Genomic DNA, 57671 nt, shown 5'->3' with positions numbered 1-57671 from the left:
AGAAGGCGGGATCCATTTCGGTGAGGTGAGCCCAGAGTCGCCGCCTCGCACGGTCTCTGACGCAGTGTACATCGCGGTGAAGACGCAAAGGGCGGGATCTTGGAACCTGAGCGTCGCCGCTACCGGAGACTTCAGGGCCGGGGAAGGTGGTCCCACCTTCCCCATCGGCAGCCTCGAGCTCGCCGCCCGCTTGAACGGGCAACCCGCACCGTTTCAGAAATGCGCCACTGCCCCGGTGACGTTGGTCACCGACGGCCCGGTGAACGGTGGCATCGTAGCCATGGACTACCGGCTGAGCGTAGGCTACGATGCCCCGGCTCTAGCCGGCGAAGCGGAGTACCGGAGTGATCTCGTGTACACAACCAGCTTCGGAACGCTCGCGACGTCGTACGTGGATCCAAACCCTTTCGACCCAGACGTTCATCAGGTCGCCACGGTGCGGTACTACTACTCGCGCGTGTCGTACCCATACGTCACGGTCCAGGTATTCGATTCCACTGGCAGAGTGGTGCTCACGCGATCCTTTCCGCGACCGCCTGATGGTTGGTACGAAGAGACGTGGGACGGGAGGGACATGGCTGGCGTGCCCGTCCCTGACGGCGTGTACTCGTACTCAATCACGAGCTCGCTATATATAATAGCCGGAGGTTACATCAACGTGCGGCGAGGCGCGCGCAGCCCTCAACGGCCGACGGGAGAAGCGGGCCCGCGTTACGACTTGGGAACGATGCTGCAGCTCTCCGTGAGCTCCCATCCACAATCAGCCACCGTCGGCGACATCGTGACCGTGTCAGCTCGCCTGCGGAACGCCGGCACGTCCGAATTGGCGCACTCACGAGTCGAGTTCGAACTCCCCCAGGGGGTCCGCTCAGTCAATGAGACCTGTGCCTTCGATGATGGCAAGGGCGGGCGAACGGCTACGGTCCCCTTGACTATCCCCACGACGACCGGCGTTTCATGGGATCTCGGGGCCATACCGGGAGGGGACTCCGTCAACTTCTCCTTCAAGGCCATAGTTGGGCCGGACGCGCTCTCTGGCGACCGCGTGCTGCGCGCGCGTGCATCGGCTGCACTTGGCAAGTTCATCCTGAGATCGGAGGAGGCCGTCGTTCGACTGGGCATCGACGCCGCGGCTGAATCCGCCCGAGGAGCCGTCGTCGGCCGGGTCTTCATCGATCGCGATCGGGACGGCAGGATGACGCGGACGGATGAGCCCGCACAAGGAGTGCTCGTATGGGCGGGCGGCGCGAAGTCTACAAGGTCCGACGCCGGAGGACTAGTCGTGCTGGGGGGCTTGTCCCCCGGAAACCACGTCCTTCGGGTGGACGAGCGGACTCTCCCGCCAGGCTGGGAGCCGCGGACGACCATGATTGTGGTGAGCATCGCCCCGGGTGAGACCGTGCGGCTTGACATTCCGCTGCAACCCTCCGACCAGTCTGAGGCAGACGCTGCCACCGCGTCGCCGAGTTGGGTGTTAGCTGGAGCGGAGTCCGTCACCTTGGAGATGGGTCTGCAATACACCTCATTGCATGCGGAGGGCAGTGTCGCTGCCCGTGCCAAAACCGGCCTTGAGCTGAGCCTGAGCAGCGAAGGCCGCATGAGCTGGGCCGCAACGAGCAGTGAGATGATGGACCGGCTTGTAGCGCCGCAGCAAGAATCCGCATTCTCCGGGCTCGCGACCCTGGTCACCCCCATAGCACGGCACGTCAGGTTCACCGCGGGGCTATCCTTGGCATCCGGGGCAAGCTCCGGGCTCCCCGCCCTTCGCGTGGGGATGGATGCCACACCTGTGCGGGGTCTCACCTTGGGGGCAAGCTACGATACGACCCAGGGGTTGCCTCAGCTGTCCGGGGTCTGGGAAGCGCCCATTGCCGATGGGCTGACCATCGCAACGGGCGTGGACATCGCCAAGAGCGGTGAGGCCATACTCGTCCATCCCACGGTGAGCGCCACCCTCGCGATGCAATCGGGGGTCGCGGGGCGACTGTCCCTGCGGGGGGCCTCGCACCCCGCAGCCGAGTTTGCGTTCTCCCTTCCTCTCGGCGGCGGTCTCAGCCTTTCATTGACCCACCGTCGGCACATCGGTACCTCCGCTACGCAAGGAGGACCGACCGACAGCGCGGCAGAGTCGACTCTCCAAGTGCGGTACCTGGCTAGTGGAAAGGCTCGCCTCTCCATGGTCGGCCAGTACGACACAGCGAACCGGAGATTCACAGGTTCGATGCTCGTCGGGGGAGATGCCCTGGGCGGTGGTTCGTGGCACGCGGATCTTGACGCCTCCTTCGAGCCCAGCGCTTCATCTGTCTCGATGCAGGCTGGCATCGCCCTTCCGGGACGCCTTGAGCCGGTGGCTAGGCTCACCTGCCAAAGCGAGGTGAGCCGCCCCGAGCACTTGCATACGAAGAGAAAGCTCTCCCTATCCCTCTCTTGCTCAGTGGCGCTCGACCAGGCGACGTCCGCGTCAGGGACCTTCTCGCTCAAGCGGATCGACGACCATTCTCCGCCCGTGCCTGCCTCCACCGTGACTCAGTCGGCAGCGGCGCACCTCGAACGCCGGGTGGCACCAGGACTATCCCTCGGCGCGGGAGTGTCCTGGACGCACCTACGTCCTGGAGACCTATCCGTAGCGGCACTGGAGGCCCGAGCTGCGTGCGACATCTCCCCTCACGCGCGACTGGTGCTAGGCTATCGCGTGCCTCTGGCGGGGTCGCATCCTGCTGCTGTCGGAGGCCTTTGGCAGCCGGGACCATATCTCACGCTGCTTCTGGTGTCTGGATGGGATCGGGCGGTACCCGGTCTACCGGGTGAACACTAGTTCCTCCCACCTCCTATAATACGTGGAGAGCTCCTTTTCCGCGTCTCGCAGCGCCTTGGCCCTCTCGGCCATTCGCTCGGGATGGAGGTATATCTCGAGGTCCGCGAGCTCCGCGTTGAGCTGCTTGATGACATCCTCCAGCTCCATGATGCGCTTCTCAATGGCTGCAGCCTCTTGGTCGTGATCGGCGCTTCCCGCATCTGGGCGATCCCGCGAGTCCTTCGGCTGGCGCGAGGTTGCGCGTTGTTTGTTCGACGTCCTCGTCCTCTCCGCCGCGCCATCCCTCCCACGCGAAATCTCGGGCACGTCACTGGCGCTCGTCTCGCGAGCGACCTTCTTCTCGACATAGTATGCGTACCCTCCAGGGTAGTCCACGATCCGGCCTTCCTCGATCTCGATGATCCTATCGACCGTCCTCTCGAGGAAGTACCTATCGTGCGATACCACTAGAAGCGTGCCCTCGTATGCCGCGAGCGCCCTCTCAAGGACCTCTATGGAATCGATGTCCAAGTGGTTCGTGGGCTCGTCCATGACGAGCAGGTTGCATCCCAGCGCCATTATCCTCGCGAGCTCGACCCGGCTCCGTTCGCCCCCCGACAGGTCGCCGACTCGCTTGAACACGTCGTCGCCCCTGAAGAGGACGCGTCCTAGGAGGTCGCGTGCCTGCTGCGGCGCGAGCCCGGTCGACCCGATCATCTCCTCGAGCACGGTCCTTTCGAGCGCAAGGTCAGCGTGTTGCTGATCGTAGTACCCCACCGAAACGCCCGTCCCGATGCGCACGGTTCCAGCCGACGGTTCCTTGCGGCCGGTGATGAGGTGCAGGAGGGTGGACTTCCCAACACCGTTCCTGCCGACGATCCCGACGCGCTCGCCTCGCTTCACCACAATGTCTGCGTCTTTGAACAGGACGCGGTCGCCGAACGTCATGGTAAGCCCTTTGGCCTTCAGGACCCACTCTCCGCTCTGCCCCGAGCTCGACACGGAGAAGCCCATGCTCCTCCGCTTCAGGATCGGCCTCTCTACGCGCTCCATGCGCGCGAGTCTCTTTCGGATGTCCTCCGCACGTCTCGCGAACTTGTTGTTCCTGGCCGAGAGGGCTGTGTAGTGCTTGAGCGCGCCCTCCAGCCTCGCGACCTCCTTCTGCTGGAGCTCATATGCAGTTTCTTGCTGCGCGAGCCTCTGCCCCTTCTCCTCGACATACCACGAGTAGTTCCCCGCGTATTCGATGATCTTGTGGTCCTCCACCTCTAGGAGCCTCGTAACGACGGAATCCAAGAATTGCCTGTCATGAGAGATGACCACGACTGCGCCTTCGTACTCCGCGAGGAAATCCTCGAGCCATGACGTGGACGGGATGTCCAAGTGGTTGGTGGGCTCGTCCAACAGAAGCACATCGGGTCGGGCTATGAGCGCCCTCGCCAGCGCGATCCTCGTCCTCTCGCCTCCGCTGAAGCTGCCGACGGGGCGGGAACGGTCTTCGCGGGAAAACCCCAGGCCTGCCAGCACCCCGGCCACCCTGCTGTCCGTGGAGTATCCATCCCGCCTCTCGAACTCCTCCGTGACGGCAGCGAACTCGCGCATCACCCTGTCCAACCGTCTGGGGGACGACGCGACTTCGGGCGAGCTCATCTCGCGAGACAGTCGCGCGATGTCCTTCTCCATCTCGGTGAGCTCGCGAAGGCCGTCGTACACCACCTCTATCAGGGATGCCCCCGGGTCGAAAGATGGATCCTGTTCAACGATCCCTAGCCGCACGTCCGGCGCCACCACGATCTCGCCGGAGTCAGGCGCTTCCAACCCCGCGATCAGTCTTAGGAGGGTAGTTTTCCCGGCGCCGTTCCGCCCGACCAACCCGACCTTCTCGCCGGCCCTGATCCTGAACGATCCTGCCGAGATCACCTGGTTTGTCCCGAACGACTTGGATATCTGGGTTGCCTGAATGACGACCACCGGATCCGTTCTCCCTCCGAACGCTCCGCTCCCCGATCCCGCGGCGACGCGGCTCCTTGGCCCCCCAGCCGATGACTACCTCGGTTCCGGAACGCCGTGCCTCTCGAGATTGCGACCGCATGCCCTCTCGCGTGCCCCGCCGTCTCAGATCCTACGGTACAGCCAACCGTGGTGCAAGCCCGCTGTGCACGCCCGCGCCAGAGACACGCAGCTCAAGAATACCACATGGCTCCCGGGACTGCACATGAAGGGACTTCCGTCCGCGCGGTTCTCCCTGCGTCCGTGGTCATCCGTGCCCGCGTCGCCAGTAAATGATCGCAGGAACCTCCGGATCCCGATGCTTGGCACTCCCACACCAGCGCGGGACCGCCTGTCTCGAGCGAGTCCACGCTTACGACAGAACGAGGCGCATCACCGCGGCGGACTGTGGGCACGCCCCCTGGAACTCACGAGACTGTCTTAGTTCCTCCGGAACGTCCTCCGCTGAGATCCTCTCAAACCCAAACGAACGGAAGTACGCCTCCGCAGTCGTCGTGAGCAGGTACACGTGAGTTCCGCTGGCCAACCTCGAGAGCTGCGTAGACACCAGGCGTCGGCCCACTCCCGTACCGCGCCAGCGAGGAAGCACGGCCACGGACCTCAGCAGAGCCGAGGACGAGTGTGCTTCGAGGCCAGCTGCTCCCGTGATCGTGCCGTCCGGCGCCTGGGCAACCATGAACTCGCCGAAATGCTCTTGGACGCCCGCCACGGGCAGCCCGGCCGCTTCAAGGATGCGGACGACGATGCCGAGGTCCCCTGGCTCTGCCCTTCGTATCTTGACGGCCCCGTCGGGGAAACCGCCCTTTTCCGCGGTCACGAGAGCGCTCGCGAGCGCGGGCGCTTCAGGCGGGAGGGTGCAACCGCAAACGCTCCTTGTGCCGCCTTCCGCGCGACCTTCGTCATCGTCTTGCCCTGCGGCCGACCCGCAATACCCTGGCTCACAACACCCCGAAGAGGCCGAGGCGTCTGCTGCATGCAAGACCTTCAGCCTCGGGTGTTCGAACCCGACCCTTGCGAGAATGCCGGGGTACTCATCCGCCTCGAGCGCCCCACCTATGCACGATGCCCATGCCTGGGCGCTCTCCCTGACGCTTGCGGAAGGGGCACCCAGCCAAACAGTGTCCGCCACCGTCAAACGCCCGCCGGGGCGAAGGACTCTCAACACCTCTCGCATGGCGCGTTCCTTATCCATGGCCAAGTTGATGACGCAGTTTGACACGACAACGTCCACGCTCTCGTCGGCCAAGGGGATGTCCTCCACCGATCCTTTCAGGAATGACACGTTCCTTACGCCCATCCTCCGCGCGTTCTCCGATGCCACCTTGACCATGCGGGCGACAGGGTCCAGGCCGAAAGCCCAAGCCGGATCCACTCGCCGCGCGAGTTTCGAGGTTTCGAGTCCCGGTCCACTCCCGATGTCCAGGAGAACCTCCCCGGGGTAAAGCTCAATCAACGAATCGAGACGCGCGCATCCCAAGCCGCTTTCCCTAGTATCCAAGCGCGTCGCATCACGCGTCGCGCCCCTCAGTCCGCTGCCCGATCCTTCTCGTGCACCGCGCCCGTCGCAGCAACTGCCCGTGACCTTGGGCCCGCTCGAGCAGCACCTCGCAGCCCCGCCGGACTCCTCCGGTCCGCCCGCCGACGCACCGCATCCGCAACCACTCGCCGCGTCTTCCTCAAACCTCTTCGCCACGGCTTCGTATCGAGCAAGGATCTCCCTTTCCAGCTTCCGCTCCTTTTCGCTCTCCTCCACCCTGACATCCTCCTTTCGCCCACGACCTAAGCAGATAACCCTCATCGCCCAGCGCTTCCACGAGACGTTCGAGCGCCGTGAGTACCGATTCGCGCTCCGTTACGGGGATCCGTCTCGCCAGAGCGCCTGCCCTTTCAGCCATCACCCTCTGCGTATCCTCCCAGAGCGCCTTTCCCTCGGCTGTAAGGTGTAGCCTCACTTGCCTGCGATCCTCTGGGTCTCCCGCTCTTTTCAGAAGCCCGCTTTGGACGAGGGCATCGGTTATCCTCGTCACCGCGCTTGGATCCACGCACAGCCGCCCGGCGAGCTCGCCAACGGTCAATCCTTCGTCAGCCGCGATTTCACCAAGCGCGTGACACTGGGATAATGTCATCCCGCAACACTCGGCGTCTTCGCGGTCGAGCAGCCCGATCCCCCGAACGAGCTTCCTCAGTAGCTCCCGCATCTGCACCGCGTAATCCAGGTCATCCATGAGCGCACCTCCCGCAATCCAGAATCTATGATACGCGCAATTATTGATAATGTCAACTATATTCATGGCCGGGCGTTCTCGGTCGGCATTGGACGCGGGGAAGGCGGGACGCTCTTTTCGCACCGTCCCCGCTGCCCATTGCGCCAACACCCTCTTGCCAGTATACTCCTCTTGTAAGGGGCCCAAGCGGGCAGTGAGTTTCGCGACGCCACGAGATGCATCGCGCGTTTGGCCCGAGGCAACGAGGGTGGGAGGACCGAGACCGTCATGTACGACAGAGCTCTTTACCACAATGCGTGCGTCCATACCATGGATCCACGGTGCCCCAAGGCATCAGCCATTGCCGTGGCCGGCGGCAGGATCGTTGCGGTCGGAACGCGCGAGGAAGCAGAGGCCGCATTGTGCGGGCGCTACCAGCGGATCGATCTCCGAGGCTCCACTGTCGTCCCCGGATTCATCGACTGCCACATCCACTTTGTGTGGTACGCCCTCGGCGCGCGGCGCCTGAACCTCGACCAAGTCACGTCCATCGACGAGATAGTCCGGATGGTAGCCGAGAGGGCAGCTCGCACGAAACCCGGTGAATGGATCCTCGGCCACGGGTGGAACAGGAGCATCTGGAAGGACGGCGGCGTCCCAACACGCGCCCACCTCGACGCGGCGTCTCTCGGCCGTCCCGTGGCGCTCACGAGCAAGGACGGTCACAGCATGTGGGTGAACTCCGCAGCCCTCGCGGCAGGGGGGGTGAGCGGGCGAACCCAAGACCCCGAAGGGGGCAAGATAGAACGCGACGCGAGCACCGGTGAGCCCACGGGCATCCTGCGCGAAAGCGCCCAAGCCTTGGTGGAAAGGGTCATCCCTGCCCCCAGCCTGGCCGAGTGCGTGGAGGCGGTCGCCGCCGCCATACCGCACCTGCATGAGCTAGGCGTGGTCGGCATCCACGACTGCGAGGACGACCTCGCCTTCAGGACGTTCCAGAGCATGGCGAGCGGGCGTGAGCTGGGGTTGCGAGTGTACATGATGATCCCACATTCCAATCTTCATCACGCCATCGAACTGGGACTCACTACGGGATTCGGGAACTCGCACCTGCGCGTCGGTCCTCTGAAGGTGTTCGCCGACGGCGCACTCGGGTCTCAGAGCGCGGTGCTCCTCGAGCCGTACTCGACCAACCCCGAAAGCACGGGCATCCTCACCACGACTCCCGAGGAGCTCGTCGACGTGATCTCACGAGCGTCAGGGGCGGGCATAGCGGTCGCAGTCCACGCCATCGGCGACAAGGCGAACAGGATGGTTCTGGATGCCTTCGAGGCGGCCGCGCGAGCGGCTCAGGCGCCTGCTTGCGTGCCTTCGCGGGCCGGCGCGGGCGCAGAAGATCCCGGCAAGGCCGGCGCGACACAGGGAAGGGGACTCAGACACCGGATAGAGCATGCCCAGCTGGTGCATCCTGACGACCTGGACAGGTTCGCGGCTTTGGACGTCATCGCTTCAGTCCAACCCGTCCACGCCACCTCGGACCGGTACATGGCCGACTTGCATTGGGGTAAGCGGGAGTCTCTGGCCTACGCCTACAGGTCCCTCGCCGCGGCCGGCGCACGCCTTGCGTTCGGCTCGGACGCGCCTGTGGAAGCCCCAGACCCTATAGAGGGAATCTTCGCGGCCGTGACGCGAAAGCGCGCAGATGAAGTTCGGCTGCCCGGCTGGCGCACGGAGGAATGCCTTACGGTAGAACAGGCCGTCCACGGCTACACACTGGGCGCGGCATTCGCCTCCGGCGAGGAGCACCTGAAGGGATCGATTGCCCCCGGCAAACTCGCCGACTTCGTAGTGCTCTCCCAGGACCTCTTCGCTGCTAGACCCGACGACATCATCAATACCCGAGTGCTAGCCACGGTTCTAGGGGGCGACGTGGTGTTCGACAGGATGGGAATCACAGGCTAAGTCCGGTCGTGCGATGTGCACCGCCACCTCCCGGCCGGCGTAGCTTGCCGGCGGCTGCAGTCTGTCATGGCTCGGCCATGGCTCGGCGAAGCCTGGCGGCAAGGGATTACGCTCAGCATTCGCTGTACCCGCACGCCATGCACTTGAGGCACCCTTCCGTGTGGACCAGGTTCCAGGTGCCGCAAGACGGACAGAGACTGAAGAGCTTGGACGAGGCGGCCTCGTCGCTCGCGAACGCCTCGGCCTCGCCGCCACCCGCCGTGCGGGCTTCGAGCACGTTCACGGATGTCTCGCCGCGCAGCTCTCGGAGGTAACCGTCCAGGAACCGTCCGATGGCGTCAGGAACCGACCGCACCCTGTTTGGACCGAACCCGATGCTCCGCGAACCACCGATGCCTACGAGCTGGTCGGCGACCTCCTGAGGGTCCACACCCGACCGAAGGGCGATCGACACGAGCCTCGCTATCGCCTCGGTGAAAGCCGAGACATCGCTTCCCGCCTTTCCGATCTGTGCAAACAGCTCGATGGGGTGGCGATTCACCGTATTGAGCGTGAGGAAGAGCTTGCCAAGGGGCGTCGCCCTGACGTCGGTGAACCCTTCCAGCCTGTCGGGCCTTTCTATCGGGCGAATCTTCCCCCACACGCCGTTGATGCGCTGGCCTCCCGCTGCGCCGTCCTTCTCGGTGCCAGTCGCCCGTGCCGTTCCCCCGTCCGCGAAATCCTTCCGCGAGCCTCCGGCGCTGCCCTCGCGGCCTCCGTCTGGACAGCTTCCCGACCGCGCTCCGACCGTCAGGACCTGCTCTTCGCGGCTCCCGTCCCTGTACACGGTCACTCCCTTGCAGCCCAGCTCGTACGCAAGACGGAAGACTTTCTCCACGTCTGCGGGCTCAGCGTCGTGCGGGAAATTCACCGTCTTGGACACGGCATTGTCCGTGAATTTCTGGAAAGCTGCCTGCATCCTCACATGCCACTCTGGCTCGATCTCGTGTGCGGTCACGAATGCCCGCCGGAAATCTTCAGGGATGCCGGCGACGCCCGCCAGCGTTCCGCGCGAACCTATGACCTCCATGAGCTCCGGCGTGTATATCCCAAGCTCCTTCGCCCGCCTTTCGAGCAGCGGGTTTACCTCGGCGAGCTCCTTGCGGTCAAGGACGTGTCTGGTAAACGCGAGGCTGAAGAAGGGTTCTATGCCCGACGAGGCCCCCGCGATGATGCTGATGGTCCCCGTCGGCGCGACCGTCGTGGTGGTGGCGTTCCGCACCCTGAGGCCCTGCTCCTCGCGCTTGCTTCCTTTCCAGTTCGGGAAGACTCCCCTCCGCCGCGCGAGCTCGGCGGATGCCTTCCTGCTTTCCTCGAGAATGAAGCTCATCACCCTCTCAGCTAGGGCGACAGCCTCCTCGGAGTCGTACGGGACCCCCAGTTCAGCCAGGAGGTCCGCCCACCCCATAACGCCCAGGCCGACCTTGCGATTGCCCTTGTGCATGGCCTGGATCTCCGGCAGGGGGTAGCGGCTCGCGTCTATCATGTTGTCGAGGAAGTGCATCGCGACGTGGACCGTGTCGCGCAGCGCCTCCCAATTCACGGACGAGCCCGGGTCTCGGGAGCCCCATCCCGTCCCTATGGCAAACTTCGCCAAGTTTATTGAGCCAAGGTTACACGCCTCGTAAGGAAGCAGCATCTGCTCCCCGCAAGGATTGGTAGCCTCATACACTCCCACGTTCGGTGTGGGGTTGAACTCGTTCAGGCGATCGATGAATATGACGCCCGGCTCCCCCGTGCGCCACGCCGACTCCACAATGAGGTCGAAGACCTGCCGGGCTCTAAGATGCCCGGTGACCTCGCCGCTCCGCGGGTTCACGAGCTCGTATTCGCCGTCGCTGTCGACGGCCTCCATGAACTTCCCCGTGAGCGCGACTGAGATGTTGAAGTTCGTTACCTGACCGGGCTCGTTCTTGACTGTGATGAACTCCAGGATATCGGGGTGGTCGACCCGAAGGATGCCCATGTTGGCACCGCGCCTCACGCCTCCTTGCTTCACCGCCTCGGTGGCGGCGTTGAAGACCTTCATGAACGACACGGGTCCCGACGCGACCCCACCCGTGGTCCTTACGACATCGTTCTTTGGACGCAGCCTGCTGAAAGCAAAGCCTGTGCCGCCGCCTGACTGGTGGATGAGCGCGGCGTGCTTGAGCGTGTCGAAAATGCTCACCATCGAATCCTCGATGGGAAGCACAAAGCACGCGGAGAGCTGCTGCAGCTCCCTGCCGGCGTTGCTGAGCGCCGGCGAGTTAGGCATGAACACCCCCTCAACCATGAGGTTGTAGAACTCTACAGCCGCTAGAGCCAGCGATCCCGAGGACTGCTCCACCACCTGCTCGACCTCTTCCCATGTCGCTGTGACGAGGCCTCGTGCGACCATGTCCTCGAATGCGTGTCTCAGCGCAGCCCAATCCCACCGCGTGAGATCCGACACGAAAGCCGCCGCGTCGATGTCGGTGGAGTGAGGCGGCCTGGTCGCAGGCTCGACCGTCTCGCCAAGTTCGCCGCCTGGCGCTCTGTACACCCGCGGATCGTACAAAGCGTCCATCAGCGCGATGTTCCTGGCCACTCGCCAGAACATCTCCCCTGGGGTCTCAACCACCTTTCCCGTTTCGTCCTTTCTCAGGTACCGGCTTTCCAGCACAGCCATGGCGTTGCTGGATATCCGCGGCTCTTTCAAAGAGAGACACAAGCTCACGCCAACCCCTCCCGGAGAGCAGGCCGACAAACGGCCGGATCGTGGACGGTCCTGCAGAAGATGCTGCCGAGGAAGTCGCCGAAAACGTCGGCAGCACCAGCCAGTTGCTGGCAATCGCTCCACATATAGTGGATGGATATAGCATTCCACACAAGATGTGGGTTTCCTTGTGGAAAACTCATATTCTTGACCGGGGCCCCTGGAGACTTCAATGCACTCGCGCCTCTTGCCACCTTCCGGCGCGAAAATGCCTCGCGGCCAGGACGGCGCGGACGGCCCAGTCGAGGCAGGTTATGGCCCACACTGCGGGGAGGCCGAGGTGCAGAAGGTACACGGCAACCACTACGAGCGGCACACGGACAAGCCACGTGCCGGCGGCGGTGATGCGAAGCGCCGTGCGCGTGTCGCCGGCTCCACGGAGGGAGCCGCAGAGCGTGTCGGTGATCCCGATGAAGATCTGCTCGAAAGCGGCTATGCGCAGACAGACGGAGGCCGTGTAAATGACCTCCGGGTCGTCCGTAAACACTCCGATTATGAAACGCGGCGCTGCAAGGAACGCCACGGCCACGCTTCCCATCACCGCCACCGAGTGCCGCAGCGACCTGTAGCCCACTTGCATCGCAAGGTCCGGCCTCCTGGCTCCGAGGCTCTGTCCCACCAGAATGCCCGCTGCCATCGCGAAACCGTAGCCTGGCATGAAAGAAAGCGCTTCCGCGGCCACAGTCACTTGATTCGCGGCAAACGCTGCGGTCCCGAGGGTCGCGATGATGAACGATGATAGAAGGCGCGAACCGTTCATGAGCGCCTCTTCGACGCCTGCGGGCACGCTCAGTCTGACCAGCGTTCTGAGCGTGCATGCGTCCACACGAAGGACGTCCCTCGCTCGCAGACGCACCCGTCCGTTCCTTCGGAAAACCGCTCCGAGGGTCAGCAGGCCGCCGATCACATGGGCGATTAGCGTGGCGAGCGCCGCACCCCTCACACCGAGCTTGGGGAGACCGAAGACGCCGAAGATGAGAACGTAGTCCCCGACGAGATTTGCGGAGTTTGTCACCAGCGTTACGTACAACGGGGTACGCGTGTCGCCCGACCCGCGGAGAATGGCCGCCCCAACCTGCAAGGGTATGAAGAGGAGCGCTCCCGCGCCTACGATCCGCATGTACTCGATGCCAGGAACGCTCACGTCTTGCGCGAAGCCGGCTAACCGGTAGACCCAAGGAGCAGCCCCCATCGCGCCCCCGGCCAGCACGGCGCCCAGCCCGAACCCAGCGAGAAGTCCTTGGCCCGCGGAAAACGCCGCTCTTCGCGTGTCTCCCGCCCCGACCGCGCGCGCCACCATGGCCTGGACGCCTATCCCGATGGCTCCGCAGATCCACGTGCACGTCCAATAGACGTTCCCGCCGAGACCCACCGCGCTCAGGGCCTGAGCTCCGAGGCGGCCGACCATGGCCGTGTCGACGATCCAGACGAACATATGGAGGATCATTTCGGATATGGCTGGCCAAGCAAGTCTCCTGATCTCACGATCGATTCCGCGCTTCTGGGCTGCCAGGTCCAAGCTCTCGATCGATGTCACCATTTCCGTCCCTTCCAGCGGGGCATCCTGAGAAACCGCGCAGTATGCTACTGATCACACCTGAAGCGGTTTCCATCGGCCCGACCTGAACTTGCGCCACACGTACACTCCGCGGACGAGCCAGTCCGCTACCATCGCGAGCCAGGCGCCGACGAGGCCAAGCCCGCCCACGCTTACCAGAATGTAAGTCGCGCTGAGCCTCACAACCCACACCGCGAATACCGTCACGTAGAGAACGGATCGAGTGTCCCCCGCCCCGCGTAAAGCTCCAGAGTAAATGAACGCCACACCCATCGGGATCTGCGCGAAGGATATCACGCGCAGCGCCATTGACCCGAGCCTGATTATCTCCGGATCGGACGTGAAGATCATCATAAGGTACTGAGGCGCTGCGAGGAAAACCAACGCCATCGCGCCCATGACGGTGAGGCCGAGCCTCAGCGCTTCTTGGGCGCTCCGTTCCGCGGCGTCGGGCTTCCCAGCGCCCAAACCCTGTCCCACGAGAGCGGTCGCGGCTGTTGCGAACGCGAGACCTGGCATGAAGGACAGCGACTCCGCGTTGTTGGCCACGTTGTGCGCGGCATACACGACCGTTCCCAGGCCGGCCACTTCCCTTATGTAAACAAGCATCCCGGAGCTTATGACCAGCCTCTCGAGGATTGCAGGCACTCCCACCCTGAGCACCCGTCCGACCAGCGCGACATCGACCTTGAGGTATTCCTCGAGACGCTGACGCCTCGTAGGCGCTACGGGCGATCCAGGTCGCCACGATGCCCAAACGAACAGCGCCCCGCCAACGATCCTCGACGCTGTCGTAGCCAACGCTGCCCCCTCCACTCCCAACGCTGGGCAGCCGAGATGCCCGAAGATGAGCGCGTAGTTTCCCACGACGTTGACGAAGTTCACCAGCACGTTGATCTTCATGGGGGTGGTCGTGTCTCCCGCGCCGCGCAGAGCTCCACCGACGGTCATTGTGCCGAGGAGAGCGCCGAACCCCGGCGCGAGGCGCCTGAGATATGACGTGCCAAGGGCGATCACGTCCGGCTCCGCGCCCATGAGACCCACGATGTCTCGCGCGTACGCGTACACCCCGGCCGACATGCCGATCGCAAGAATCATCGACACCAAGAAGGACTGGTGATTGGTCCTGGCAGCCATCCGGCGGTCCTGAGCCCCTGTGAACCGCGCCACCAGAGCGGTCGTGCCTACGGACAGCCCCATGAACACGCCCTGCCCGAGAAACAGAGGCTGCATGCTCAAGCCCACTGCTGCGATGGCGCTCGCCCCGAGCCGCCCCACCATCGCCATGTCCACTACCTGAGTCAAGGTCTGGAGGACGACCTCGGCGAACACCGGGGCCGACAGCTGAATGACCCTCCGTCTCATAGCAAGAACATCCCCCGCCGCCGCATCCGGCGTCGGGGGAGTCTTACGCAGCTCCACGCTGGTCGCTCGCCCAGCCAAACAACTCCCTCCACCTTGCTGTACGTCGTTTCAAGCCCAACGGCCGCTCCGCCCCGGCCTTCTCCTCAACCCGCGCAACCCGCCGCACAAGACAGGCTTCCGCCGGTCCGTGCGTCGCTCACCGCCGCCGACCGCCCTGCGTCCAGAGCGCGCTCTCGGCTCTCAAACGCGGAGCTGCCGGAGACACGTGGCGATCAAGCCTCATCCAAGCCTCATCTGGTGACGAACGCGCCCCTGGCACCAACGGCTCCTAATGCAGGGCCGAAGCCACCGCATGCACCGGTCTGTAGTAGTCCTCTGATACCAGCTCTCTTGTGGTTTCGCCATCAAGCCTGAAACTCCTCCACACGGCTACACGGATTCCGTCTTCCCCTCCATTCACGGAAGCCGCGGGCCCCTCCGCTCCTCCCGGAGCCGCTCCGCTCGGGCTACCGATCAGCCTCGGTCTCTCGGTCTTGAGGATCTCCGTGGTCACACTGACTTCAGGCGGCTTCAGGAGCCGCCCGCTCGCCTCCATGACCAGCCTGCCCCCGTCCACTTGCGCCGAGAAGGTGATTGGCACGCCAAGCGTGTTACGGAACTTGAGATCGCACTGGCCTTGCGCCACTGTCGCGTCGAGCCCTGGCGGGACGTAATCCACCGGCCTGGAGTGTGGATGCCGCTCCACTATCTCCAGCCCCGCCAACAGCGCCAGATTGTAGAGGGTCGTCGACACCTGGCACACCCCGCCGCCGATCCCCGGTTCGCTCCGGCCTCCGGAGATTACACGGGCCTCCTTGTACCCTGTCTCCGCGAGCCTCGGACCCACGACGCGGTCGAACGAAAACTCCTCGCCCGGCTGGAGCACAACACCATCGACCGCCGCCGCAGCCAGGGTGATGTTATGGTTCCGGCTGCGCTCGGGATCCTTGAGAAGCGTAGAGAAGCTTGCGAGGACAGGTTCAACGCAAGATATCGTCGAGCTTGCTGATTGTCCAAAGACCTCAGGGGAGTACATCGCCCAGACCCGAGTCGGCATTACCCTGTACGTCCCGGGCCGTTCCGCCCGTATGGGATACACTATCTCGTTCTCGCCTTTCCTCAGGTACCCGCTGAAGAAGGCCACTTTTTCGTCGCGCACTTCCTTCCTGCCGTACCAAAAGTCCCAGCTGTACGCATCTACAGGTTCGTCTGATGCCTCGAATCCCGACGGTAGCGGATCCTCCACGATCACATAGGTGTATGGACTGTCCGCCCTGATGGTTATGCGAACGTATATTTCCTCGCCGGGTTTCACGGGTCCGGTTACGGGCTCATACACGTGACTTGTCTTGTCCCCAAGGCCGACGTCTGTTCCCCTGTGGTCGGCGTGCGCCCGCGACGCGCCGCCACCTCCTATGAGCCCCCCGCCCACTGCTCCTGTTGTCCCGCCTGCGGCCTGTCGGGCGGGAAACCGCCTGTAGTAGCCTCGGACAACCGCCACGCCATTGGCAACTGGCGAAACGGTCTCCGCAGCGGTGTGGTATTCGCACGAGAAAGCATAGTATAGCCTGCCTCTCCCTTCATCCTTGGAGATCGTGAGCACGTTCGCGCCGCGCACGATCTCTGTGGGGCGCACCACGATTTCAACCTCTTTCTCGAAAACGTCCTTCGCGGTGAAACGCACCCTGCCGATGTCCTTTCCATTCATGCGAACCACCGCTGTATAGTCGGGCGACACTTCGTCGCGCAGCTTGATGTACTCGGCCAGTGCGAACACCGCTGCTGCGGTATCCTTGGTGGAAAACCACGCCACACCCTGTCGCGCATCCGCAAGCCATCGCACGACGCTAGGTATCCTCTCGTTCTTGGGATCCACCGCGAGCAGCGCCATCAGAGCGTGAGCCGTCGTTTCCACGCGGTTGTCCGCCCAGCGCCTTTCCCCGTCCGGGGCGTCCCAGTACGTCCGCAGACCGTCGCCGCGCGCCGCTGCCAGCAGATCCTTCAGCACGAGCCGGGCGTCGCTCACCCTGCCCTGTTTGCGCAGGGTCAACGCGAGGAGTGCGAGCGAGTACTCGGACAGCTCGCGTCTCCTCGAGACCATCTCATTCAGCCTGGGCAGGGTTCTCGCACCGACCTCGGACATGACGAAGAGCTCGTATACCAGGTCATCGACGTTGCGGGGCTCATTGATCAGCTCAGCGAGGGCAGCCTTCCCCCTAGCCAGAACCCGTTCGTCCACGTCGAACCCGGCCTTTCGCGCAAGGTCGAGGCCGTACACCACGTACGCCGTCATCCTCGGATCCGTCTCGTCGTATTCCCACCAACCCCAACCGCCGTCGAAGTGTTGGTAGCGGTAGAGCCTGGCGAGACCCGCAGAGACCATCTTCGGAAGGTCCTTTTCCACCCCTGACGCTTTCGCCCCGAGCTCGCGAATGACGCGTGACACGACCACGTCGGGAAGGAAGGAGTTCATGGTTTGCTCCACGCACCCATATGGGAAGGACGCCAGATACTCAAGCGCCCCGAGAGCCGTGGCCGCGATGGAGGGCGCGAGCCTCAGCTTGGCTTTCACCGTGCCCGCAAGGGCGTTCTCAGGCACGTCGAACCGCACGACCCTCTCGTCGCCGCTCTCACCTGCTTCGTGAACTTCGTGGCGAACTCCGAAGGCGAGCACGGGCACGGTCTGCTCCATGGAGTCCCTCACTCGGCCGTCATCGTCCAGGAGGGACGCTACGAAGCTTGCGTCTCCCACCTCTTCGCACTCAACCCGCCAGTCGATGGACTTCTGGCTCATCGGAGCCAACTCGACCACGCGCTCTCCGGCGTCCACGAGCGCGATCCCCTTTGCTCGCATGGCGACTTTCGCGACACTCTTGCGCCCAGTGTAGTTGTGTACCACGGTCGTGACCGCCGTCTTGTCTCCCAACGTGAAGAACCTGGGCGTGGCGATCCTCACGATCATGTCCTTCGTGGCCACCACGTCGCGGGTTGCCGAACCCACCTGAGTCTTCATCGTGTGCGCCTTGGCGGTCGCGCGCCACGTGGTGAGATTGTCGGGCATCGTGAACTCTATCTTCGCGGTGCCGTTCCTGTCCGTTATGATGGTGGGGTTCCAGAACGCCGTGTCCTCGAAGTCCTTCCGAATCTCAGCGGATCCCCCGTCCTTGTCCGCGCCTCCATAGTACCATTCGGGAAACGAGTAGTTCGTGACGACCCTGTTCCAGATGGATCCATAGAACACCTTCTTGATGTCGGGCGCGATTTCCGGCGAGATCGCATATATGGATGCATCGACGACTCCGAGCGACACCTCGGACTGCACAGGGCGTCCCGTCGCGTCGCAAGTCTTGACCACGTACGTTGCTTTCTCACCGGGCTCGTACGTCTCCTTGTTGGGCATGATGACCACGTTTAGATAGTTGTCCTTGGTCGACACGTAGATGGGCTTCTCGTTGGAGAAAAGCCTCTTGCCGCGGACCACCGTGACGGTGAAGAACGCGTTCGGCATGTGCTGCCGCGTCACCGGCACTTCGAACAGCTTGGTGTGCCCCTCGATGTGCGCCACCTCGTGCCAAGTGATGTCGCGCCCTTCGACGGCCACGAGCGCCCACGCGTCATCGAACACAGTGTTCACAAGGACTCTTGCCGTGTCGCCTACGTTATACACATCCTTGTCGGTGACGATCTCAATCTCAGGGCCGCCGTAACTTGGCCAGCGACCCGCCCCGCTCGCAACCCATACGTACGCTTCAGACGCTATTCGGTTACCACGAGCATCCCTGCCGACGACCTCAACCACGTACGCTCCTTCGTCGCGAGGCTTGAATTCAAGACTCCCTCTCCCGTCCGCCGCTGTGCGGAGCTCGCCCGAGGCTTCTTTCCACCTCTTCGCCTTCCTGCCCTCCCACGTTTCGCGCATGGCCTGCCACTTGAGGAGCGTTGCGAGCGGCCTGCCTTCCATCGTCTCGGCTCTCACTTTCACGCTGACGGGCTGTCCTGGCTCAAACACGTACGCAACCGGCTGCACGCTCAGGTCGAACAACCCCCGTGCCACTATCACCGAGGCTCTGCCCGTGACCTCACGTCTGCTCTCATCTGTCACGACCGCCTCGATGAACATTCTGCGCGTCGTATCCGCAGGACCCGTTTTCACGTCGAACGTCGCCGACCCGCGCGCGTCGGTGACGGTCTCACCTGACGCCACCAGCTCTCCGTAGTAACCGAGATCCGTGTCACCCTCTGGATAGTAGCCTAGATCCTCCGGCAAGTAGTACGGAAGCTCGTGAGGTTGCGAGTAGACCGCGTACCGAACCTTCGCTCCGGGGACCGGCGCGCCGAAATAGTAAGTCGCCTTCACTTTGGCCTCGATCTCGTCTCCCGCCACATACGTGGTCTTTGACGTTTTCACCTGTACCTGGTACTCAGGCTTGCGATAAGCCGCCACTTTGAACATGCCCGAGTGCGTGCTTCCTCTCACCGTCGCGAGCACTCGGTAGGTTCCAAGGGACGGCTCGTCTCCCAGCACCACCTCTCCGACGAAAGAGCCATAACCGTTCGTCGTGGTCTCGAACTTGTAAATGCACGCATCTACCGCGTCGCGGACCTCCACGGTCACCGGCTCCTCGCGGAGGACCTCGTACTCGCCGTCCATTTCCTTTCTGAGGATGCCCTTGAAGAACACTCTCTGGCCTGGACGATACACAGGTCTGTCTGTGTAGATGTATGCTTTGTACCTCGAGTCTTCCCAGTAGTACGACGATGTCACCTGCGCAAAGCTTGTGCCGAACGTTCCAACTACCGTAAGATTCCTCGGAAGGTCCGGTGTGCTCAGGACCCATACGCCGTCATGTCCTGTGGTGCCACGCCCTACTTCCCGGCCCTCGCTGAACACGGTCACCTGCGCACGCTCGCAGGGAACGTCGCTGGTAAAGGTATGGGAGTATACCACGAGCTTGTCATCGGCTTGTTTAGTAACTAGACCCAAGTCGGTCACGAGGATCCACGTGGCGTCCTCGCGACCCTTGTTGTCGCTGACTCTTACAACGTAGCCCGCGATTCCCTCGGTGGCAATCGGCACCTCGAGCGTGAAGTCCTCGCCCTGCTTCTCCGGCCGTGGATACTGGGTGATCTCCTTCACGAGCACGGCCTCGCCCCGAGGCAGAGTCTCCGCGACAGAGCTGAGCGACCCGTGCTCCTCATACTGCTTCGCGGGGTCGAACTTCCAGACCTCAAGGTCCACCCTGCTCGAGCCCTTTCCACGTACTATCACCGATGGGTGCTCGGAAGGCGCCCAGACTCGTTCCTCTACGTATACGTGAAGGTACCCCGTATCGGCGCTGTCGGCTGAAAGTGGTCTTGCAACTACCGCCAGAAGCACCGCAGCCAGGATTGTCAGAGCCGCCGCGTAACGTGTCGAGCGCGGAAAACTGGCTCTCATCGCGGCATACCTCCTTGGCCTATCGCCTTAACGGCAAGGCTTCACCGAATCTTTCCGTCTCAAAGATCAGCATATCGAAGTGGTCGCCGGGTAGAACGCCCGCTTCTCTCATTGCCCAGGCTGTCTCGTACGCGGCCGTCCTGGCTTCGCCAGGCAGCACGACTCCCGTTCGGCCGCCGTCTGCCCTCACTATGACGCCCTGGGTACTCGGATCGAGCGCCTCTCGAGGGTCGTGCCTCCTCAACCTTCCCACTACGGACACACAGTAGCCGAGACGCGACACCTCCTCCGGTCGTACCGGGGGTCGCCGCGGGTCGCACGTCGCCGCCATGCGGGCCGCGCTCGCGACCTCCTCGAGCAGCGATGCCTCCATGGGGTAAGCCGTCCCCATACACCCCCTCACGCTGCCGTTGAGTATGAGCGCAACGAACACGCCCGCCGGTGCACGGAGGACTGACTCATCTACCGCTCCATCCAAGTCGCCGAGGTCGCTGGATTCCCCTCGCTTACCTGAGGCGGTGATTCCACCGTGGCTCGCCCCCTCCTCTTGCGCAGCCGCGCTCTCCACGGCAGCTCGGGCTGTCTCGAGGATCACTCTTTCGAGTGCTGGCGTGTGCGCGGCGCGGAGGCGGTCGAGGATGTCTCCGTGGCTAGCCGCGGTCGGCGGCTGTGCCGACCGGGCTGACGCCGTCACCGTCGCCAGCGGCGTGGTCGCTCGCGGCATCAAATGCAGGACTCGACCGATGGCCGCAACGTCCCCTCGGGCACCGCCCGAAACCATGAACACAAAGCCGCCTGCGCTCGCCGCCGCGACCAGGGCGGCGACCCATGCGACCCGCGGCAGGTTTCGAAGTCTCCTGAGCAAAGTCCACCGTCCTCCCTCTCGAGGCGTCGGACCCGCGATCTCCAGCTTGGTTCTTCGACTTCCCTCACGTGTACTCCTTTATGGATACGCCAGGGCGCACGCCCGTTCCATGGCAGAGGAAGAAGTAACACCGCGCACCGCGTGGAATAACATGTTGTGAGATACTGTCGGCCCCAGAGCGGCTTTGACCCAGCTCGGGGTCCACGACGCCGGGAGGGAACTACTATGATCACGTATGTCGTCCAGCCTGGCGACACCCTTACCCTCATCGCGGGAAGGTTCGGGACAACAGTGGCGGCCATAGTCCAAGCGAACAACATCGCCAACCCCGATGTCATCTTCGTCGGACAGGTGCTCCAGATACCAGTGCCCGGGGCACCGCCGGCGCCCGCCCCCGCCCCCCAACCTCCCGTCACGGTGCCGGTTGGATTTCGCCTGTACATCGTTCAGCCCGGGGACACTCTAGCCGAGATCGCCGCGAGGTTCGGTACCACGGTGGCCGTGCTCGCGGCGATAAACCGTATACCGAACCCTGACCTCATTATCGTGGGGCAGGTGCTGCTCGTGCCGACGAGGCCGACGACGGTGATCCCAAGTCCACTGCCGCCTGCGCCGCCGACCGTGCCGCCTGGACCGCCTGTTACGCCTCCTGCGCCGCCCACTCCTCCGGCACCCCCAACGCCTCCGGGACCCCCGGTTCCTCCTGGTCCGCCCCCGACGCCGCCACCGGTGACCGGGGTGAACCAGGTGTCCGTGGTGCAAGGTGGGTTGCGGCACACGTTCAGGACCAACAGGGTGACCTACGCCCGGGGCGAACCAGTGCGCTTGAGCCTCAGCAAGACCAACGTCACGACGAGCCCCGTGACGATCACTTACAGGTCCAGCCAGAGATTTGATTTCATCGTAACCCGCGACACGAGGGAGATATGGCGCTGGTCGGCGGGGCGGTTCTTCACGTTCGCAATTGAGAGAATCAGCCTGCCACCCGGCGAGAACTTGATCTTCCCGCAGGTCTGGAACCAGACTACGAACGAGGGGGTGCCTGTGCCGCCCGGCGTGTACACCGTGACCGCGGTCAACACCGGGACCGGCGTCAGGCTGAGTCTTCAAATCACGATAACGTGACGCTTTGAATCGGCCCGCTCGACTCCCGCCATACTTAGGGTGTATAATCTGTCCGATGGTACGCTCCTGCAATTTCGACCAGGGAGGCGCGAGGGGTGCAAGAACGGATCGAAAAGGCCCTAGAGAAGATTAGGTTCGCTCTCCGGGCACACGGCGGCGATGTCGAGCTCGTCAGCGTGGATGACGGAGTGGTGAAGGTCAGGCTCACCGGTGCATGCGTCGGGTGTCCGATGTCGGCAATGACCTTGAGAAATGGCGTGGAGAGAGCGCTGAAAGAGGAAGTGCCGGAGGTCAAGCGCGTGGAGGCGGTGTAGGTGTAACCTCGAGTCGCCGCAACTGGGCGAGCAGCCGGCGGCGTGGAAGGACTTGACGCTCAGGCGCGCAAGGTAGGGCACGCTTCGCACCGTCCGTTCGGAGCGTGCCCCCGCCCATGTCTCGTGCCCATGTCTCGTGGGCGCTCGAGGCTTCGCCGCATGTACCATGGCCGCGTGTTCTGCAACTGAGCGTCCCTGTTTCGCGCGACGCCTGCACAACGAAAACGTCCCGGCACGGTCGCGCCCCCCTCACCTCACGAAGCCGCAACCGCGCGCAAACCCGCTATGTCCTTCAGGATGCTTGGGTAGGATACGCCTCCCCAGGACAGCCTCGCTTTGATCCGCGAAACGTCGCATCGACACGCGATGAGGCTGCGGAGCACGCCCGCCGTCCGCACCGCGCTGCCAATCAGGACCGCGCTTACCATGCGGTCTCCGCTGAAGACAAATCGCGCGTAGTCGTCCCCGTCCTCACCGGTTCGAGACAATACGTACACCTCGTCGTCGCCTGTCGGTCTGGTCTTCCCTAGAGCTACGATACATGCGCCTCGAAACGTGACGGAGTTCATGGCCACGTCACCCGCGTACACGACGTCCCGGCCCGCCATATTGTAGCCTGCGATTCTGCCCTGCCATACGGCGCTCGACCACAGGGCATTCACCGCGGCCCTCCCACGGGCAATGTCGAAGCCCTCCGCTATGTCGCCTGCTGCGAATATCCCTGGAATGCTCGTCTCCATCCTGTCGTTGACGAGAACCCCTTGCCCCGTGGCGATTCCCGAGCCGCGCGTGCAGATGAGGTTCGGCGTGACACCCTTTCCGACCACGACCAAGTCGCACGCGATACGCTGGCCTGTGCTTAGGATCACCTCCTCGACCCGCCCCGCACCTTCTATGCCGGCAACATCGCAATCAAGAACGATGTGAAGTCCCGGAACCCCTTCGAACGCCCTGAGAACGGGCCGAGCGTCCTCGGGCGCGGTTATCTGGGACAACAGCCTCCCTGAGGATACGACCACCCATACCTCGAGACCTCTGGCGAGAAAGCTCTCTGCCGCCTTGAGGCTCACAAGCCCGCCTCCGATTACAGCCGCCCGGCGGGCCGAGGACACCGCCTGGGTTATCCTCTCCGCGTCATCGAGAGTCCTAAGGTAATGGACTCCAGGAAGCCTTATACCGCGCACCTCCGGCACCTGCGGGGAGCTTCCCATGGCAAGCAGGAGCCTGTCGTATCCAAGCCTCTGCCTGTTGGATAGCTCTACGACCTTCCCCTCCGGGTCGATGCGGGTCGCCGCCGCACCAAAAACCGTCTTGACGCCGTTCGACTTGTAGAAATCCTCGTCGACAAGGAAAAGATTCGGGAACCTCACTTTCCCAGCTATCCAGTGGGTCAGGAGGACCTTTGAATAGCACCGCCAAGTCTCTGGCGCAACTATCGTGATGTCTCCCGCGGGGTCTTCCTCCAGGATCGCCTTGAGCGCGCTCACTCCCGCAGGACCGTTTCCAAGGATCACGTACTTCATCGGGCACATCCCCCCATACCAGACACCAGACACACCAGACGCGCGGCGCACGCTTCTACGCCTGGATTCGTCCCCCATCACCCGCCAGCGACCGCAGAAAGGAAGCTCACGGTATCCTCGTCCTTGAGTTGGGTGTCCGCTCCCGACAGGAACTGCACGTTCCGGCCGTTCACAAGGATGTTGACGTCGTTCCGGATCTCTCCAGTCTCCGTGACGAGCTGCCTCGAGAACCGCTCACCGAAACGCTCCGAGAGGACCCGGACGAGCTCACGGAGGCACGGAGCTGCGTCCGCGGGTATCGTCACCTCGTCCTGACCCGCGGCATCTCTCAGAAAGAAGAACAGTCGAACTCGCAAAGCAAGTCCCCTCGCCCAAACGACTGTGCGTTGACCCGCGGGCCCGCTGCGAGCCCGCCGGCCCAAAGCCGCTCCACGGAGGGTCACGGGTTGCCGGCGATCACCCAAGGAGGAGGATCGGCACACCGAGTGCCTTGCTTCGCCCGCCGTCCCCGCGTAGGAGCGCCGGCAACCGCGAATGACCCAAGCTCTCAACGACTCCGAAAAACCCTTGTGCCGCCGTCAGCCGGCGAGCCCCAGCCTCTCAAGGGTCTTTGCTGAAGGCCTTCCGTCCTCACTCCATCCTCTCTCGGCATAGTAGTCGGCAAGCATGTCGGCGAGCTCCACGACTTGTCCGGCCGCGGGACCTTCCGGCATGGGCTCGGTGAGGAGCCTTGGCGCCAAGGAATCGTCCTCCTTGGTCAACCCCTCCCTCAGGTTGAAGAGGCGTTCCAGGTTCCAAATGCGCTCCCCGGCGAGGACGGCCTTCTCGGTGGAGAACGCGACGCCCGTTGCAGGCTCGAGCATGCTCGCCACATCTTGGGCACCCAGGGCGAATGTGGTGAAGAGGCACATCCCGACCGAGTCAACTAGCGCGGTCACGTCCTGGAATGCCTTTACCCAAGCAGCCTTCCCCTCCTTGGACAGCGGGTCTATCTTCTCAGGGACACCGAGCACCTCTGGGGAGATCGTGTACCCCCTCACGTGGCAACCACCTCTGTTCGAAGTGGCGTAGTTCAGTCCGATGCCCTTTACACCCCGCGGGTCGTACGCCGGGTACTCTTGCTTCTTTGCGCTCATCGAGAGCTCGGGGTGGCCGAACTCTGCGGCAAGGCGGTACGAGCCCCGTGCAAGCAGGTCGCCTATGCCCTCCCGGTTCCCTGTTTTCCGCGTGGCCTCAACCATTGAGTCGGCGTTGCCAAACTCGAGAGATATGTCCGTCGCGCTCTTCGGGAGGTACCCCTTTTCGTAGAGCTCCATAGCACACGCGATCGTCGAACCCATCGTTATCGGGTCAAGCCCGAGTTCGTTGCAAATGTAGTTCGCCTTGGTCACAGCTTCAAGGTTGTCGACGCCGCAAGCGGCTCCCAGCGCCCAGATGGACTCGTACTCAGGCCCCTCTCCCCGCCCGCTGTGTTTCCCGCTCTTGATCACGGTAGGACGCCCGCACGCGATCGGACACCCGAAGCACGCGCGCTTTCTCACAAGAAGCGTTGCCGCGAGCGTTTCACCCGATATCTTCTCCGCCCCTTCGAACACGCCTGTTTGGAAGTTGCGGGTCGGGAACGCGCCGTGCTGGTTGATGACGTTCACGAGAACGGGTGTACCGTATGTGGGAAGACCCTGCGACGTGACTGGAGACGCCTTGATCTTCTCAAAGGCCGCAAGCACGGCCTCCCTGAATCTCACCGGGTCTGCAACCTTGACGTCTCCAGTGCCCCTCACTACGATCGCTTTCAGATTCTTCGAGCCCATTACCGCACCGACGCCCGAGCGTCCCGCGGCCCTTCCCTTGTCGTTCACGACGCAAGCAAAGAGCACGAGTTTCTCGCCGGCCGGACCGATGCACGCTACCTTGGCGTCCGGGTCCGTCTCCGAGACAAGGATATCCGTGGTGTCGGCCGTGTTCTTCCCCCAAACGTGTTTAGCGGAGCGTATCTCGGCTTTACCATTGCGCACCCAAAGATACACAGGTTCTTGCGCGACGCCTTCGACGATGATGGCGTCGAAACCGGCGTACTTCATCTCTGCTGGGAAGTAACCACCGGAGTTAGAGGCTGCGATGAACCCCGTGAGCGGTGACTTCGTGACGACGTTGTAGCGGCCGGCGGAGGTGGCTGCCGTACCCGTCAGGGGGCCTGTGGCGAAGATGATCTTGTTGTCAGGGCCGAGCGGATCCGTTCCGGGCTTGAGCTCGTCATAGAGGATCTTGGTACCCAAGCCTCTCGCCCCGAGGTAATTCTCTGCCAACTCAGGACACAGGTCTTCCACTGTGACCGAGCCTGCACTGAGGTCGACCCGAAGGAGCTTCCCCGTCCACCCGTACATCACAGTCTCACCTCCTGCAAAGCTTTCTTGAGCTTCTCGCCGACAGCCTTGCGCCTGCGGAGAGCCGCATCGTCAGCCTGGACGTACTTGATCGCGTCCCATGGACAGAACAGAACGCATTCAGGGTCGCCGCCGCACAGGTCGCACTTGACGACCTTCTGTTCCGAGGAGGAGTATGCTATCGCTCCGAAGGGACAGGCAGCTTGACACATTCTGCACCCTATGCACTTCTGGTCATCTATGACTACCGCACCTGTCTGCGCGTCCCGCGATATGGCACCGGCGGGGCAGACATCCTGGCAAAGGGGATCCTCGCACTGCTGGCACGTGAGCGGAAAGAAGAAGTTGTCCTCGAGAAACGTCGCAACCGTGATCCTGGCCTTCGCGGGGTTGAACGACCCCGCATGCTTCGCCGAACACACAAGTTCGCAGATACGACAAGCTGTACACTTGTCATGCTCTACTAGCAGGACCTTCTCCAAGGAACCTCCCCTCCTTCTTCTTAGTCGATTATGCAGTTTCTTCAAGTCAGGTCAAAATCCTCTCTGGTCACGGACACCGGTCACGAGTGTGGAGCAACGGTTGGAGCTGCTTCTAGAGTGGCTTCTTCGAGAGATGGGTGGTACAGCTGTACGCGATTGCCGCCGGAGTTCTTCGCCGAGTACATGGCCCGGTCGGCTTTGTCAAGGAGGCTCAACGCGTTATCACCGTGATCGGGAAACACGGCTACCCCCGCGCTTATGGTGACCTGCAAGCTTTGGCCGCTCGGACCGGAGAAGCGGGCCTTCGCAGCTGCGTCCCTCGCCCTTTCGAGCGCAGAGAGAGCTTCACGATGTCCGGCCTTGGGCATCACCACGGCGATCTCGTCCCCGCCGTACCGGGCAAGGCAATCGGTGGCTCTGAACGTCCCTTTGAGCGTGTCCACGAGCTGAGTGAGAATCCTATCGCCTACAAGATGACCAAAAGTGTCGTTAACGCTCTTGAAGAGATCGAGGTCTATCATGCTGACCGCGATAGGCTCGCCGTAGCGTGCCGCCCTCTTGAGTTCGCCTCCGAGAAGCTCGAGCAGATAGCGATGGTTGTAGAGCCCGGTGAGCGGATCGGTCCTCGAAAGCGTCAGGATCTCCTGCCTTAGCTTCTTCTCCTCTTCCACAAGGGTGCCAAGGAAGAAGCTGGCTATCAGAGATATTGCGATCATGAACACCGGCCTCGAGAGGTTCAGGCCGAGCAGTCCGTCCGAGAACCCTCCCACAGTCAGGACGGCAAAGGAGAGAACGCTGGCTGCGCACGTTGTGACCAGCCCAATCTTGAGCCCGAACCTCATGGTCGCCGTGAGCACCGGTAGAACGAACATGGCCCAGAAAGGGCTTGACGGCCCGCCCGACACGTATATCGCTGCCCCGACGAACGCGATATCAGCGCCGGTGACGAGGAGCCCCAGCCAAACCCGCTTGCTGAGCGCAGCGGTCGCAACGGCGTGTCTCGCCCACGCATACGCGAGTCCACCCACGGCGAGCACCGGGGGAAACGAACCCGGCTTCCACTCGATCTCGTCGAAAAACGCCGCGCCCAGCAGCACGCCGGCTACGACTGCGGATACCCACAGCCTATCGATGACAGGCGTGCAGAGACTCGTGAGAACTCTTTCTGGCTTAAAGCTTTCCGGGGTCACGCTTACGACCTCGCCCTGCTCTGGCTCTTGAGAGCCCGCCCCTGACCGAGAAGCATACAGAGACACCAGGGGATGACCTACGTTGCGGCGGCACTTGCGCTGGAACCTACGCTGGAGCCTGCGTCAAGTGGCTCGTTGGCGGCCCGTGATCGGAGTGTCGTGTGTGCTCTTGTGTCCCCTTCAAGACTGCGCCGGCGGCACCCCCGGCTCCCCCACACTATCAAATTGTACCACAGCACATTGAGGAAAGCAATGCCAATGATCGCTACGATCGCCCAAGATGACGCATCCTGGCACGATCACCAGTCACTGCCACAGCAAGTGGGGAGCGCGACTGCCGTGTCGTCGAGGACGCCGACCCGGAGCCGACCGCGCCCCTTCTATCTCAAGACCTTGCCTCTCGCAGCATCGGTATCTTGATGCCATGCTTGCGCGCGGTCTCTATTGCCTTCTCGTAACCTGCGTCGGCGTGGCGGATCACGCCTGAGCCCGGATCCGTCGTGAGCACTCGCTCAAGCCGCCAGGCAGCGTCGTCCGTGCCATCGGCCACCACTACCATCCCGGCGTGAATCGAATAGCCGATGCCCACTCCGCCGCCGTGATGAACGGACACCCACGACGCGCCTGAAACGGCGTTGAGAAGAGCGTTCAGGATGGGCCAGTCCGCGATGGCGTCGCTGCCGTCCTTCATTCCTTCCGTCTCACGGTTGGGCGAGGCCACTGACCCGGTGTCTAGGTGATCCCGACCGATCACAATTGGGGCGGAGATCTCTCCCCGACGGACGAGCTCGTTTATGGCCTTGCCGAACCTTGCCCTCTCGCCGTAGCCCAGCCAGCATATCCTGGCCGGCAGCCCCTGGAACTGGACCCTCTCTCGGGCCATTCTGATCCACCGGGTAAGCCTCTCGTTCTCGGGGAACTCCCGCAACACGACCTCGTCCGTCTTGTAGATGTCCTCGGGGTCGCCCGACAGAGCCACCCAGCGGAACGGGCCCTTGCCCTCGCAGAAGAGCGGCCGGATGTAGGCCGGCACGAAACCCGGATAGCTGAAAGCTTCCTTGACCCCTGCATCGAAGGCCTGCTGGCGCAGGTTATTGCCGTAGTCGAATACCACCGCCCCGCGGCGCTTCATCTCGAGCATGGCTTCAACTTGAGTTGACATGGACTTCATGGCCCGGTCGATGTACTGCTTGGGATCGGCCTTGCGCAGCTCCGCGGCTTCCGCCACGGAAAGGCCTGCGGGGATGTATCCGCCCAACGGGTCGTGAGCGGAGGTCTGATCGGTCACTATATCGGGGATCACGCCCCGACGCACGAACTCCGGGTGGGTTTCCGCGGCGTTCCCCAGAAGGGCTATTGAGAGCGCCTCTTGCCTCTCGAGGGCCCTACGGGCGAGGCCGACCGCCTCGTCAATGCCACGCGCCATGACGTCGCAGTACCTTGTTGCGAGACGCCGCTTGATGCGTTCCTCGTCGACCTCCACGGCGATGATCACCCCGCCGTTCATGGTGACCGCGAGCGGCTGGGCGCCGCCCATGCCTCCAAGGCCCGCGGTCAGAGCCAACCTCCCAGTGAGGCTGCCTCCGAAGTGCTGACGCGCAGCCTCTGCGAACGTCTCGTACGTTCCTTGCAGGATCCCTTGCGTCCCTATGTATATCCAGCTTCCGGCGGTCATCTGTCCATACATGGTGAGTCCCTTCGCCTCGAGCTCCCAGAACTTCTCCCACGTCGCCCACGCCGGCACGAGCATCGAATTGGAGATGAGCACCCTCGGAGCAAGCCGGTGGGTCCTGAAAACGCCCACTGGCTTCCCTGACTGGACGAGGAGGGTTTCATCGTCCTCGAGGTTCGTCAGGGACTCAACTATGGCGTGGAACGCGTCCCAGTCTCGGGCGGCCTTCCCTCGCCCGCCGTACACCACGAGTTCCTCAGGCCTTTCTGCCACCTCCGGGTCGAGGTTGTTCATGAGCATACGCATGGCCGCTTCTTGCTGCCATCCTTTGCATGACAGCCCTCGCCCTCTCGGGGCACGGACACTATCTGCCATACGCCTCCATCCCCCCAAGATGAAAGATCCAAACGGGCCAGGTCCTCATTCTTCCGCATCTCCCGCGGTAGCACCTGGCCCGATTCGTCGCTTAAGCCCTGCCCGGACTCTCCGCAAGTTTCGGAGGCCTTGATGGAACACGCCCCTTAACCGCGCCTGTCTGCTCAGATGCGCTGCCCTCTTGGTCGTTCCTCGTGGCGGCAGCCGCGGCGGCAGGCATCTGCTCGGCCGCGCCGTCCTCCCCGGACGGAGCCGCATCCAGCAGAATGGCATCCAGCTCTGCTCCTTCGATCGTCTCTCGTTCCTTGAGAGCGTTAGCGAGCCTCTCGAGCTTGCCTTTGTTTCCCGCAATGAGCTCTTTCGCTCTCGTGTAGCATTCGTCTATGATCCTCCGCACCTCGCGGTCGATCGCCGCAGCGACTTCCTCGCTGTAGTCGCGGTCGTGCGCAAGGTCCCGACCGAGGAACACGGTCTCCTCGCGCCTCCTCCCGAACGTGAGAGGGCCGAGCTCCTCGCTCATGCCGTACTCCGTCACCATCCTGCGAACCGCCTTAGTGACCCCGTTCAGGTCGTTCTCCGCACCCGTGGATACCTCTCCCAACACGATCTCTTCTGCGACACGCCCCGCAAGCCCCACAACGACCTCGTCGAGGATCTCCGACTTGGTCAGGAAGTGCCGGTCCTCTTCGGGAAGCATGAGGGTGTACCCACCCATCCTTCCACGCGGTATTATCGACACCTTTTGGACCGGGTTTGCGTGCGGCAGCAGCTTCGCGGCAAGCGCGTGCCCCGCTTCGTGGAACGCAACGAGGTTCTTCTCTCGTTCGCTAATGACGCGCCCTTTCTTTTGCGGGCCCGCCACCACTCGGTCAATGGCCTCGTCGCACTCCGCCATCGTTATCTTCCGCTTGCCCCGGCGCGCCGCCAGAATGGCGGCCTCGTTCAGGAGGTTCTCGAGGTCCGCGCCTGTGAATCCGGGCGTTCTTTGGGCCAGCACCCTCAGGTTGACGTCGGACGCCAGCGGCTTGTTCCTCGCGTGCACCTTCAGGATGGCTTCCCTACCCGAAAGGTCGGGCATGTCCACGACCACTTGCCTGTCGAACCTGCCCGGTCTCAGGAGCGCCGGGTCGAGCACGTCAGGCCTGTTGGTGGCCGCCAGCAGGATTATGCCAGCGTTCGGCTCGAACCCATCCATCTCCACGAGGAGCTGGTTCAACGTCTGCTCTCGCTCGTCGTGCCCGCCACCAAGGCCCGCGCCACGCTGCCTACCCACCGCGTCTATCTCATCGATGAACACGATGCACGGCGCGTTCTTCTTCGCCTGATCGAAGAGGTCCCTCACCCTCGCCGCTCCTACGCCCACAAACATTTCCACGAAGTCGGAGCCACTTATGATGAAGAAAGGCACGCCAGCCTCGCCCGCGATTGCCCGACCAAGAAGAGTCTTGCCCGTTCCCGGAGGGCCCACGAGCAACACGCCCCTGGGTATCTTCGCCCCCAGCTCGACAAACTTCTTCGGGTGCTTCAGGAACTCGACTATCTCCGCGAGCTCCTCTTTGGCCTCGTCAACGCCAGCCACGTCGGCGAAAGTGGTCTTGCCTCGCTCCTCAACGTGGAGCCGCGCTCGGCTCCTGCCGAAGGACAGGGCCTTGTTCCCGCCTCCCTGCATCTGATTGAGGATGAACAACCACAGGCCCACGAAGAAGAGAATCGATATTATCTGCGGCAGGATCGTATACCACCAGGGCGCCGCAGGCTTGGGTTCAGCGATCACCTCGACCCGGGCGAGTGGCCCCCGAGCGTCTTTCAGCTTGTCAGTAACGAGGCTGATATCAGGCACGTAAGTTTGGAACTCCGTGCCGTCTGTGAACCGTCCCTCGACTTTGTCGTCGCCTATAATGTGAAGCTGTGACACATTGCCTGCGTCCAGCTTCTCCATGAACGTGCTCAAACTGACCTGCTTCGGCTGCTCCCTCTGACCGTAGAAGCTGCTCGCGATCGACACGGTCATGAGGCCGAGCAAGAGCCACAGGCCGAGCGTTCGTAGCGCTTTGTTCAATTGATCTCCTCCCACCGATCATCACCACGCGGCCGGGGCTCCTCCGCCGCGAGCACCGGTCCCATTCATTCGCGTCATGAAGATCTAGGATTCTGAAATCCCATGATATGCAAGCACATTATAGCATAGGGAGACCTCGATCACAACCGACCGGGGCCTCCCCTCCCCGCCCGGTCCGGCCTGGTCCGGCCTGCTCCGGTCCGGTGCGGCCCGGTGCAGTCCGGTGCCGTCCGGCGTGGCCCTCATCCTAGCAGGCCGAAACGCGCCACAAGCCGAAGCGTTTTCCGGGTGGACGGCCCCACCTTGGCGATGTTGCTTCGCCTGATCCCAACGACCCAGATGATCTCTCCCCCGGCCACTATAACGGGTACGCGGTCCCGAATGTTCCTCGGCACCTTCTCATCGATAAAGAGCTCCTTCAGCTTCTTGTGGCCTTCCATGCCGAATGGGACGATCCTATCCCCCGCTCGCCTCGTCCTCACAACAAGATCAGTCCCCAGTTCGTCGAGGTCGAAACGCTCTTCGAAGCCTTCAGGGCGGCCGCTCGCGGCGGGTTTGAGAACACCGCCTCGCGCGTCTAACCCCGACCCGGTCTCCAGGACTTCCGCCTCGAATACCAGCTCAAGCTCTGGAATGAACGTCACGCCGGGCACGTTCAGCCTGCGCTCGAACGGCTCGACGCGCTCGGCCGTCGCGGTGTCGCAAGCGCCGTGGACCACCGGCCTCCCTTCACCGTCCCGACCCTGTCCGAGCCGGGCTTCAATCTCCAAGACAAGTTCTCCGCGTGGTATGAGCTTGGAGATCCCCAGTCGGCCTTCGAACCCGGCTCTCGCCTCTGGCCCGCCCCGGGCCTTCCTTGCCCGGATTCCCCGCGGCAGGCTCGCGCTCGCACCGAGAGAGCCGCTTCGCGCAAGGTCCAGCACCATTTCCACGTGCTCGAATTCGATGCCGTCTGCGCCCCGTCCAACCAGCGCCAGGGCCTCCCGAACGAGTCGGCGTCGGATCGCGGGGTGCTCTGCGAGAAGACGCTCGATCCTCAGGACGACGCGCGTTTCTGACTCGCTCAGCACGACGAGCTCCATCCTCCGCCGCACCTCGCAAGATATGAAAGAGTCGTCCTCCCTCACGAGCTCGGCTGTCCTCGCTATGCTCCGGACAACGTGCGGATTGTAGCGGCGCTCCAGAAAGGGGATAAGCTCATGCCTGACGCTGTTGCGCGTGAACACCGGCGCGAGGTTCGACGCGTCCACCCTCGGCCCAAGTTCGTGTTCCCGGCAGTAGGCCTCGATCTCTTCGCGAGGGACTTCTATGAGAGGGCGGATGACGGTTGGGACGTGCCGCGCCACATGACCGGCACGCTCGACGGTGTCAGCCGAGTCGACTGTCCCGTCGTCGATGACGCCTGCGTCCGATCCGTCCACCAGGCGGCGGACCGGCGGGATGCCTGCAAGCCCTGTCGTGCCGGTCCCGCGGACGAGCCTAAGTAGCACCGTCTCAGCCTGGTCCCCGGCGTGATGACCCAAGGCTACCCTTGATGCGCCCACGATACCCGCTGTCCTGCGGTAGAAATCGTATCGCACCTTCCGCGCGGCAAGCTCCAGCGAAACCCGATCCCTGCGAGCGACGGACGCAACGTCTCTCGATTCGATGGTGACCGGCACGCCCAGGCGTCCCGCCAGATCCCGCACGTACGCGGCGTCCTCGCAGGCAGCCTCACCGCGAAGCATGTGGTTCAGGTGTCCCACGTGCAACAGGATCTCGAGCTCCTTGGAAAGGACCCAGAGGACATGTAGTAGCGCGACGGAGTCAGGACCGCCCGACACTCCAACGAGCACGAGGTCTCCCGGCTTCGTCATCTCGTACCGTCTTATGGTGGACCTCACTTTGTTGATGAGCTCTGTCCGGCCCACTGTAGCGCTAGCCGCCCCGGGAACCACCGGCCGCCGACAAAGGGCGGAGAGCGCCGTGCGTCACCGCTCGCGCCCCCTCTTCCCAGCCATGGCAGCCATTCCAATCATCGAGGCGGGACGCAGGAACGCTCCCAGGCTCCCAGTCTCCCAGTCTCCCTATCTCCCGGATTCCCGGATTCCCGGTTTCCCCGTTTTCTGCTTACGGACTGACGGGCTTTCGGGAGACGCGCTCGCCGGCCGCACGCCCGGCACCCAGAAGCGTCCTCGAACTGACGTCCCCTCACCTCGCGAAAGGGGCTCTCCTTTCGAAGCGATTATATCATGCCCTGACCGCGCTGTCGCGCCCAACTACGCATTCGCCACTGTCGACATGGACGCACGGTCGCGCCCCAACACAGCATGGTTCCGCACGAACCTGCGCTCCGGAAGCCGGCGGTACACCCGACCGACCACGACCGTCATGTCGTCAGGCTCCTTCCCCTTGCAATGCTGGCGGGCTTTGTCGAGGATGAGGCGCGCAACGTCCTCGGGCTGATCCGACGACAGTCGCGAGAGAGCCGACGCAACCCATTCACCTCTCTCTTCGGAGTGATCCGTGGAGGTGAGCACGCCGTCGCTCACCATGACGAGAACATCACCGTCGCTGAGCTTCACTCGGGTCCTTTCCACGTCTATAGCGTCGAACACCCCTGCGGGCAATGTAGCCGACTCCACCACCCTCACTCCGCGCGCGGTCCTCACGAAACTGGGAGGCGACCCGACCTTTATGAACTCCGCATCGCCCGTCCCAAGGTCCACCGTGACCACGTCGAGCGTCGCAAAGGTTTCGCCCGACGAACGCAGGAGGAGTATGAGATTCACCGTCTTCACCGCGAACTCATCGTCGAAGCCCGCTTCCAGCAATCGCTCCAGCATGCACACAGCCGTGGAGCTCTCGACCGCAGCGGCCTCGCCCGCCCCCATTCCGTCGCTGAGCACGAAGACCATCCGTCCATCCGCGAGCTCGATCACAGAGTGAGTATCTCCCGAAACGGCACCGCCACCCCTGGCGAGCACGCTCGCCGCGGTCGCGATTCCGAAAACGCGCGCTTGCGAGAGGAACACCTCACACGTAGGGAGGCCTCCCCTCGCCCCGCACCGGACCTTCGACGCCTCCATTTGGTGGCCCAGCAGCCGCGAGACGAGAGGTGCCAAGGCCTTCTTACACTCCTCATCCCCACAGCAAGCCCCCTTCTTCAGGGTCACGTCGAGTCGACCTTTGTTCCTAGCCACGACGCTGACTTCAGACACTCCAAGCCCGAACCTCGACAGCTCTCTGTAGATCCGCTCCTCGGCCCAGGTCTCGAACTCTATGCGTCGCCAGACGTCCTCGCCCAGCCCTCTCAGGATGGCCGCCACGCCCTGCAGCTGGCCGGCCAGCATCTGACGTCCCTCCACGAGGCGCCTGGTGGATGTCAGGTTCTGCCTGAATGCCCCCGTAGTGCCATTCACCGCCGCTACGAGCCCGGCTATGTCGATGCATCTCCGCCGCAACTGGCCTTTGACTTCACTCGGATCCACCCTCCCCTTGAGCTCCGCGAGCGCCGCCAAGTCCAGCACATCGCGGAACGTCCTGTGGAACGCGTCTTGCCAGCAGAACAGGTAAGAGCGGCAGCGGCTGCAAGCGATCTGCGCGACTCTGTGGAGGACGTAAGCGACGTCAGCACGCTCGGCCAGATCGGGGTCATGGGGCGCTTGTTTCAGCATAGAGGATAGGTCCTCGAACACTCTCGAGAAATCCTGCAGCTTCTTCGAAAGGAGATCTTGTACACGCCGGGCATCCCCGCGGGGGGAATCGTGCGCGGGAGCGGGCAAGAGCGCTCTCATCCTGTAGAGGTGACGACGGGGGACACACATGAACGCGATGCCCGAGACGGCGAGTTGACCCACGAACACCGGGACTTCGGACGCAGCCGCCACCTGAAACACCAAGAGACCCGCGCCGGCCAAGAACCCTCCGACAGTGGCTGCCTTGCCGTACTGCCGGAAGGCTCCCGCCACGAACCCGCCTATGGCGTAGGCTCCCACAACGGGCGCACCGCCTTGCCCGGACATGGCACACGCGAGGCCCATCAACCCGCCGGCAGCGGCGCCTAGCGCGCCGCCACCCCCGTACGCCATGATGATGGTCGAAAAGCCCGCCGCCACGGCGCCGGCCGCAATCCCGCGGAACCCTACCCCTGAGAGCCCCATCACGACGCCCGCGCACATCAGGCCCAAGGACGCGATCTCCTCCAAGCCCAAAGCCTCGCGACGGCGCGTTGGCAGGGCGCTCTCGTGCAGGGCTCCTTGACCCAGGCTCCAGGTGAACACTGCGGCGACCGCGGTCCCGATGACTGCCTCGAGCGCAGCGACCGGCAGGGGTGGCACGGGGATGCGCATGATCATCTTCACGATCCATGCTGACACGAATCCGAGCACCAGTACCACACCAGGCAGCACGAAGGGGTTATCGCTCGTCTTCCGGGACATCGAGCGAGCCGCGGCAGCCACGAGGATGACGGGGAACACAGGCCAAACGGTGCGCCAATTCAGCACAGGTCCGGTCATGCCGAGTAGGACCCCGATGGCGGTCAACAACAGACTGTGGCTTCGAGAAGCTGCTACCCTTGCGAGATACGCAATTCCGAACGGCGAGGTCGCACCGAGCACCGTCGCTCTACCCAGTAGGAAGCCGATCAAGCCAGACAGCGCTGATTCTGGCGAGGATGCCTCCATTAGGAACTCGAAGGCCCGGCCACCGACTGTCTGACGCCCCCCACGGCCCCCGCTCGCTACCCTCTCGCGCTGTCCCGCGCGCACAAGCGGCGTCCGCTCAGCGCGGGCCTCCCTCTTCGATAGGTACACTCTCTTCACATCGGGTCGGCTCGGTCGTTGTCCGGCGGAGGTCTCGCACTCGTCCCCTTCCCGCTTTGTGCGATCGCCCAAGGTCCGGCGGATCGTGGGTGCCATGGTTCGCTCCCCCTTCCCGAGTCTCACACGGCGGCAATTCCATGCCCGCGAGGATGATACCACAGGGACGTGGGGAGAACCTGACGGAAATTGTACCTGTCCCTCCGGAATCGACCGACATGCCCGGCGACGAATCGCCACGGGTTGCGACGTGCGTCAGGAGCCTCCTAGACTCTCTATTCGTAACGAAGAGCCTCGATCGGGTCGAGGTTGGCGGCCTTATAGGCGGGGTACACGCCGAATACCAGCCCCACTGCGGTCGCAGAGAGAAACGCCACCGACACCGCGAGCGGCGAGACGTACGTCGGCCACTTCGCCAGCTTCGCCAGGAGAGCCGCTCCGCCGCTCCCAAGGACGATCCCGATGGCTCCCCCGGCAAGGCAGAGTGCGACGGCCTCGACTATGAATTGCCGTAGTATGTCGCCTCTCTTCGCTCCCACCGCCTTCCTGATGCCGATCTCACGAGTCCGCTCCGTCACCGATACGAGCATGATATTCATCACGCCGATCCCCCCGACGAGCAGGGATATGCTCCCGATTCCCGCGAGGATCACCGTGAAAATGCTCATCACGGTCTCTGCGGACTTCAGTATCGTTGAGCTGCTGATCACCATGAACGGGGGATCCTCGCCATACTTGCGAGCCAGGACGGACTTGATCTGATCCGTAGCCTGCTTGACATGAGCTACGTCCACGGCTTCCGCGGTGATCGCGGCAACGTTGCCGCTGCCGGTCATGCGCCTGGCATGGCTTATCGGTAGGTACACCGACATGTCAGCGGTGTTATCCCCGAAGATCGTCCGACCCTGCTCTTGCTGCACCCCAACGACGACGAAGGGCAGCCCGTTTATCTTGACCTTTTCACCCAGTGGCTCCTTACCCTCGAATAACTCTCGGGCCAATCCTCCACCGAGGACCACAGCGGGACGCCGGGCTGTGACATCAAGTTCCGTGAGGAGCCTTCCCTCGGCAAGCAGCCCGCGCTGTGTCGAAGAAAGGCCGTCGTCGGTGAAAGTGGCGTTGACGTTCTGACGCTTCGTGCCGTACTTCACCACGGCTGGCCCTACCTTGGTGACGCTGACGTCGGCCACGGCCGGGCACGCCCTCCTTATGAGGTCTGCGTCTTCGATGGTGAGAGGCTTCACGTGACCCCAAATCACTTCCTGACGGGTGTAGTCCTGCTGGACGAAAACGAGGTTCGCGCCCATGCCCACGAACTCCCCGGTCACCAACTTCCTCGCGCCCTCGCCCATGGACATCATTGCAATGACCGACGCGATGCCGATGACGATGCCGAGCAGCGTCAGAGCGGACCGCATCTTGTTCGCGCGTAGACTGCTGAGGGCGAGCTTGATGCACTCGTACAGGCTCATTCCTCCTCCGCCTCGCTTTCCCCGGCCACGTCCCCATCAACGACTCTGCCGTCCTTTATTCTGATCACGCGGTCGGTGTGAGACGCGACGTCAGGATCGTGGGTGACCACGACGATCGTCATTCCTCGTTCGTTCAGACCCTCGAGAAGGCGGATGATCTCCGCGCCGGCTTTGCTGTCAAGGTTGCCCGTGGGCTCATCTGCGAGAATGATCGCGGGACTCAAGACGAGAGCGCGAGCGATGGCAACCCTCTGAGCTTGACCCCCCGAAAGCTCGCTCGGCCGGTGCCTCGTTCGCTCGCCGAGTCCGACCGCCTCGAGGGCTTCCAACGCCCTCCGCCTGCGCTCCCCGGTCGGTACTCCCGCGTACACAAGAGGCAGTTCCACATTCTCGAGAGCTGTCGCCCTTGGCAGAAGATTGAACGTTTGGAACACGAAACCGATCTTCTTGTTCCTGACCTCGGCGAGCTCATCGTCTGAAAGCGAGCTCACAAGCCTGCCATCGAGGCGGTAGATGCCCCGGGCGGGCCTATCGAGGCATCCCAGGATGTTCATGAGGGTCGACTTCCCCGAGCCGGAAGGTCCCATTATCGAAACGAACTCTCCCGTCCTGATCTCGAGGGACACCCCTCGCAGCGCCGCCACCTCGACCGCGCCGGTCCTGTATACTTTCTCGACGTCCTGCACTGCGATCACGCGTCCTCACCTTACCTCTGTCGCCGGTCGCGCCGCTGCCTCCGGGCGCCCCGCGCTCCGCCCCGCATCGACTTCACTGCGACGCGCCGACGCGAACCTTCAAACCTGAGCCGCTTCCCTCCGCTTTACCTTGAGTCCCCTTTTTCACACGATCGCCGTCTTTCAGCTTCCTCAGGACGGACGCATCCCCGACTACGACTTCGTCACCCGGGTGGACCCCCTCGATGATCTCAGCCTCCATGAGGCTTTCCCGTCCGACTGCCACTGTTACTTCCTTCGCAGTTGAGCGCCCGGTATCCACCACAAAAAGCGTCTTCGTCCCGTTCTTCTCGAGAATGGCCTGCAGAGGCACGACAAGGGCATCAGGCTTCGAGTATGTGATTATCTCCACTTCAGCGCTCATTCCGGGCAGAAGCGCCGACGGCGCCTCATGCACGTCTATGAGCACGGGAAAGCGAGGGACTGTCCCGTCCATGACGGCCGCGGGAGCTATCTCCGTCACCGTGCCGCGAAGCTCCATGCCTGCAAGGGCGTCCGTTGTGAAGATAGCCTCTTGGCCGACGGCGACAGCAGAGATGTCCGTTTCGTCGACTCGTGCCCTCACCCTTACGCCGCCCGCACGTGCCAGCGTCACCACAGGCGTACCGTCGACTACCACCGCGCCTCTCTTGACCGTCACGCTCATCACAGTGCCATCCCCCGGCGCCGTTATGGAAGTCATTGCGAGCTGTGCCTCGACGAGAGCCAGACTCGCCCTGGCCTGCTCCAGGCGGGCCATCGCGGCCTGCCTGCTCTTCTCCTTGGAGGCCTCTCGCTCTCGCGCCATGGCTAGGGCGATCTCCGCCTCCTTCACTTGCGCACGAGCGATCTCCCGCTGCTCAGAAGTGGGAGACGCCAGGAGGGCGTCTAACTGCTGCCTCGCTGAATCGTGCGCGGCCCTGGCGTTGGTGAGCCTCGTCGTCGCCTCGTCGACCGCGGACCTTGCGACCGCCCCTTTCTCGTAAAGAGTCTGCATCACGCCGAGATTCTTCTCTGCGTCCCTCAACGCGGTCTCTGCTTGGGTGAGTTGTGCGCGAACCTGCGCCACCTGCGCCTCGGACGGACCGCGCTCCGTTTCAGCCAACCTGGCACGCGCTATAGCCAGCTGTGCCTCGGCCTGTTGCACTTCGAGAGGTTTGCCGTCTTCGCTCGGGGACGCCACGCCGAGTTGCGCTACTTCCGCCTCGGCGGATGCTACAGCCGCTCTCGCCTGCTGCAATTGAGCGAGGAGATCTGATTTGTCAAGCCTCACCATCTCCCGGCCTTCCTGAACGGTGTCGCCCTCCTTTACCAGTACCTCCGCCACCCGCCCCGCTGTCTGTGTCCTCACCTCCAACGTGGAATCGGGCTCCACCGTGCCTTGCGCGGACACAGTGACGCGAAAGGCTGCGGGTTCGACCCTGACTGTGTCCACGGTGTACGTGGGCTTCTTCTCGCCGGCCATCTTGCTGCCCACTATCGTCAAAGCCACGATAACAAGGAGACCGGCCGCAACAAGGGCAGTCCGCCGTCTCTGTAACAACCCGTAACACTCCCTTCGTCAAGAACCATGTGCCCAACCATTGTTGACGTCGCGTCGCTAGTAATTATTCGTTCCACAGGCGTTCCCTGCCTAGCCTGCGCGTCGCACCGAGAATCGTCTTACTCCAGGTGAGTGTGGCCACGTCTCGCATAACGCGGGCCTCCTCGCGTTGAAGATGGAGGAAACCGCGCGCCGTTTGCGAAATACTTTATGTGCTGTTAGTGCCGGACTCCGAGCGCCGGGTTCCGACTGAATCGCACAGGAGAGGAGTTGTCGGAAATGACGGACGCAACCTTGAAGCCCAGGAAGACACTTGTCGCACGCATCATAGGCGCGCTCACCGATCCGGGCGCAACGTTCGAAGACATAGTCCACCGGCCCGACGCAGTCGGACCGGTGCTTCTCGTGCTCATCACCGGGGCGCTCTCAGTGGTGCCCATGGTCTCCACCCTCCGCACACTCCAGGAGACGGCACCCAAGGGGGTCCCCATGCTCCCGCCGGCGTTTACGGTAGCAACGGGCTTGATAGGACTGGTCATCGGCCTAGTGGTTTGGTGGCCAATCCGAGCCCTGGTTTTCATGGCCGTGGGCTCGCTTGTGGGAAGCAGGGCCACTTTCTCGCAGAGTCTAGCGGTGTCAGGTTATCTCAATGTGGTGGAAGCGCTTTCCGCCTTGGTCTCAGCCATCGCCGTAGCTACCACGGGACGCGCTGTGACGCTCGGCTTCGGGATGTTGCTTTCGCCGGAGCAGGCCGCGACGCCGTGGGGAGTCGCCCTCAACTCTCTGAACGTGTTCGGACTCATCTACATCGTCCTCAGCACCGTGGCCCTCGCCAGGCTGTGGAAGGTCAACACGTCGAAGGCAGCGACGGCGACCGTCGTCCTCTGGCTCATCGTAGTGGGTGTAGCGGCAGGTTCCGCCTACTTCGGAAGGCAGCTGTCCGAGATGATCCAGATGCCGCAATAGGCTGCCGATCTCGGCGACCTCATCCGCCGGCAGGGTATCGGCCGCCTTTCTTCGAGACCGCGACGAGTTTGGAGTCATCCTTCCGAACCCGCCGGCTGAGCTGGAGGTCACGCGCGACAGCTCATACGAAGAGGTCCACGAACCGGAAGGCCAACGTATCAACGATACCCCTGTTCGATATGCGGAGTTCCGGGATCACGGGAAGAGCAAGGAGCGCCATGGTCATGAAAGGCGAAGCCATGGTGCAGCCGAGCGCACCCCACGCCCGGGCGAGCTCGTCCACCTTCACCCGGACTTCCTCCACCGGCCGATCGGACATGAGCCCGGCAATGGGCAACGGCAAGACGGCGAGGGGTTCGCCGCCCCTCACCACGACCATCCCGCCTCCTGCATCGGCAACGACGTTGCCGGCCACGGCCATGTCCCGGTCGTCCATGCCCACCACAAGGAGGTTGTGACTGTCGTGGGCCACCGTGGACGCCACTGCTCCGTCCCTGAGGCCGAAGCCCCGCACAAAGCCCACCGCCATGCTTCCTGACGCCCTGTGGCGTTCCACGACGGCGACCTTTGCCACGTCGCCCTCACGAGACGCGTGCACCTCCCCGCGCTCGTCCACGCCGAGCTCGAGCTCCACGTGCCTCGTGAGCGCGCTCGCTTCCACCACTTCGATGACCCGAGCGCGCACGCGACGCCCGGCCCTAGCTGGAGCTGTGATGCGGAAGTCCGCCGGCTCGAGGCGCCTCGCAAGGCGCACGGACCGCGTCGCGAAGTCCGGATATCCAAACGCGGGCACGTCCACCACGAGGCGTCCGTCTTCAGCGACGACCTCCCCGTCAGCCATTACCCTCTCGGGACGAGGATCCGCGAGGTCTCTGATGAAGAGAATGTCAGCCATTCTGCCCGGCGCGATGCTCCCAAGATCCTGGCTCAGTCGGAAGCACTCCGCCGTGTTTATGGTCGCCATCTGAATGGCTCTCACCGGCGGCACTCCCTCCTCGATCGCCCGTCGCACCACGTGGTTCACGTGCCCGAGAGAGACCAGGGTGTCGGGGTGCGCGTCATCGGTCACGAGAACGATGTGCCTGGGGTCTATCCCCGTTTCAGTGTAACTCTTTATGGTCGCCTTGACATCGCGCCAGGCCGACCCCTCTCGCAGTTTCGCGTACATGCCGAGGCGCAGCTTGGCGAGGGCGTCTTCCGGTCGCGTGGACTCGTGGTCGGAGGCCACTCCGGCGGCAACGTAGGCCGAAAGATCGGGCCCCGCGTCCGGGATGGAGTAGTGCCCCGTGACCACCTTACCAGCCTTGAGGGTCTCCTCGATCTCAGCGTGTACCCCTGACTCGCCCTCAAGGACTCCCGGGAAATTCATCATCTCCCCGAGACCTACCATCCCGTCCCATCCCATGGCGGCACGGATGTCTTCCGCGTCGATAGCGGCCCCCGCGTCCTCGAAGCCCGGCGCCGCCGGAACGCATGAAGGCATCGTGGCGTACACCTTGAGCGGCAGCCCACGTCCTTCCTCCAGCATGAGCCGCACGCCCTCCACACCCAGCACGTTCGCGATCTCATGGGGATCCATGAATATGGCGGTGGTGCCCGAAGGCAGCACTGCCCTGGCGAACTGGCTTACGGTCATCATGCTGCTCTCCACGTGGACGTGGCCATCCAGGAACCCGGGGACCAGGTAATACCCTCGGGCCTCTATAATGCGCGTGCCATGCCCGATACACCGCGAGGCGTCTCCCACCAAGGCCACGCGTCCCGAGCGCACAGCCACGTCCACTTGGTCTTGGATCTCGGCAGTGTGTACATTGACGAGTTTCCCGCCGCGGATGACGGTGTCCGCGGGCTCCCGTCCCATGGCGGTCGCGACGAGCGTCCTCTCTACTTCGTAAAGGGGTCGTCTCAAGGGTACTTGCCCGATGTTCCCTGACATCCGCTCTCTCCTCTTTCTCCTACTTGGGCTCTCTTGGATGACCCGGCGCCGCCCGAAACATACCACGACCGGCTCCGGAGCTGCCGGCTCGAGGGACACATCCCAGGTGTCCCGGCGTTCTCAGGATTCCCGAGACTCCCATATCTTTTGAGCCTCTCAGGCCTTCAGGAAACCCGACCGTCGCCCTGCGGGTTCCCATTCCCACGTGACGATGAGCGTCAAACGTCAAGCGCCAGTCCCGGCCTTCTCAGCGCGCCTGCGGAAGAACTCAAGGGCTACTTCCGGAAACATGACGTAGGTAAGCACGTCTTCGTCCTTTTGGATGTAATCCTTCACCGCCTGCCGCGCCTTCTCCAACTCCGGCTCGAGAAGGTCCGCAGGCCTTACGGTAACCAGGTCCTCTTCCCCTATAACCATCCTGCGAACGTCCTCCGGAATGGGTGCCGGGGGCCTGCCGTAGAGTCCACGCACGTAGTCCTTGATCTCGCGGGACTTGACGCTGTAGCGCTTGCCCGTGGCCACGTTCAACACGGCTTGCGTGCCCACTATCTGGCTCATCGGTGTCACCAAAGGTGGGTACCCCAACTCCTCTCGCACCCTCGGTACCTCGGCCAAGACCTCATCGAGCCTGTCCAGCATCCCCTGGTTCGCGAGCTGAGCTCGGAGGTTGGAGAGCATGCCGCCGGGGATCTGCCACCTCAGGGCCTCCGCGTTCACCGTGATGGGAGCGGCAGTTTTCTGGTAATTGGGCCTGACTCGGACGAAGTGCGCGTTGACCTCGGCAAGCGCCGCCAGGTCGAGCGACGTGTCGTACGCTGTTCCCTGCAGCGCGGCGACGATGGACTCGGTCGGAGGCTGGCTCGGCCCCAGGGCCAGGGCGGAGATGGCCGTGTCCAGACAGTCCACGCCGGCTTCGACTGCCTTGAGGTACGCCATGGACGCCATGCCACTCGTATAGTGGCTGTGAAGCTGAACGGGCACACGGACAGTCTCCTTCAAGCGCCTGACCAACTCGTACGCCGCGAGCGGCGAAATGAGGCCGGCCATGTCCTTGACGCATATGGAGTCCGCCCCCATCTCCTCGAGCCGCCTCGCAGTGTCGACGTAGTGATCGACATCATGGACGGGGCTCAGCGTGTACACCACGCACGCCTGAACGTGCGCACCCTCCCGTTTCGCGACCTCCATGGGTTTCTCCATGTTTCGCACGTCGTTGAGGGCATCGAAGATACGCATGACGTCTATCCCGCACTTGACGGCATGGGTGACGAAGGCGTCGACCACGTCGTCGGGATAGTGATGGTACCCCACGAGATTCTGCCCCCGGAGGAGCATCTGAAGGGGCGTCTTCCTAACTCTCGCCTTGAGAGCGCGGAGCCTGTCCCAGGGATCTTCATCGAGGTAACGTAGGCAGGTGTCGAATGTCGCTCCTCCCCAAACCTCGAGCGAGAAGTAGCCTATGTCGTCGAGCTTCTCCGCTATGGGGAGCATGTCATCTGTCTTCATTCTCGTCGCAAGGAGCGACTGGTGGGCGTCACGAAGAGCGGTCTCGGTGATCCTGACTCGGGTCGCGGTCGCCCGGCGCGAGTTCGAGGTGACGCTGGGCACATCCACGGACACATCCATGCCGGCTGCTCGGTGCACGTCAACCACCCCCTCAATTCGAATGTGGAGCGCTCTCCTCCACCGTCGCCAGCACCGTGCCCGCCCGGACGGAGTCACCGGGCTTCACTGGCACGGACCGGACCACCCCTGAGTACGGCGAGGCTATCTCGTTCTCCAACTTGAGGGCCTCCAGGGTCACGAGCACATCGCCCACCTTCACGCGGTCTCCTTCCCTGACCCGGACGGCAAGTATCGTGCCTGCCAAGGGGGCCTCCACTCCTCTGACCGTTCCAGCCTGCGCAGCCTGCGCGTCCTGTCGTCGGGCCGGAGCTTGCGCCTCCGCGGACGAAACGGGCGCTCCCGCCGATGGGGTGCGGGATGCCCCCGGGCCGCCGCCCGCCCGAGCCTGCTCCGGCGCGGCTGAAGCCGTCCGCGCCGCTGCCGCTTCAGCCCCCGCTGCCGCTGCGGGAGCAGGCGCCTGTGCCTCGGACTCCTCGATGACCTCGACACTGTACTCCCTTCCGTTCACGACGACCTTGAACTTCCTCATGCCAGAGCTCCTTTCCGGACCTTGATGCTTATTTGCCCCGACAGGGCGTCACTGTCCGCTTCCCCACGGGCGATGATCGCCGCGGCGATCGCCGCTACGAGAGAAGCCGGCAAACCTACTGGTCCGGCTCCTTCCTCGAAGCGGCCGTTCATCGCGCAAGCGAGGCACGCCGCTATAGCCGCGACAGCCTCGTCATCGACCACCTCGGTCGCCAAACCCGTGCCCGGGCTCGTAGAATCTCGAGTTGCGGGCAGAGCGCCCTCGAAACCGCCTGCGCGCCGCCGTGCTTTGGGTCTTGGCGCGCGGCCGAGGAGCCAGGCCACCATAGCCATGGTGAAAAGCAGTACAAAGCCAGACACAACCACGCTCTGCCCGAGCGCAGTCGTGCGCAGGCTCCATGCAAAGTCGCTCATGGTGTTTCACCCTTGGAGGAAATTCGCCGGTTTGGGGCAAACTCCTTCTCATAGCATGGCATGACCGCCCCGAACCGGGCCCACCTCGGTTTGCTCGATCCAGCCGGCGCGCAAGACCGCCGGACGTGAACACACGGAAGGAGGATTCCGGTGCTTTTCATAATCTCCGCGCCGTCCGCCGCGGGAAAGACGACCATAGTGAGGGAACTCATAAGGCGCGTCCCTGGCCTCGCCCGCCTTACCACCGCGACCACCAGAGCGCCACGCGACGACGAAGAGGACGGGAAGGACTACACTTTCCTGTCCGAACAGGCCTTCGTGAGAATGATCCACTCAGGGGAGCTCGTCGAGTGGAAGAAGACGTATGGAAACTATTATGGCGTGCCCAAGGCAGCGGTGGAGGAGGCGATTCGCTCCTCCTCGGATTTCGTGATCATCCTCGACGTGTACGGAAGAGAGGAATTCAGGCGAAGGTGGCCGTCCTGCGTGTCTATCTTCATCGCGCCCTCAGACGTGCGCGACCTGCGTGAAAGGCTCGCCGGCCGCACAGACTGCCCACAGGAGGAACTCGAGGCACGAGCCTCACGCATTGACGAGGAGCTTGCCTTCGCGCCTTCGTACGACCATATCGTCGTGAACGAGTCGGTGGACCAAGCGGTCGCTGAGATCGCAGAGATCATAGCCCGATACCGCGCGACACTCGGACCCGAGCCTAGACCACCACATTCTGAGGGCGACCCTCGATGAACTTCTCGATGTTTTCAACAGTGGTCTCGAGGATACGCATGGCTGCTTCCTTGCTGTTGAAGGCGTTGTGGGGAGTCACCACCACGTCCTCGCGACGCAGGAGCATCTGGTTGCGCACGAAAGTCCTCAGCACGTCCGCGGAGTACTCCTTCCGGAGCACGTATCCCTCCTCCATCATGAGCTCTTCGCCCTCCAGTACGTCCAGGCCCGCTCCGCGCAGGATCCCTTCGTCCAGCGCCCACAAGAGGGCGGCGGTGTCCACGAGGGCGCCGCGCGCGGTATTGACGAGCAAGGCTCCGCGCTTGACCTTGGACAATGTGTCCCTGTTGATGATGTGGTGAGTGGACTCGTTGTACGGGGCATGCAACGAGATCACGTCGGACGAGGCGAGGAGCTCGTCCAAGGGGACGTACCTAAAGCCCAGTATCTCAGCGATGAACCGGTCCCGCTTGACGTCGTACGCCAGGGCTTCCATGCCGAACCCCCTGGCTATGCGGATGACGTGAAGCCCTATCCTTCCCGCTCCGATGACTCCGATCGTCTTGCCCTTGAGATCGAATCCCTGCAGGTCCTCGAGGGAGAAATCCTGACGGACCGTGCGCATGTGCGCCTTGTGGATGTTCCGGGAGAGGGACAGGATCAGCCCAAAGGTGTGCTCTGCGACCGTGTTCTCCCCGTAGTAGGGGACGTTCGTGACCGTGACGCTCCGTTTCTTGCAGGCCTCGAGATCGATGTGGTCGAAGCCGGTGGACCTCGTCGCGATGAGACGGAGGCGAGGAAGAGCCGCGATCACCTCTCTCGTCAGGCTCGAGTATATGAAGACGCAAATCCCCTCGACGTCTTCAATGCTTCCACGGTCCACCTCCTGCACGGTGTCGGCGAAGAAAACCGGCTCGACATCGCGGAGGCGAGCGCGAAACCTGTCCTTCTCCCACTTCTCCACCTCAAAGAAAGCGACTCTCATGCCTCTATTTTGCCACGCCCACTTGCGCTCATTCACGATGCAGTGGCATAATCATCTATAGAAGTCAATACGGGAGCTCGCTAGGGGTGCTGCGAAAGCGGCTGAGAAGACGCGTCCCGGCGTCTACCCTTCGAACCTGATCGGAAGACTCGGTCTGGGTAATACCAGCGTAGGGAAGCGGCTCGCAAGGCGACATCTAGACGGCCGTGGACTCCGGACGACTTCCGGGCAGGTTCCACGGCCGTCTCGCGCTTCTCGCGGCTGTGCGGCATCTCCCTGGAAGCCCAAGATGCGTCACGGGGAGGGGACTCAGATGAATAACGTCAACTGGTTGGTGGTGGTCGAGGCCGCGGCTGCGCTCGCTCTGCTCATCGCCCTCATCAGGCTCACGAGACCCGCGCAGGCTGCCGGCCAACGCCGTGGGACAACCCAGGTCGTGACGGAAGTCGGAGTGACCGTCGCCCTCGCGGCAGTGCTGAGCCTGATCCGGGTCTTCAGGATGCCGCAAGGTGGGTCTGTCTCACTCGAAATGGTGCCAGTCTTCTACGTGGCCCTTAGGAGAGGGGGCGCGACGGGCATCCTTGCGGGCCTCGTCCTTGGCATGGTCAAACTCGCCCTCGGGCCATACGTGGTACATCCGCTCCAGTTCCTCATGGACTATCCGTTGGCATTCGCCGCACTCGGGGTCTCCGGGTTCTTCTCCCGAGCACCGCTACTGGGAGTGCTGGTGGGCGGGGCGGCCAGATTCCTCATGCACGTCTTGTCCGGCGTGGCGTTCTTCGCAAGCTACGCACCTGAGGGCTCCAACGTATGGGTGTACTCCCTGACATACAACGCCTCATACATGGTACCAGAGGTCGCTCTCGCGATGATCCTCATGCTCCTCTTGGGAGTCGGGTTCGCTCGCGGCCGAAAGCGCCTTCGGCCTGGTCACGCACGCAAGGTGTGATGGCGCAGCCGAGGTCGCGCCCTTCTAGCAGTGTGCGAGAGTGTGCTCCGCGAGCGAGGTGAGACCCTCGCGGAGCACGCTCCCGGCACGTACGTAACTTCCTGACCGCTGTTCGTCCCGCCTGCGGCAGATGCTCATCCTCCCTCCACGACCGGCCTCGGCGAGAGGGGCGAGACCCGCTACACATCTCGCCCACGGCTTTCCGGCGATGGTCCTGCCGGCATCCTACAGCACCAGCCCGTATGCATACTGTGAAAATGGGGAGCATAAGGACCAGTATGAAAAGGCATACTGATATCGGCCATTTCCGAAAGCCGCTGCGCCAAGGAGGCACACAGGTGTCGGCATGCCTGGCGAGGCGTCCAGCGGATGTAATGGCGTGCGTGTCTCGGACCTGAAAACGAGACATGAGGACGAGAAATGAAGACGAGAAATGAACGGGAGGCGTGGTGTGATGGAGAGCGTGAGAGAGGTAGCGACTGTACCGACTGCACGAGGCAACGGGACCGCCGCGGGAGTCGGCGCGACCCTCCCGGGTGCGGCGGCGACCCCTGACGCGAGAACGACGGGGGACTCCGGAGCGCAGGTTGAGGTGGGCGGGGGCCAGCGCTCCTTAGGAGAACAAGCCTTCGTCCAGGCATCAGTCGCCCATGAGTCTCAGGAGGAAGGGATCGGTAGAATCGCGAGACAGAGGAGGAAGCGTCACGTCTTCACCGAGTACGAAGACAAGCTCCTGATGAAGGTGCTCGACAGGAGATCTGGCGAGCGGAAGAGAGAACTCGAGCGCCTCGCCGACCTCTTCGGAGTACCCTACCTCACCCTACGTCACAGGTTCTACACGGTTATCAAGCGGAGGGTCTCAGAGACGCCGAGCGGCACAGTCACAGAGGTGACGCAGCGCGCCGAAGAGACGGTGACGGCCGGCCAGGCTCAAGGTCAGCAAATCGAGGAAAGCTGGCCCCGTGCGGCGCGCGACCCCATGGAAGAGCTCTTGACCCTCCCCGGCAGGGTGGAGCGGATCGAGAAGCGGCTTTCGGGGATGCTGGACCTAAAGGGCTTCGTGGACCGGCTCATAGACATCAACAGACAACTCGACCGCGAACAGCAACTCCTCGAAGAGCTGGCCCGGAAGGAACGTGAGATCCAACGGATGAGGGAGGAACTCCAGAAGAAGATCCAGCGCATCAACGCGCGAGAGGAAGAACTCAGCGATCTCTACAGCCAGCTCGAAACGACGCTCCACCAGTTCATGAACCTCTCGTCCATAGACAAGCTGAAAGTGCTGGGGGACTTCACAGTCAAAGTCGAGACGGTGATCGACAAGTTTGGCAACGTCATCAGAAGACGGCCGGTCGTCGTGCCTTGACTGGGGAGTGATGGAGAGGTCCTCGCTATCGAACGCTCTTGGCACGGGTAAATCCCCGGGGCGGATCCTTCCGCCTCGGGAGCCCGCGTCGTATCGTCGGCGTACCTTCAGGCGCGGCGCTGTTCTTCCGGATTCGCCTTCCCCATGTGAGGCTCCACCCGAACAGCGCTTCCCGCGTCTAGGAAGTAAATGTAAGCCTCTTTCACAGGACGCCGGTGCACGGCTTCCACCGCGGCAGCGTACACCCGGATCTGGCCTGCGTACGCCCTGGCAGCTTCATCCGGGTCCTTCCAGCCCTGGGAGCCCGTCTTGAAGTCGATGAGAACGAAGCCGTCCCCTTCATCAATGAGACAGTCGATGATTCCCTGAACCACCACGCGCTCCGCCGCGTCACCGACCGGGGCGGTTTCGGGGTACACCTCTTTCGCATCGATGCCCAGGTAAAACGGGATCTCTCGCTGCACGCGATCCCTGGCATCAACGACACGCCTGCCGAGCGGGCTTGCAAAGAACCGCTCGATGGCCTTGGTATCGATCGTCGCCGCCAGGTCAGTGGTGAGGAGATCGCACTCAACCATCTCGTTTACACGGGCCCCTATCGCTTGCGCGTCCAGAGCGCCGCCAAGGTCAACGTGCTGAAGCACGAGGTGCATCGCCTGCCCGCGCTCTGTTGGCGTCACTCTGAACGCCTGCATGAAACGGGGCTGTTCCAAGAGCGCCGCCGGCACCGCCGCCGCCGTCGGACGCGCCCCGCCAGCGCTTTCGAGGCTGTGGCCGGCGTCGTCGCGACCCGCTTCGAACCTTCGTTTCACCTCGGCCCAGGTCGCCTTGGCCGCGCGCTCCGCGAGCCGAGCGTACGGATACTCCCAGCAGAGGTGTTCCTGCACCACCCGTCTGAACTCAGGCATGATGGTCCTCCCAAGCGGTCTCGCCGCGGCCACCTCTCGCAGGATGTCGGCGCCTCTCACCGCTCCCAGCTCTCTGGGTATCCCGACGGCGCAGGACAGGTCACTCCTGTGCCATATCCTCACACTAAACCTCGCCGGGTCGTCGCGGACGTCTCCGTGCGGCTCTACGCTCACTTCGGCCAAGTCTCGAATGGGTGCGCCGTCACCGTGCCGCGCCACGGCCGACGCTATCCAGTCCAGAAAACCCCTGGCGGAAAGGACCGCGTCGTCTGACAGCAGCCAACCCACCTCTTGGACCCCTTCACACCAGCGAGAGGCCTGTTTCGTCAGGTCCTGTGCGGATCCCACCAGTATGAGCCTCTCTTTCGCGCGCGTCATCGCTACGTACAAGATGCGCATCTCCTCCGCAAGCGCGTCCAGCCTCACCCGCTCTCTGGTGGCATGGTGAGCGAGGGTCGGGTACTTCATCCTGCGGTCCGCATCGTAGAAAACGGGCCCCAGCCCCGCGTCGGCGTGAAGAAGCACGTCGCCCACGGTGTCCCTCAAATTGAGCTCCTTGCCTAGGTCGGCCACGAACACCACCGGGAATTCCAGACCCTTGCTCTTGTGGACGCTCATGATCCTGACCACATCCTCCGCTTCACCAAGCGCCCGCGCGGTGCCTAGATCGCCTTCCGCATCCCGAAGCCTCTCCACGAACCTCAGGAATCTGAACAACCCTTGCCGCGAGAACTTGTCGAACTGCCTTGCCCGCTCGTGAAGTGCTCTGAGGTTCGCCTGACGCTGCGCCCCCCCGGGCATACCGCCCACGAAGTCAAGGTACCTGGTCTCTCGATACAGGGTCCAGATGAGAGTCGACAAGGGCACTCTTCTGGCCAAGGTCCGCCAGCGCTCCAGGTCTCCAAGGAACCTGCGGATCCTCTCCACAAGGTCTTCGGGACAGACGGCTGGGCTCGCACCGTCTTCAGCGGGTTGGACGGTCCCGTGCTCGCTCGCGGCCTTGAGCGCGGAATAGAAGTCTTCGTCGCGCCTACACATCCGGATGCGCGCGAGGTCGTCAGCGGTAAACCCGCCTATCGGAGACCTCAACACAGCGGCCAGCGGGATGTCCTGCATCGGGTTGTCTATCACCCTAAGCAGCGAAAGCATGACCTCTACCTCAGTCGCCTCGAAATACCCGGTGCCAAGCTCCGCGTACGCGGGCACGCCCGCCTGTCTGAACACCTCGAGGAGGAGGTTGGCGCGATGCCGGGTAACTCTCATGAGCACGACGATGTCCCGATAGGATACCGGTCGGTACGCTTTCGCCCTCCTATCCCAGACCCTGAACTCCGGTCCCGGTGCATCAGGCGCGCCCCGCACCATCCTCGAGATCCGGTTTGCGATTAGACGGCCCTCGAGCTCGAGGTTTTCGGCTTCCTCCAGCGTGGGCTCGCCTTCGCCTCTCCGCTCGCTCCCTCGCTCGTTCCATGGAGTTTCGGGCTCATCGGCCTCTCCCGTGTCAGTGTCCTCTCCCGCGTTTTCCTCCGGCGCCACCCCCTCTCCGCCTGCGGCGCTTTCAACCGGCAGAGGGGCTTGCGGACTGCGCCGCACGCCCGTCTCTTCAGAATTCGAATCTTCGGCGGCGTCCGTCCCGTGAGCGAAGCCGCCCTTCGTGTCGATGATGTGAAGCTCAACAGGAGCATCGACCGCGCCACCGTCATCGGGGAAATCCGCACCGTACGAAAGCTCTGCAGAGCGGTCGTAAGAGATCCCGGCAAGATCCTCCGAGAACACCTGCCGGAACACGAAGTTCACTGCATCCACGATCGCCTTCCTGCTCCGGAAGTTCTTCGAGAGATCTATCCTGCGCCCGCAATCCGAAGTTGAACTTGAGTACGCCCGGTACTTCTCCGCGAACAGACACGGCTCCGCAAGGCGGAACCCGTAAATGCTCTGCTTCACGTCACCGACCATGAACGTGTTGTCGCCTCGCGAGACCAGAGAAATGATGGCGTCCTGAACCGGGTTGATGTCCTGGTATTCGTCCACGAGGACCTCCTCATACCTCTCGGCCAGCTCGCGAGCGATGTCCGAAGGCTCAAACCGGCCTTTCGCCTCGTCCCAGGCACCCAACGCTTGGAGGCACAGGTGCTCGAGGTCTGAGAAATCGGCCAGGCCGCGGGCGCGTTTTGCCTCTGCGTATCTCCTCGAGAACTCCCTCACGATCCTCACGAGTTCTTCCATTAGCGGAGCAGTTCTTCGGAGATCGGCAACGAGATCCTCCGGTGGACGGGAGAAGTACGTGTCCCTCGCCGCTACTATGAGCTTCTTCGCCTCGTCGCGAAGGGCCTTCACCCTCGCCTTGAGCGCTCCGTCGCAGGAGCCCGCCCTCACGCGCGGGGTCTTCTCGAAAGCAAATCCGGTAAAGGCCTCGTAGAGCCCCTCAAATCCGCCCTGACGTGCGGCCTCCAGAATTCTCGAGCACGCGCACAGGTCTCCCTGCAACGCAGCGCCGTACGCGCTCGGCCCTCCCGGTGAACCCGCAAGCTCGAGAGCGCGGCTGAGGAGGCGACGGGCCCTCTCGAGGTCGCGCAAGACAGACTTGAGGACCACAGCGGTCCACGGAAGCGCGTCCACGCACGCCCCAGGTTCTATGACAAAAGCTTTGGTGATTCTGTCGAACCACCAATCAGGTCTCGGCTGGCCGCGAGAGCGGTCATATACGCGGATCACGAGGTCCCGCAGGGCCTCATCCCCGCGGGCGCCGCCGTACGCGTCCACGAGGTCGATGAATCGCCCGCTCGCCTTGTTCGCGTAACCTTCCTCGAACAACTCATCCGCCACCTCGAGGCGCATGAGGGCGGCCTCCACTTCGTCCATGACGCGGAAAGTGGGGTCGATGTCCAGGCGGTAGAAGTGCTGGCGCACTACTTTGTGGCAAAACGAGTGGACCGTGGATATGTCAGCCTTCTTGACGAGGGCGAGTTGCCGTGCGAGCCTCGCCGCGTCGCATCCGGAGTCTCTCACAAGTAGGTCATCCAAGGCGGCGGTGATTCGTTCTCGCATTTCAGACGCAGCGGATTCGGTGAACGTAACCACGAGAAGTCTGTCGATGTCCACCGGCCGCTCGCCGTCAGTCACGAGCTCGACGATCCGTTGCACCAAGACAGACGTCTTGCCTGAACCGGCAGCCGCTGATACAAGGAGGTTACGTCCCCGTGCGATTATGGCCTCCCACTGCTCCGCTGTCCAGACAGTGCTTTTCTCCACAAGGCTCTCCACGGCCTCGGCCGCAGCGGTCATGACATCGTCCCTCCAGAAAGCCCGCTCTCAACCGCCGCCCAGAACTCGTCGTCTTTCAGGCGGATGACGGCCCTGTACTCGTTGCCGGGCACGAGGACGTCGAAGCCGCACACCGGCTTGAAGCTGCATCTCTGACACGCTCTGAGCTTGCCCCGTCTGTAGGGCCTCGGCGAGACCTCCCCCGACATTATCCTCGACGAGAGCTCCCTCACCTTGGCGAGAAGGAACTCGCGCAGGACTCTGTACTTGTCGCGGTCGATCACGCTGTTTCGAGAGCCCTTCGCAACCTCCCCGTCCCTTGTAAGCCGGGCCGTCACGATATCCGAGACGCCCTGGACCTCGGCGTCCATGAGCCTCACCACGTATGCATCGCCCACGATGAGACCGGCCATCCTGAGTTTACGTCGCCGCTTTTTCTCGAGCGCTTCGTGGTCCAAGGGTTCAGGTGCGCTGATGATCGGATCGACCGTGGGAAAGTAGAACGCCCCGGCCGGCTCGGCGGGCACGTCCGCGAGCCTGGTCGAATGCTCCTCGATGACCGCGAGGTACACCAGGAGCTGAAGAGCGAGACCGTAGTATACGTCGGAAAGGTCGAAGGAGCGCTGTCCACTCTTGTAATCGATGACCCGCAGATAGGACGCGCCCTCGGTCTTTGCCAAGTCCACCCTGTCTATCCGTCCTGCAAGTGAAACGCGCCGGCCGTCTCCGACGTCTATAGCTAGGCAAGGAATGGTATGGCGTCCGTCGCCGTCGCCGTCGCGGCCGAACACCAGCTCACGCCTGATCGACCTGAACTCGCTGCGCCTCGCGTGCTCTCGCAGGACCATCGCCGAACGCTTGAGAATCCTGGTCAGGACCCTTTCGATATAACGGTACCTCGCGGATGACCGCAGAATTTCGTCTTGGAGGCTCGGGGCGAGCTTCTCCACTATTTGCCCGACTCGCGCCTCTATCTCGTTGTCGCTCATGTCTGCAAGCCCACGCTCGTCCCCCAGACCGTCAACGAGCCTGCGGAGGGCTTCGTGAATGAAGGTTCCCATGCCTGGGGGCTCTAACTTGAAGAGTTCCCGCTCCGTCAGGCCCAGGACATTTCCGGCGAAATGGGCGAACGGGCAGCGCGCGAAAGCCTCCAACCGCGAGACGCTGGTCCACATGGAATCGGGATAAAGGGCTCGCGCCGTGGATGCGTCCAGCTTCTCGACGTGGTTCGTAAACGAGAGGCTCCTGAGCACGTTCAAGGCCCGCGCTCGGCGGTCCGGGTCCTCGACGAGCCACTCGTACAGGTCCAGCCAGAAATCATCTCCACACCCAGCTGCGCCCCCAGCTGCCGTGCAGGCGTCCCCCGAGACCGGCGGCGCGAGAGGAGTGCGGAAGTGGCGGACTATCATGGCGGCCGCCCGCTCCTCTGATGCGGCCGCCCGCTCATCTGATTTGATAGATGTGATGGCGTCGAGGACCTCCTGTGGTGAGGAAGGCAGTTCGTCAGATGCGAACTCCTCGACCAGCTTCGGGAACATCGCCTTGAGCTGGGCCCTGACCGGCGAAGGGCGGATCGCGCGTCCTTCGCCGTCTGCCATCGGGTAGCTCACCCAAAGGCGTTCGCGCGCCCTAGTGAGAGCCACATACACGTTGTACTGCTCGTGAAACTGCGCGACCCGGCTGCTAGGCGCGAGAATGAGGCCCTTATCGCCAAGCCTCTCTCGCTCGTAGTCGGAGAACATGGTCTCCTCAGACACACGCCGCGGGAAGGCATCGTACGTCGCCCCGATAACGAAGGCCGCACGCAGGCCCGAGTGCCTCGACCTCTCCACGGATCCGACGATCACCTGATCCAGGGCGGGGGGTATCAAGCCGAGCGTCATGCCTTCGAGCCCCGCTTCGATCAGTTCCCGGAACGCCGGCGCGTCAACGGCTTGTTCCCCTAGGGCCTCCACGGCCTCGTCGAGCAGGCCAATGACTGCATTCCATACCTGTTGGTGTTCCCGTGCAGCCTCGACGTCGCCCGACTCCGCTGCCTCCTTCGTCCACTGTTCCAGTCGTGCACGCACACCTAGATCGGTCAGCAGTTCGAAAAGGGCTCTTGCCATGTCGCGCACACGTCTCGCCTCGCCCACGCCGACATTCGCCGCAGCTTGTTCCTCTCCTCTTCCTCTCCCTGAGTCGCCAGCGACCTTGCCGTGGAACGCGCGGAGGGCAGAAGTGGCTTTCAAACGAGACTCGTCTATGAGGCGTGTCATCTCTTCATCTTCCGGGCAGGGTGACACGTCATCCTCGGCGTCCCCCGGTGTCTCGAGGCCAGGGGCGCGCCGATACTTCCATGGCCGCGGGTCAAGCCACCGCTTGCCCCGGATGCCTCGTGCGAGCACGTAGTTCTCGAGGAGATCCACCTCGTGGCGAGAGACAGGAACGAGGTCGGTCTTGAGATATCGGAACACTGAATCGTAGGACCACCCGTCGCACACGACGTCCAGCGCGGACCTGATGAGCTCCACAAGGGGATGATGGCCAACCGGGCGCCTGCGATCTATGAAGAACGGTATGCCGTGGTCCCTGAAGATCGGCTGAATCAAGTCGTGGTACGTCTCGAGGCCTGCCACTATCACTCCTATGTCTCTGAACCTCATGCCTTCCTCACGTACGAGCCTGAGGATCTCGCGCGCCGCTGCCTGCACCTCCGCGCGAGGGTTCGCCGCGGCTACGAGGCGCACACCATCGGGCTCCCCATCGAACGGTGACGGGCGTCTTGTTCCAAACTCTCGCTCAAGATGCTGAAGAGGCGCGGAGCGCTTTCCGGTGCCGGGCTGGTGGCACTCGGATGTGCCAGCGCCGCTGTGGGGCGCACTCGATCCCGGCGCGGCGGCGCGCTGAGCTCCGATCTCGTTACCGCACAGCGTCTTGACGTCGCAAGAGACGGCGATGCCTGGTCCGCGGTAGGAGACGCTCCCGCCACAGGAGTCAGAGTCCGAAAGGATTACGGGATCTTCGATCTCGACGGACAGTCTCCGCGCAAGTTCTGTCAGCTTCCGGTGCGTCTCCAGCGTCGGAAGGAAGAGCTCCGTATCGTGGGTCGGTCGGCCCATGGTCTTCGGGTCCAAACACAGCGCCACGCTGACTCGGCTCGCCACAGGCAGAAGAGCCTCAAGGATGGAGTATTGCTGTGGCGTGAAATCCCTGAACCCGTCCACCCACACCAGGGAGCCCCTGGTCAAAGAGGAGCGTGACACCTTCTCGGCGGCCACCGAGAGGTGATCGTCCGGATCCTGGAACCTCTCGCCGAGGTACTCGCGGTACGCCCTTGCAATCAACGCGAGGTCTCTC

At 63.1% G+C, this 57671-nt stretch carries 35 protein-coding genes and 1 riboswitch (2 of these 36 cut by a window edge); of the genes, 8 read left to right on the top strand and 27 right to left on the bottom strand.

Annotated features, from left to right (window positions below):
• On the top strand, nucleotides 1-2815 hold the 3' portion of the coding sequence (locus tag NUW12_07300) for a hypothetical protein (GenBank protein ID MCR4402577.1). It extends 122 nt beyond the left edge of the window; the window shows 2815 of its 2937 coding nt (coding positions 123-2937); its start codon lies beyond the left edge, outside the window; it ends in the stop codon at nucleotides 2813-2815.
• On the opposite strand, the gene NUW12_07295 is transcribed toward NUW12_07300, so the two are convergent.
• The 3 genes from NUW12_07295 to NUW12_07285 form a co-directional block, all read right to left on the bottom strand.
• Nucleotides 2798-4765 carry an ABC-F family ATP-binding cassette domain-containing protein gene (locus NUW12_07295; protein ID MCR4402576.1) on the bottom strand — a complete coding sequence of 656 codons (1968 nt, stop codon included), beginning with the start codon at nucleotides 4763-4765 and terminating at the stop codon, nucleotides 2798-2800. The genes NUW12_07300 and NUW12_07295 overlap by 18 nt on opposite strands.
• A 391-nt stretch (nucleotides 4766-5156) precedes the next feature.
• Nucleotides 5157-6557, bottom strand: a complete 1401-nt coding sequence (arsN2, locus tag NUW12_07290; GenBank protein MCR4402575.1) for an arsenic resistance N-acetyltransferase ArsN2 — start codon at nucleotides 6555-6557, stop codon at nucleotides 5157-5159.
• Nucleotides 6481-7029 (bottom strand): MarR family transcriptional regulator, encoded by a 549-nt coding sequence (locus NUW12_07285; GenBank protein ID MCR4402574.1) that lies wholly within the window; start codon nucleotides 7027-7029, stop codon nucleotides 6481-6483. The genes arsN2 and NUW12_07285 overlap by 77 nt, the downstream gene beginning before the upstream one ends.
• A 267-nt stretch (nucleotides 7030-7296) precedes the next feature.
• Here NUW12_07285 and NUW12_07280 point away from each other — a divergent pair, with 267 nt between their 5' ends.
• Nucleotides 7297-8970, top strand: coding sequence for an amidohydrolase family protein (locus NUW12_07280; protein MCR4402573.1), 1674 nt, complete (start codon nucleotides 7297-7299; stop codon nucleotides 8968-8970).
• A 112-nt stretch (nucleotides 8971-9082) separates the two neighbouring features.
• Here NUW12_07280 and NUW12_07275 read toward each other — a convergent pair whose 3' ends face one another.
• From NUW12_07275 to NUW12_07255, 5 genes are all read right to left on the bottom strand, one after another.
• Nucleotides 9083-11707, bottom strand: a complete 2625-nt coding sequence (locus tag NUW12_07275; protein MCR4402572.1) for a vitamin B12-dependent ribonucleotide reductase — start codon at nucleotides 11705-11707, stop codon at nucleotides 9083-9085.
• A 208-nt stretch (nucleotides 11708-11915) separates the two neighbouring features.
• On the bottom strand, nucleotides 11916-13286 hold the full coding sequence (locus tag NUW12_07270) for an MATE family efflux transporter (GenBank protein ID MCR4402571.1): 1371 nt from the start codon (nucleotides 13284-13286) through the stop codon (nucleotides 11916-11918).
• Between the two features lie 51 nt (nucleotides 13287-13337).
• Nucleotides 13338-14669, bottom strand: a complete 1332-nt coding sequence (locus tag NUW12_07265) for an MATE family efflux transporter (protein MCR4402570.1) — start codon at nucleotides 14667-14669, stop codon at nucleotides 13338-13340.
• Between the two features lie 328 nt (nucleotides 14670-14997).
• Nucleotides 14998-20145 (bottom strand): VanW family protein, encoded by a 5148-nt coding sequence (locus NUW12_07260; GenBank protein MCR4402569.1) that lies wholly within the window; start codon nucleotides 20143-20145, stop codon nucleotides 14998-15000.
• A gap of 19 nt (nucleotides 20146-20164) precedes the next feature.
• Nucleotides 20165-21010 (bottom strand): AMMECR1 family protein, encoded by an 846-nt coding sequence (locus NUW12_07255; GenBank protein MCR4402568.1) that lies wholly within the window; start codon nucleotides 21008-21010, stop codon nucleotides 20165-20167.
• A 225-nt stretch (nucleotides 21011-21235) separates the two neighbouring features.
• Between NUW12_07255 and NUW12_07250 the strand changes: the two genes are divergently transcribed.
• Nucleotides 21236-22135 carry a LysM peptidoglycan-binding domain-containing protein gene (locus NUW12_07250; protein ID MCR4402567.1) on the top strand — a complete coding sequence of 300 codons (900 nt, stop codon included), beginning with the start codon at nucleotides 21236-21238 and terminating at the stop codon, nucleotides 22133-22135.
• Nucleotides 22136-22230: 95 nt separating this feature from the next.
• Nucleotides 22231-22449: a NifU family protein gene (locus NUW12_07245; protein ID MCR4402566.1), complete on the top strand. Its 219-nt coding sequence runs from the start codon at nucleotides 22231-22233 to the stop codon at nucleotides 22447-22449.
• A 254-nt stretch (nucleotides 22450-22703) separates the two neighbouring features.
• On the opposite strand, the gene NUW12_07240 is transcribed toward NUW12_07245, so the two are convergent.
• The 12 genes from NUW12_07240 to NUW12_07185 all read right to left on the bottom strand — a co-directional run bounded on the left by NUW12_07240 (nucleotide 22704) and on the right by NUW12_07185 (nucleotide 40664).
• A complete protein-coding gene (locus tag NUW12_07240; protein MCR4402565.1) occupies nucleotides 22704-23972 on the bottom strand; it encodes an FAD-dependent oxidoreductase in 1269 nt (422 codons plus the stop codon).
• Nucleotides 23973-24049: 77 nt separating this feature from the next.
• Entirely contained in the window at nucleotides 24050-24328 is a 279-nt protein-coding gene (locus tag NUW12_07235) for a MoaD/ThiS family protein (GenBank protein MCR4402564.1), read from the bottom strand.
• Nucleotides 24329-24550: 222 nt separating this feature from the next.
• Nucleotides 24551-26356 (bottom strand): aldehyde ferredoxin oxidoreductase family protein, encoded by a 1806-nt coding sequence (locus NUW12_07230; protein ID MCR4402563.1) that lies wholly within the window; start codon nucleotides 26354-26356, stop codon nucleotides 24551-24553.
• Complete coding sequence (locus tag NUW12_07225) at nucleotides 26356-26838, bottom strand: 4Fe-4S dicluster domain-containing protein (GenBank protein MCR4402562.1); 483 nt, start codon at nucleotides 26836-26838, stop codon at nucleotides 26356-26358. The genes NUW12_07230 and NUW12_07225 overlap by 1 nt, the downstream gene beginning before the upstream one ends.
• 80 nt (nucleotides 26839-26918) lie before the next feature.
• Nucleotides 26919-28028 carry a GGDEF domain-containing protein gene (locus NUW12_07220; GenBank protein MCR4402561.1) on the bottom strand — a complete coding sequence of 370 codons (1110 nt, stop codon included), beginning with the start codon at nucleotides 28026-28028 and terminating at the stop codon, nucleotides 26919-26921.
• Nucleotides 28029-28413: 385 nt separating this feature from the next.
• Nucleotides 28414-30075 (bottom strand): urocanate hydratase, encoded by a 1662-nt coding sequence (gene hutU, locus NUW12_07215; GenBank protein ID MCR4402560.1) that lies wholly within the window; start codon nucleotides 30073-30075, stop codon nucleotides 28414-28416.
• Between the two features lie 91 nt (nucleotides 30076-30166).
• On the bottom strand, nucleotides 30167-32134 hold the full coding sequence (gene ftsH / locus NUW12_07210) for an ATP-dependent zinc metalloprotease FtsH (protein MCR4402559.1): 1968 nt from the start codon (nucleotides 32132-32134) through the stop codon (nucleotides 30167-30169).
• Between the two features lie 242 nt (nucleotides 32135-32376).
• Complete coding sequence (gene tilS, locus NUW12_07205; GenBank protein ID MCR4402558.1) at nucleotides 32377-34044, bottom strand: tRNA lysidine(34) synthetase TilS; 1668 nt, start codon at nucleotides 34042-34044, stop codon at nucleotides 32377-32379.
• 348 nt (nucleotides 34045-34392) lie between these two features.
• Entirely contained in the window at nucleotides 34393-37035 is a 2643-nt protein-coding gene (gene spoIIE / locus NUW12_07200; protein ID MCR4402557.1) for a stage II sporulation protein E, read from the bottom strand.
• 176 nt (nucleotides 37036-37211) lie between these two features.
• Nucleotides 37212-38408: an ABC transporter permease gene (locus tag NUW12_07195; GenBank protein MCR4402556.1), complete on the bottom strand. Its 1197-nt coding sequence runs from the start codon at nucleotides 38406-38408 to the stop codon at nucleotides 37212-37214.
• Nucleotides 38405-39103: an ABC transporter ATP-binding protein gene (locus tag NUW12_07190; protein MCR4402555.1), complete on the bottom strand. Its 699-nt coding sequence runs from the start codon at nucleotides 39101-39103 to the stop codon at nucleotides 38405-38407. Before NUW12_07190 ends, NUW12_07195 begins: the two co-directional genes overlap by 4 nt.
• Nucleotides 39104-39176: 73 nt before the next feature.
• Nucleotides 39177-40664, bottom strand: a complete 1488-nt coding sequence (locus tag NUW12_07185; GenBank protein ID MCR4402554.1) for an efflux RND transporter periplasmic adaptor subunit — start codon at nucleotides 40662-40664, stop codon at nucleotides 39177-39179.
• Nucleotides 40665-40943: 279 nt separating this feature from the next.
• Between NUW12_07185 and NUW12_07180 the strand changes: the two genes are divergently transcribed.
• Nucleotides 40944-41630 carry a YIP1 family protein gene (locus NUW12_07180; GenBank protein ID MCR4402553.1) on the top strand — a complete coding sequence of 229 codons (687 nt, stop codon included), beginning with the start codon at nucleotides 40944-40946 and terminating at the stop codon, nucleotides 41628-41630.
• Between the two features lie 121 nt (nucleotides 41631-41751).
• On the opposite strand, the gene ade is transcribed toward NUW12_07180, so the two are convergent.
• From ade to NUW12_07160, 4 genes are all read right to left on the bottom strand, one after another.
• Entirely contained in the window at nucleotides 41752-43566 is a 1815-nt protein-coding gene (gene ade, locus NUW12_07175) for an adenine deaminase (protein MCR4402552.1), read from the bottom strand.
• A 225-nt stretch (nucleotides 43567-43791) separates the two neighbouring features.
• Complete coding sequence (locus NUW12_07170; protein MCR4402551.1) at nucleotides 43792-45192, bottom strand: pyruvate carboxylase subunit B; 1401 nt, start codon at nucleotides 45190-45192, stop codon at nucleotides 43792-43794.
• Between the two features lie 31 nt (nucleotides 45193-45223).
• The gene (locus NUW12_07165) at nucleotides 45224-45721 is read right to left on the bottom strand and encodes a biotin/lipoyl-binding protein (GenBank protein MCR4402550.1); all 498 of its coding nucleotides are present in this window, start codon (nucleotides 45719-45721) and stop codon (nucleotides 45224-45226) included.
• Nucleotides 45718-46134 (bottom strand): hypothetical protein, encoded by a 417-nt coding sequence (locus tag NUW12_07160; GenBank protein MCR4402549.1) that lies wholly within the window; start codon nucleotides 46132-46134, stop codon nucleotides 45718-45720. The genes NUW12_07165 and NUW12_07160 overlap by 4 nt, the downstream gene beginning before the upstream one ends.
• Nucleotides 46135-46284: 150 nt before the next feature.
• On the opposite strand from NUW12_07160, the gene gmk reads away from it, so the two are divergent.
• A complete protein-coding gene (gene gmk, locus NUW12_07155; protein MCR4402548.1) occupies nucleotides 46285-46881 on the top strand; it encodes a guanylate kinase in 597 nt (198 codons plus the stop codon).
• Here the strand turns inward: gmk and NUW12_07150 are convergent.
• A complete protein-coding gene (locus tag NUW12_07150) occupies nucleotides 46847-47845 on the bottom strand; it encodes a hydroxyacid dehydrogenase (GenBank protein ID MCR4402547.1) in 999 nt (332 codons plus the stop codon). The two genes, gmk and NUW12_07150, sit on opposite strands and share 35 nt — an antisense overlap.
• A 72-nt stretch (nucleotides 47846-47917) precedes the next feature.
• A riboswitch (TPP riboswitch) is annotated at nucleotides 47918-48038 on the top strand.
• 120 nt (nucleotides 48039-48158) lie between these two features.
• Between NUW12_07150 and thiT the strand changes: the two genes are divergently transcribed.
• Together thiT and NUW12_07140 are read left to right on the top strand one after the other, a co-directional pair.
• On the top strand, nucleotides 48159-48794 hold the full coding sequence (gene thiT, locus NUW12_07145) for an energy-coupled thiamine transporter ThiT (protein MCR4402546.1): 636 nt from the start codon (nucleotides 48159-48161) through the stop codon (nucleotides 48792-48794).
• Nucleotides 48795-49248: 454 nt separating this feature from the next.
• Entirely contained in the window at nucleotides 49249-50160 is a 912-nt protein-coding gene (locus NUW12_07140) for a hypothetical protein (GenBank protein MCR4402545.1), read from the top strand.
• A 107-nt stretch (nucleotides 50161-50267) separates the two neighbouring features.
• On the opposite strand, the gene NUW12_07135 is transcribed toward NUW12_07140, so the two are convergent.
• Entirely contained in the window at nucleotides 50268-54353 is a 4086-nt protein-coding gene (locus NUW12_07135) for a UvrD-helicase domain-containing protein (GenBank protein ID MCR4402544.1), read from the bottom strand.
• Nucleotides 54350-57671, bottom strand: partial view of an exodeoxyribonuclease V subunit gamma gene (locus NUW12_07130; protein MCR4402543.1) — the 3' portion only. It continues 482 nt past the right edge of the window; the window shows 3322 of its 3804 coding nt (coding positions 483-3804); its start codon lies off the right edge, out of view — the gene reads right to left on this strand; it ends in the stop codon at nucleotides 54350-54352. Before NUW12_07130 ends, NUW12_07135 begins: the two co-directional genes overlap by 4 nt.

The organism is Bacillota bacterium (assembly GCA_024653485.1).
Lineage (GTDB): Bacteria > Bacillota > SHA-98 > UBA4971 > UBA4971 > UBA6256.
Note: the sequence above shows the minus strand (reverse complement) of the source record. Positions and strands in the feature narration are given on the sequence as shown.

Excerpts from the sequence above, each read along its gene's own strand:
- NUW12_07285 (MCR4402574.1), bottom strand. The coding sequence starts at position 7,029 with ATGGATGACCTGGATTACGCGGTGCAGATGCGGGAGCTACTGAGGAAG.
- NUW12_07280 (MCR4402573.1), top strand. The coding sequence starts at position 7,297 with ATGTACGACAGAGCTCTTTACCACAATGCGTGCGTCCATACCATGGAT.
- NUW12_07270 (MCR4402571.1), bottom strand. The coding sequence starts at position 13,286 with ATGGTGACATCGATCGAGAGCTTGGACCTGGCAGCCCAGAAGCGCGGA.
- NUW12_07265 (MCR4402570.1), bottom strand. The coding sequence starts at position 14,669 with ATGAGACGGAGGGTCATTCAGCTGTCGGCCCCGGTGTTCGCCGAGGTC.
- NUW12_07260 (MCR4402569.1), bottom strand. The coding sequence starts at position 20,145 with ATGAGAGCCAGTTTTCCGCGCTCGACACGTTACGCGGCGGCTCTGACA.
- NUW12_07250 (MCR4402567.1), top strand. The coding sequence starts at position 21,236 with ATGATCACGTATGTCGTCCAGCCTGGCGACACCCTTACCCTCATCGCG.
- NUW12_07240 (MCR4402565.1), bottom strand. The coding sequence starts at position 23,972 with ATGAAGTACGTGATCCTTGGAAACGGTCCTGCGGGAGTGAGCGCGCTC.
- NUW12_07230 (MCR4402563.1), bottom strand. The coding sequence starts at position 26,356 with ATGTACGGGTGGACGGGGAAGCTCCTTCGGGTCGACCTCAGTGCAGGC.
- hutU (MCR4402560.1), bottom strand. The coding sequence starts at position 30,075 with ATGGCAGATAGTGTCCGTGCCCCGAGAGGGCGAGGGCTGTCATGCAAA.
- spoIIE (MCR4402557.1), bottom strand. The coding sequence starts at position 37,035 with ATGGCACCCACGATCCGCCGGACCTTGGGCGATCGCACAAAGCGGGAA.
- NUW12_07195 (MCR4402556.1), bottom strand. The coding sequence starts at position 38,408 with ATGAGCCTGTACGAGTGCATCAAGCTCGCCCTCAGCAGTCTACGCGCG.
- NUW12_07180 (MCR4402553.1), top strand. The coding sequence starts at position 40,944 with ATGACGGACGCAACCTTGAAGCCCAGGAAGACACTTGTCGCACGCATC.
- ade (MCR4402552.1), bottom strand. The coding sequence starts at position 43,566 with ATGTCAGGGAACATCGGGCAAGTACCCTTGAGACGACCCCTTTACGAA.
- NUW12_07170 (MCR4402551.1), bottom strand. The coding sequence starts at position 45,192 with ATGGATGTGTCCGTGGATGTGCCCAGCGTCACCTCGAACTCGCGCCGG.
- NUW12_07165 (MCR4402550.1), bottom strand. The coding sequence starts at position 45,721 with ATGAGGAAGTTCAAGGTCGTCGTGAACGGAAGGGAGTACAGTGTCGAG.
- NUW12_07160 (MCR4402549.1), bottom strand. The coding sequence starts at position 46,134 with ATGAGCGACTTTGCATGGAGCCTGCGCACGACTGCGCTCGGGCAGAGC.
- NUW12_07150 (MCR4402547.1), bottom strand. The coding sequence starts at position 47,845 with ATGAGAGTCGCTTTCTTTGAGGTGGAGAAGTGGGAGAAGGACAGGTTT.
- thiT (MCR4402546.1), top strand. The coding sequence starts at position 48,159 with ATGAATAACGTCAACTGGTTGGTGGTGGTCGAGGCCGCGGCTGCGCTC.
- NUW12_07140 (MCR4402545.1), top strand. The coding sequence starts at position 49,249 with ATGGAGAGCGTGAGAGAGGTAGCGACTGTACCGACTGCACGAGGCAAC.
- NUW12_07135 (MCR4402544.1), bottom strand. The coding sequence starts at position 54,353 with ATGACCGCTGCGGCCGAGGCCGTGGAGAGCCTTGTGGAGAAAAGCACT.